56 protein-coding genes, 2 pseudogenes and 1 riboswitch (1 of these 59 running past the window's edge) are annotated in these 57,671 nt (G+C 36.0%); of the genes and pseudogenes, 25 read left to right on the top strand and 33 right to left on the bottom strand.

The window, feature by feature from the left end:
* The 16 genes and pseudogenes from citG to J3U66_RS05580 form a co-directional block, all read right to left on the bottom strand.
* Positions 1 to 41, bottom strand: the 5' portion of a protein-coding gene (gene citG, locus J3U66_RS05660) for a triphosphoribosyl-dephospho-CoA synthase CitG (protein WP_267348324.1). 847 nt of this gene lie to the left of the window's left edge; the window shows 41 of its 888 coding nt (coding positions 1-41); the start codon lies at positions 39 to 41; the stop codon falls past the left edge of the window.
* Positions 42 to 249: 208 nt separating this feature from the next.
* A pseudogene (locus J3U66_RS12895) lies at positions 250 to 3,189 on the bottom strand (DNA translocase FtsK 4TM domain-containing protein); the annotation flags it as partial.
* 136 nt (positions 3,190 to 3,325) lie between these two features.
* Positions 3,326 to 3,862 (bottom strand): gamma carbonic anhydrase family protein, encoded by a 537-nt coding sequence (locus tag J3U66_RS05645; RefSeq protein WP_267333701.1) that lies wholly within the window; start codon positions 3,860 to 3,862, stop codon positions 3,326 to 3,328.
* A 2-nt stretch (positions 3,863 to 3,864) separates the two neighbouring features.
* Positions 3,865 to 5,163, bottom strand: a complete 1,299-nt coding sequence (locus J3U66_RS05640) for a Bcr/CflA family multidrug efflux MFS transporter (RefSeq protein WP_416379725.1) — start codon at positions 5,161 to 5,163, stop codon at positions 3,865 to 3,867.
* Positions 5,164 to 5,256: 93 nt separating this feature from the next.
* Positions 5,257 to 5,946, bottom strand: a complete 690-nt coding sequence (rsuA, locus tag J3U66_RS05635) for a 16S rRNA pseudouridine(516) synthase RsuA (RefSeq protein WP_267333699.1) — start codon at positions 5,944 to 5,946, stop codon at positions 5,257 to 5,259.
* 23 nt (positions 5,947 to 5,969) lie between these two features.
* The gene (locus J3U66_RS05630) at positions 5,970 to 6,719 is read right to left on the bottom strand and encodes a class I SAM-dependent methyltransferase (RefSeq protein ID WP_416379586.1); all 750 of its coding nucleotides are present in this window, start codon (positions 6,717 to 6,719) and stop codon (positions 5,970 to 5,972) included.
* Positions 6,685 to 8,712: an oligopeptidase A gene (gene prlC, locus J3U66_RS05625; protein WP_267348320.1), complete on the bottom strand. Its 2,028-nt coding sequence runs from the start codon at positions 8,710 to 8,712 to the stop codon at positions 6,685 to 6,687. The genes J3U66_RS05630 and prlC overlap by 35 nt, the downstream gene beginning before the upstream one ends.
* Positions 8,713 to 8,806: 94 nt before the next feature.
* Positions 8,807 to 9,064, bottom strand: coding sequence for a BolA family protein (locus J3U66_RS05620; protein ID WP_267343616.1), 258 nt, complete (start codon positions 9,062 to 9,064; stop codon positions 8,807 to 8,809).
* Positions 9,065 to 9,149: 85 nt separating this feature from the next.
* Positions 9,150 to 9,425: an STAS domain-containing protein gene (locus J3U66_RS05615; protein ID WP_267343615.1), complete on the bottom strand. Its 276-nt coding sequence runs from the start codon at positions 9,423 to 9,425 to the stop codon at positions 9,150 to 9,152.
* A 3-nt stretch (positions 9,426 to 9,428) separates the two neighbouring features.
* Positions 9,429 to 10,073 (bottom strand): phospholipid-binding protein MlaC, encoded by a 645-nt coding sequence (mlaC, locus tag J3U66_RS05610; RefSeq protein ID WP_267343614.1) that lies wholly within the window; start codon positions 10,071 to 10,073, stop codon positions 9,429 to 9,431.
* Positions 10,074 to 10,075: 2 nt separating this feature from the next.
* On the bottom strand, positions 10,076 to 10,666 hold the full coding sequence (gene mlaD / locus J3U66_RS05605; RefSeq protein WP_267343613.1) for an outer membrane lipid asymmetry maintenance protein MlaD: 591 nt from the start codon (positions 10,664 to 10,666) through the stop codon (positions 10,076 to 10,078).
* Positions 10,667 to 10,677: 11 nt separating this feature from the next.
* Complete coding sequence (mlaE, locus tag J3U66_RS05600) at positions 10,678 to 11,457, bottom strand: lipid asymmetry maintenance ABC transporter permease subunit MlaE (RefSeq protein ID WP_267333693.1); 780 nt, start codon at positions 11,455 to 11,457, stop codon at positions 10,678 to 10,680.
* Positions 11,457 to 12,272 carry a phospholipid ABC transporter ATP-binding protein MlaF gene (mlaF, locus tag J3U66_RS05595; RefSeq protein WP_267333692.1) on the bottom strand — a complete coding sequence of 272 codons (816 nt, stop codon included), beginning with the start codon at positions 12,270 to 12,272 and terminating at the stop codon, positions 11,457 to 11,459. Before mlaF ends, mlaE begins: the two co-directional genes overlap by 1 nt.
* A 284-nt stretch (positions 12,273 to 12,556) precedes the next feature.
* Positions 12,557 to 13,255 carry a methionine ABC transporter permease gene (locus J3U66_RS05590; protein WP_267348319.1) on the bottom strand — a complete coding sequence of 233 codons (699 nt, stop codon included), beginning with the start codon at positions 13,253 to 13,255 and terminating at the stop codon, positions 12,557 to 12,559.
* Positions 13,256 to 14,299, bottom strand: coding sequence for a methionine ABC transporter ATP-binding protein (locus J3U66_RS05585; RefSeq protein ID WP_267333690.1), 1,044 nt, complete (start codon positions 14,297 to 14,299; stop codon positions 13,256 to 13,258).
* The gene (locus J3U66_RS05580) at positions 14,299 to 15,450 is read right to left on the bottom strand and encodes an amidohydrolase (RefSeq protein ID WP_267348318.1); all 1,152 of its coding nucleotides are present in this window, start codon (positions 15,448 to 15,450) and stop codon (positions 14,299 to 14,301) included. Before J3U66_RS05580 ends, J3U66_RS05585 begins: the two co-directional genes overlap by 1 nt.
* A gap of 180 nt (positions 15,451 to 15,630) precedes the next feature.
* Between J3U66_RS05580 and J3U66_RS05575 the strand changes: the two genes are divergently transcribed.
* Positions 15,631 to 16,473 (top strand): MetQ/NlpA family ABC transporter substrate-binding protein, encoded by an 843-nt coding sequence (locus tag J3U66_RS05575; protein WP_267348316.1) that lies wholly within the window; start codon positions 15,631 to 15,633, stop codon positions 16,471 to 16,473.
* 42 nt (positions 16,474 to 16,515) lie between these two features.
* Here the strand turns inward: J3U66_RS05575 and J3U66_RS05570 are convergent, their stop codons facing one another.
* Together J3U66_RS05570 and pepN are read right to left on the bottom strand one after the other, a co-directional pair.
* Entirely contained in the window at positions 16,516 to 16,848 is a 333-nt protein-coding gene (locus tag J3U66_RS05570; protein WP_267348314.1) for a rhodanese-like domain-containing protein, read from the bottom strand.
* A gap of 120 nt (positions 16,849 to 16,968) precedes the next feature.
* Positions 16,969 to 19,602 (bottom strand): aminopeptidase N, encoded by a 2,634-nt coding sequence (gene pepN, locus J3U66_RS05565; RefSeq protein WP_267348313.1) that lies wholly within the window; start codon positions 19,600 to 19,602, stop codon positions 16,969 to 16,971.
* Positions 19,603 to 19,760: 158 nt separating this feature from the next.
* On the opposite strand from pepN, the gene pncB reads away from it, so the two are divergent.
* From pncB to mdtH, 6 genes are all read left to right on the top strand, one after another.
* A complete protein-coding gene (pncB, locus tag J3U66_RS05560) occupies positions 19,761 to 20,954 on the top strand; it encodes a nicotinate phosphoribosyltransferase (RefSeq protein ID WP_267348311.1) in 1,194 nt (397 codons plus the stop codon).
* A gap of 170 nt (positions 20,955 to 21,124) precedes the next feature.
* A complete protein-coding gene (asnS, locus tag J3U66_RS05555; RefSeq protein WP_416379728.1) occupies positions 21,125 to 22,525 on the top strand; it encodes an asparagine--tRNA ligase in 1,401 nt (466 codons plus the stop codon).
* 292 nt (positions 22,526 to 22,817) lie between these two features.
* Positions 22,818 to 23,981 carry a porin gene (locus tag J3U66_RS05550; RefSeq protein WP_267333683.1) on the top strand — a complete coding sequence of 388 codons (1,164 nt, stop codon included), beginning with the start codon at positions 22,818 to 22,820 and terminating at the stop codon, positions 23,979 to 23,981.
* Between the two features lie 309 nt (positions 23,982 to 24,290).
* Complete coding sequence (locus tag J3U66_RS05545; RefSeq protein WP_267343609.1) at positions 24,291 to 25,436, top strand: porin; 1,146 nt, start codon at positions 24,291 to 24,293, stop codon at positions 25,434 to 25,436.
* Between the two features lie 133 nt (positions 25,437 to 25,569).
* Entirely contained in the window at positions 25,570 to 26,028 is a 459-nt protein-coding gene (locus tag J3U66_RS05540; RefSeq protein WP_416379727.1) for a methylglyoxal synthase, read from the top strand.
* Positions 26,029 to 27,240 (top strand): multidrug efflux MFS transporter MdtH, encoded by a 1,212-nt coding sequence (mdtH, locus tag J3U66_RS05535; RefSeq protein ID WP_416379724.1) that lies wholly within the window; start codon positions 26,029 to 26,031, stop codon positions 27,238 to 27,240.
* Here mdtH and J3U66_RS05530 read toward each other — a convergent pair.
* Together J3U66_RS05530 and lpcA are read right to left on the bottom strand one after the other, a co-directional pair.
* Positions 27,218 to 27,997, bottom strand: coding sequence for a class II glutamine amidotransferase (locus tag J3U66_RS05530; RefSeq protein WP_267348303.1), 780 nt, complete (start codon positions 27,995 to 27,997; stop codon positions 27,218 to 27,220). The two genes, mdtH and J3U66_RS05530, sit on opposite strands and share 23 nt — an antisense overlap.
* A gap of 1 nt (position 27,998) precedes the next feature.
* Positions 27,999 to 28,574: a D-sedoheptulose 7-phosphate isomerase gene (lpcA, locus tag J3U66_RS05525; RefSeq protein WP_267333680.1), complete on the bottom strand. Its 576-nt coding sequence runs from the start codon at positions 28,572 to 28,574 to the stop codon at positions 27,999 to 28,001.
* A gap of 368 nt (positions 28,575 to 28,942) precedes the next feature.
* Here lpcA and ribE point away from each other — a divergent pair, with 368 nt between their 5' ends.
* The 11 genes and pseudogenes from ribE to gorA all read left to right on the top strand — a co-directional run bounded on the left by ribE (position 28,943) and on the right by gorA (position 39,206).
* On the top strand, positions 28,943 to 29,413 hold the full coding sequence (gene ribE, locus J3U66_RS05520; RefSeq protein WP_065634775.1) for a 6,7-dimethyl-8-ribityllumazine synthase: 471 nt from the start codon (positions 28,943 to 28,945) through the stop codon (positions 29,411 to 29,413).
* Positions 29,414 to 29,417: 4 nt separating this feature from the next.
* Entirely contained in the window at positions 29,418 to 29,837 is a 420-nt protein-coding gene (gene nusB, locus J3U66_RS05515; protein ID WP_267333679.1) for a transcription antitermination factor NusB, read from the top strand.
* Between the two features lie 20 nt (positions 29,838 to 29,857).
* Positions 29,858 to 30,928 (top strand): TrmH family RNA methyltransferase, encoded by a 1,071-nt coding sequence (locus J3U66_RS05510; protein WP_267348301.1) that lies wholly within the window; start codon positions 29,858 to 29,860, stop codon positions 30,926 to 30,928.
* A 148-nt stretch (positions 30,929 to 31,076) separates the two neighbouring features.
* The gene (gene nadR, locus J3U66_RS05505; RefSeq protein ID WP_267343607.1) at positions 31,077 to 32,012 is read left to right on the top strand and encodes a multifunctional transcriptional regulator/nicotinamide-nucleotide adenylyltransferase/ribosylnicotinamide kinase NadR; all 936 of its coding nucleotides are present in this window, start codon (positions 31,077 to 31,079) and stop codon (positions 32,010 to 32,012) included.
* Positions 32,013 to 32,074: 62 nt separating this feature from the next.
* Positions 32,075 to 32,851, top strand: a complete 777-nt coding sequence (ubiE, locus tag J3U66_RS05500; RefSeq protein WP_065634779.1) for a bifunctional demethylmenaquinone methyltransferase/2-methoxy-6-polyprenyl-1,4-benzoquinol methylase UbiE — start codon at positions 32,075 to 32,077, stop codon at positions 32,849 to 32,851.
* A gap of 20 nt (positions 32,852 to 32,871) precedes the next feature.
* The gene (gene ubiB / locus J3U66_RS05495) at positions 32,872 to 34,413 is read left to right on the top strand and encodes a ubiquinone biosynthesis regulatory protein kinase UbiB (RefSeq protein ID WP_267348299.1); all 1,542 of its coding nucleotides are present in this window, start codon (positions 32,872 to 32,874) and stop codon (positions 34,411 to 34,413) included.
* Positions 34,414 to 34,482: 69 nt separating this feature from the next.
* On the top strand, positions 34,483 to 34,698 hold the full coding sequence (tatA, locus tag J3U66_RS05490; protein ID WP_416379585.1) for a twin-arginine translocase TatA/TatE family subunit: 216 nt from the start codon (positions 34,483 to 34,485) through the stop codon (positions 34,696 to 34,698).
* A 3-nt stretch (positions 34,699 to 34,701) separates the two neighbouring features.
* Positions 34,702 to 34,995: pseudogene (tatB, locus tag J3U66_RS05485) on the top strand (Sec-independent protein translocase protein TatB); the annotation flags it as partial.
* A gap of 44 nt (positions 34,996 to 35,039) precedes the next feature.
* Complete coding sequence (gene tatC / locus J3U66_RS05480; protein ID WP_267333674.1) at positions 35,040 to 35,810, top strand: twin-arginine translocase subunit TatC; 771 nt, start codon at positions 35,040 to 35,042, stop codon at positions 35,808 to 35,810.
* Between the two features lie 45 nt (positions 35,811 to 35,855).
* Complete coding sequence (hldE, locus tag J3U66_RS05475) at positions 35,856 to 37,280, top strand: bifunctional D-glycero-beta-D-manno-heptose-7-phosphate kinase/D-glycero-beta-D-manno-heptose 1-phosphate adenylyltransferase HldE (protein ID WP_267343605.1); 1,425 nt, start codon at positions 35,856 to 35,858, stop codon at positions 37,278 to 37,280.
* A gap of 573 nt (positions 37,281 to 37,853) precedes the next feature.
* Positions 37,854 to 39,206 carry a glutathione-disulfide reductase gene (gene gorA / locus J3U66_RS05470; RefSeq protein ID WP_267348297.1) on the top strand — a complete coding sequence of 451 codons (1,353 nt, stop codon included), beginning with the start codon at positions 37,854 to 37,856 and terminating at the stop codon, positions 39,204 to 39,206.
* A gap of 73 nt (positions 39,207 to 39,279) precedes the next feature.
* Here gorA and J3U66_RS05465 read toward each other — a convergent pair whose 3' ends face one another.
* Positions 39,280 to 40,629: an MFS transporter gene (locus J3U66_RS05465; protein ID WP_267348295.1), complete on the bottom strand. Its 1,350-nt coding sequence runs from the start codon at positions 40,627 to 40,629 to the stop codon at positions 39,280 to 39,282.
* A 239-nt stretch (positions 40,630 to 40,868) separates the two neighbouring features.
* Here J3U66_RS05465 and J3U66_RS05460 point away from each other — a divergent pair, with 239 nt between their 5' ends.
* The 7 genes from J3U66_RS05460 to J3U66_RS05430 all read left to right on the top strand — a co-directional run bounded on the left by J3U66_RS05460 (position 40,869) and on the right by J3U66_RS05430 (position 46,119).
* Positions 40,869 to 41,450, top strand: coding sequence for a DNA-3-methyladenine glycosylase I (locus tag J3U66_RS05460; protein ID WP_267333668.1), 582 nt, complete (start codon positions 40,869 to 40,871; stop codon positions 41,448 to 41,450).
* The gene (locus tag J3U66_RS05455; RefSeq protein WP_267343604.1) at positions 41,444 to 42,040 is read left to right on the top strand and encodes a YdcF family protein; all 597 of its coding nucleotides are present in this window, start codon (positions 41,444 to 41,446) and stop codon (positions 42,038 to 42,040) included. Before J3U66_RS05460 ends, J3U66_RS05455 begins: the two co-directional genes overlap by 7 nt.
* A gap of 173 nt (positions 42,041 to 42,213) precedes the next feature.
* Positions 42,214 to 43,575: a tRNA uridine-5-carboxymethylaminomethyl(34) synthesis GTPase MnmE gene (mnmE, locus tag J3U66_RS05450; RefSeq protein WP_267343603.1), complete on the top strand. Its 1,362-nt coding sequence runs from the start codon at positions 42,214 to 42,216 to the stop codon at positions 43,573 to 43,575.
* 303 nt (positions 43,576 to 43,878) lie between these two features.
* The gene (locus J3U66_RS05445; RefSeq protein WP_267348292.1) at positions 43,879 to 44,205 is read left to right on the top strand and encodes a hypothetical protein; all 327 of its coding nucleotides are present in this window, start codon (positions 43,879 to 43,881) and stop codon (positions 44,203 to 44,205) included.
* Positions 44,206 to 44,463: 258 nt separating this feature from the next.
* Positions 44,464 to 44,667, top strand: a complete 204-nt coding sequence (locus tag J3U66_RS05440) for a heavy-metal-associated domain-containing protein (protein WP_267343599.1) — start codon at positions 44,464 to 44,466, stop codon at positions 44,665 to 44,667.
* A gap of 318 nt (positions 44,668 to 44,985) precedes the next feature.
* Complete coding sequence (locus tag J3U66_RS05435; protein WP_267333663.1) at positions 44,986 to 45,489, top strand: STY0301 family protein; 504 nt, start codon at positions 44,986 to 44,988, stop codon at positions 45,487 to 45,489.
* A gap of 123 nt (positions 45,490 to 45,612) precedes the next feature.
* Complete coding sequence (locus tag J3U66_RS05430) at positions 45,613 to 46,119, top strand: STY0301 family protein (protein ID WP_267348290.1); 507 nt, start codon at positions 45,613 to 45,615, stop codon at positions 46,117 to 46,119.
* A gap of 119 nt (positions 46,120 to 46,238) precedes the next feature.
* Here J3U66_RS05430 and thiD read toward each other — a convergent pair whose 3' ends face one another.
* From thiD to J3U66_RS05370, 12 genes are all read right to left on the bottom strand, one after another.
* On the bottom strand, positions 46,239 to 47,033 hold the full coding sequence (gene thiD, locus J3U66_RS05425) for a bifunctional hydroxymethylpyrimidine kinase/phosphomethylpyrimidine kinase (RefSeq protein WP_267348289.1): 795 nt from the start codon (positions 47,031 to 47,033) through the stop codon (positions 46,239 to 46,241).
* An 11-nt stretch (positions 47,034 to 47,044) separates the two neighbouring features.
* Positions 47,045 to 47,686 carry a thiamine phosphate synthase gene (gene thiE, locus J3U66_RS05420; protein ID WP_267333660.1) on the bottom strand — a complete coding sequence of 214 codons (642 nt, stop codon included), beginning with the start codon at positions 47,684 to 47,686 and terminating at the stop codon, positions 47,045 to 47,047.
* Positions 47,687 to 47,695: 9 nt separating this feature from the next.
* Positions 47,696 to 48,484, bottom strand: a complete 789-nt coding sequence (gene thiM / locus J3U66_RS05415; RefSeq protein WP_267333659.1) for a hydroxyethylthiazole kinase — start codon at positions 48,482 to 48,484, stop codon at positions 47,696 to 47,698.
* A 60-nt stretch (positions 48,485 to 48,544) separates the two neighbouring features.
* Positions 48,545 to 48,647, bottom strand: a riboswitch (TPP riboswitch).
* A 39-nt stretch (positions 48,648 to 48,686) separates the two neighbouring features.
* Positions 48,687 to 50,090, bottom strand: coding sequence for a Trk system potassium transporter TrkA (gene trkA / locus J3U66_RS05410; protein WP_255307739.1), 1,404 nt, complete (start codon positions 50,088 to 50,090; stop codon positions 48,687 to 48,689).
* Positions 50,091 to 50,166: 76 nt separating this feature from the next.
* Complete coding sequence (trpS, locus tag J3U66_RS05405; protein ID WP_267348288.1) at positions 50,167 to 51,162, bottom strand: tryptophan--tRNA ligase; 996 nt, start codon at positions 51,160 to 51,162, stop codon at positions 50,167 to 50,169.
* Positions 51,163 to 51,201: 39 nt separating this feature from the next.
* Positions 51,202 to 51,897: a phosphoglycolate phosphatase gene (locus J3U66_RS05400; protein ID WP_267343596.1), complete on the bottom strand. Its 696-nt coding sequence runs from the start codon at positions 51,895 to 51,897 to the stop codon at positions 51,202 to 51,204.
* Complete coding sequence (rpe, locus tag J3U66_RS05395) at positions 51,890 to 52,567, bottom strand: ribulose-phosphate 3-epimerase (protein ID WP_267343595.1); 678 nt, start codon at positions 52,565 to 52,567, stop codon at positions 51,890 to 51,892. The genes J3U66_RS05400 and rpe overlap by 8 nt, the downstream gene beginning before the upstream one ends.
* Before the next feature lie 37 nt (positions 52,568 to 52,604).
* Positions 52,605 to 53,426, bottom strand: coding sequence for a Dam family site-specific DNA-(adenine-N6)-methyltransferase (locus J3U66_RS05390; RefSeq protein WP_267333655.1), 822 nt, complete (start codon positions 53,424 to 53,426; stop codon positions 52,605 to 52,607).
* Positions 53,427 to 53,474: 48 nt separating this feature from the next.
* On the bottom strand, positions 53,475 to 54,323 hold the full coding sequence (locus J3U66_RS05385; protein WP_267343594.1) for an SPOR domain-containing protein: 849 nt from the start codon (positions 54,321 to 54,323) through the stop codon (positions 53,475 to 53,477).
* 68 nt (positions 54,324 to 54,391) lie between these two features.
* On the bottom strand, positions 54,392 to 54,913 hold the full coding sequence (gene aroK, locus J3U66_RS05380; RefSeq protein WP_065634798.1) for a shikimate kinase AroK: 522 nt from the start codon (positions 54,911 to 54,913) through the stop codon (positions 54,392 to 54,394).
* A gap of 186 nt (positions 54,914 to 55,099) precedes the next feature.
* Positions 55,100 to 56,062, bottom strand: a complete 963-nt coding sequence (gene gutQ / locus J3U66_RS05375; protein WP_267333653.1) for an arabinose-5-phosphate isomerase GutQ — start codon at positions 56,060 to 56,062, stop codon at positions 55,100 to 55,102.
* A 187-nt stretch (positions 56,063 to 56,249) separates the two neighbouring features.
* Positions 56,250 to 56,873, bottom strand: a complete 624-nt coding sequence (locus J3U66_RS05370; protein WP_267348286.1) for a LysE family transporter — start codon at positions 56,871 to 56,873, stop codon at positions 56,250 to 56,252.
* Between the last annotated feature and the right edge of the window lie 798 nt (positions 56,874 to 57,671).

Below are 57,671 nucleotides of genomic sequence, written 5' to 3'. Positions count from 1 at the left end.
TGCGATTCTAATAATGTCACTTGCTGTGAATATTTACTCATTATTGTCTAATACCTATCATACGGTTACTGTATTTTGGTTGTATTAACGAGATGCTTAGGGTGTGCTAAGTTGATCTCGTTTAATGTATTTTAAGTCTATTATCTAAAGCTCTGTAATAGGTGTTAACCATTTATACTCAAATCGGCGGATTGCACTCCTATTTCATCCACCTAATGATTTAGCAACTAGATGGATTTATTATCACGACTAAAAATCACCATGTGAATGTGGCACAATCACTTCTCGAGTACCATTATGACTTGGTGCGCTAATAATACCTTCAATCTCCATTTGTTCAACTATCCGCGCTGCTCGGTTATAACCAATTCTAAATTTTCGTTGTACACTAGAGATAGAAGCCCTACGCGTTTCAACCACAAACTCTACAACTTGATCAAATAGCGGATCGAGATCTTCATCAATGTTATCAGCATGACAGCTATCATTATCATCGGTTGATACCGTCACATTTTCAATATATTTTGGTTTGCCGCGAGCTTTCCAGTCTTGCACAACTGCATGAACTTCTTCATCACGTACAAAAGCGCCATGTACACGAATAGGAATCGAACTATTCGGCGCTAAATACAGCATGTCCCCCATGCCAAGTAGTGATTCGGCGCCCATTTGATCTAAAATAGTACGTGAATCAATTTTACTTGATACAGTAAAAGCAATACGGGTTGGAATATTGGCTTTAATCAATCCTGTGATAACATCAACCGATGGGCGCTGGGTGGCTAACACAAGGTGAATGCCCGCAGCTCTCGCTTTTTGAGCTAGGCGCGCAATTAATTCTTCCACTTTTTTACCAACAGCCATAATTAAATCGGCAAATTCATCGACCATAACCACAATGTAAGGCAATTTTTCCAATGTTGGCATGTTAAGATCCATGCTATCGGTAGGTTTCCACAGTGGATCAGGAATAGGTCTACCCATCTCTTGTGCTTGTTTTATTTTTTCATTATAGCCGGCAATGTTGCGGACACCTAAAGCTGACATTAATCGGTAACGTCTTTCCATTTCGTTTACACACCAATTAAGTGCGTTCGCCGCATCTTTCATGTCGGTAACCACTTGCGTTAATAAGTGCGGTATACCTTCATAGATAGAGAGTTCAAGCATTTTAGGGTCGATCATAATAAACCTGACATCTTCAGGTTGTGATTTGTATAAGATGCTTAAAATCATCGCATTAACCCCCACAGATTTACCAGAACCTGTGGTGCCTGCGACTAATAAATGGGGCATTTTAGCTAAATCTGCAACAACCGATTGCCCTGAAATATCTTTTCCTAATACGATAGTCAATGGTGATTGTGCATTGCGAAATTGTGGGCTGTCTAATACTTCTCTAAAATAGACGGTCTGCCGGTTTTTATTAGGTAACTCGATACCGACATAAGGTTTACCCGGAATAACTTCAACAACTCGCACTGAAGGCATTGATAGTGAACGAGCAAGATCGCGATCGAGTGTTGAAATTCGCGCAGCTTTAATACCGGGAGCTAGTTCAATTTCAAAGCGGGTGATCACAGGTCCTGGCATATAATCAACAACTTTGGCTTTAACACGATAGTCGGCTAAACTTTTTTCAATCAGTTCAGACATTGCATTTAATGCAGCATGATCGACTTCAATTCGCGTTGTCGGCGGTGCAGTTAATAAATCCAATGACGGTAGTGGCGTTGTTGGTTTTGGTAGTGGTTTATCATCACGTCTTAATAATGGGTGAATTAAGCTATCGTTTTCATCATCAATGGTAATTGGGGTATTGTGACTTTGTTCAACCTCTGTATCGTCTAGATAGATGTCATCTATGACAGGATTTTCATTTTTTAACGATTCAAGATCGACATCTTCGGGGATGTGCCTTTCAATCTCGGGTGTAGGATGTTCAATCAGAGTTTCGGGTTCTTGATGTGTTACTTGCTCAACGTCTTGAGTCGATGATTCTGGCTCGTTCGATATAAATTGGTTTGAATCGATTGTATTGTTCGCTAAGGTAGATTCGTTATTATTTAACGTAAATAACGGTTTGCTAGGCGCATCTGAAATGGTGTATTTATTTTCATCAAAAGGCTGCACTTTTTCTGAGTCTGTTGTTGTTTGATTTGCTGTTGCTTGTGGATCATTGGCTAAATTTGATTGTGGCAACGTAGCATTAGTTTGATCTTGTGAGAGCGCTAACTTTCGTTCATTCATATTTTTTATAATCACTTCCATACGCGCTAAAATATCGTTTGGATCCAGATCTTTTTTAGGCTCATCATTAACTGGTGTGCTAGATAAATCAGGTTGATTGTTAGTCGTTTGCTCAAGCGACTGTAACAATTGCTCTGCTGTTTGGATTAATGCTTCATCATCCTTATTGAGTGTTATAGGATTGTTTTGTTCAAGCTGATTAGTGGCATCTACATGATTAATCACTTTTTCTTCATTGGCTGTTATAGATAAAGGTTGCTCTGTATCTAAATTGACTTTATTGCTCTCTAATGGAATAACAACAGGCTGCTCTTTTGTTTGCGTTGTTAGTGCAATGTCTTTATCCCGCTGTTTGGTAACAGTGTGAGTGCTTGCACTGGTTTTATGTGATGAAAATAACCAGGTAATCGGCGTTAAAAGCAGCATGACTAACGCCCCAAGTTTTTCCATCAGTAGTAACCATGATAATCCCGTTAATAGGGTTATACAGGCAAGGCTAACAATGAGTAATATAATCGATGCGGTAAAGCCATTCATTATAGGTAATAGGCTTTCGATAACAATTGAACCTAGGTATCCCCCAGCTTGAAATTGTTCTGCATCACGAATATTTAAGGTAAAAAAACCAGTACTGCTAAAGATAAACGCTAAAATACCAATGATTCTGAATGATATACTAAAATAGTTAATAGGCGCATTAGCATGACGATAAAAATAGCTCACTAATTGCAAACTAAAAAATAGCGCAAAAAAAGGAACACTGTAAGCAATAAAGCCTAAAAATTGGAATAGTATATCCGATGCATATGCACCAATATAGCCGCAATAATTGCTGATAGGGGTATGCCAAGCAGTACGTGACCAGCCGGGATCTGATGCATTGTAAGAAAATAGTGATAAAAATAAGCAGGCAGATAACGCTATTATTATTAATAAAATGAATTGGCTAAATATCTGTCTTCTGGTTGTTTTTGGCTTTTTCAAGTACGTACCTAAAAACGATTGCAATTAAAATTGGTGGCATTTTATCATAAATTACTTTTGCTCACAGAGTGAATAAAATATAAAACGTAATTTATTGTGACTGTGAGCGATTAATTGCCATTAGATTTTTATTAAACCTTTGTCCATTTTTGACATAATTTTGGGCATTTTTAATATTTGCTGCAATTTCGGCTTCGGTAAGTTGCCGAATTATTTTCGCTGGTGATCCCATAATTAAGCAGCCTTCTTGATAAGGTAAACTATGAGTAACTAAAGAATTAGCACCAACCAGACAGTTTTTAGCAATTTTGGCATGATTTAAAATCGTACTTCCCATTCCGATTAAGACATTATCTTCAATTGTGCAGCTATGAAGAATCACATTATGGCCAATTGTAACATTTTCACCAACAATACACGGTATGTTAGTCTCGATATGCACAGTACAATTATCTTGAATGTTGCTGTTTTTGCCAATATGAATACTTGCAATATCACCTCGTAATACCGCGTTAAACCAGATGGATACCCCTTGCTCAAGCGTCACATTACCAATAATATCAGCCGATTTGGCAATAAAACAATCTGGGTGAATTTGTGGGCATAAATCATCTAATTGATAAATCATGGTTATTTCCTTTTAATATTTTTGACACTCAAAAATAAGCCAACCGCAAGAAAATTGCACAACACCATAGAACCAACCATTAACCACTCTGTGGTATTATCATTAATTGGTGTTACCGTTTTATGAATCGAGACTAGCATTGATAATGATATACCAATTGCTCCTGCTATGGCGAATCGAATGGTACCAGCAAGTGACGATGCTGTACCGGCAATATGCGGATAGAAGTCTAATACCACAGCCATACTATTACCACCAACTGTTGACATGCATCCAATGTAACCTGCAATACACACGACCAAATAGATAAATCCAAAATTAAATAATGTTCCAATCAAAAGTCCTATCGCCATGATAAATTGGATTAACAGCCCTAATTGCATCATTTTGATAGAACCAACAAGTTTAACAAAGCGGCTATTTAAGGTATTCATCATTACCATTACCACAATATTAAGTGCAAAATAGTAACCAAAATTGGTGGATGCAACGCCATGTAAGTTCATGTAAACAAAAGGCCCTAAACTTAAAAATGAAAATAATCCAGCACCAGCAAAAGCGCCTATTAGCATATAAGTTAAGGCTTGGCGATGTCGAAATAGTGTAATGAAATTACTTAATATTCGAATGATACTAAATTTATCACGTTTAGCTTTGGCAAGTGTTTCTGGAATATAACTTACCACCAAACCAAAGCAAATGATTGCCATTAGGCAAATGGTATAAAAGTTTGCTTGCCAATTAAACCAATACAAAATAAAACCACCAATGATTGGCGCTAATAATGGTGCTACGTTAGAGATTAACATCACAAAGGACATCATTTTTGAAAACTCATCACGGTCACGATAAATATCTTTCATTAAAGCATTAATCACTATTGTGGTTGCAGCAGCTGCAATCCCATGGAAAAAACGTGCAGTTATCAATTGATTAATATTGCCAGCAATAGCACAACCAAAGGCGGCAAAAACAAAAATAATCAGACCAATAATAAGAATATTTCGCCGGCCATAACTGTCTGTAAGTGGTCCAAATAAGAGTTGGCCAAAGGAAAACCCTAATAAATAACAGCTAATTGTAAGTTGAACGGTTGCATCAGCTACATTAAAGTCGTGAGCAATTGTTGGCATACTCGGTAAATACATATCAATGGATAAAGGCATTAACATAGATAGCAATCCAAGGATAAAGATCAGTGCTTTTTTAGAAATTTTAAATTCTACTTGAGTATTTGAGTTTTGCACGTTTGGGTTCCTATAAAGTTCTTCAACTAAAAGTGCATGATGATGTGGCAACATAATCGATAATACCGTTAATTATGACTTAACGGTATTTATTGACTTTAAGAGGCAATCATTTATTCACTTTTATTGTTACGATAAAATTTGAAGCTAACTAAAAGAGTTGATTTCTTCTTCAGTAAGTGGACGGTATTCGCCCTCAGGAATATCTAGCATAATGGTGCCAATTTGTTTTCGATGTAACTGAACAACATGATTATTAACTGCGGCAAACATACGTTTAACTTGATGATATCGACCTTCACTTATGGTTAGCTCTGCGTGATATGGGTCAATAATATTTAGTTTAGCCGGCTTTGTGAGTGACTTCTCACTTTTTAGTTGAATGCCTTTGGCAAATATCTCGATGAGTTCGATGCTTAGGGGATGTTCAACTGTGACTTGATAGACTTTTTCACAATGATGTTTAGGTGAAGTAATACGATGTGACCACTTACCATCGTCTGTTAATAGTACTAAACCTGTTGTATCAAGATCTAATCTGCCGGCTGCGTGCAACTTTTCAGCCATTGGTTCGTCGATAAAATATAGAATAGTTGGATGATCGGGATCATCGGTTGAGCAAACATAACCTTGTGGTTTATTAAGCATAAAATAACGATGTTCGGTGACTGGCACAATTTCGACGCCATCGTACTCAACAACTTGTGCAGGTGATATTTGGTGGGCGCCTGATTTTATTATTTCGCCATCAACAGTCACTTTTTGTGCTCTAAGTTCTTTATTCACGATTGTTCTGCTTATACCTAAGTGATGAGCTAGAAATTTATCTAATCGCATAATCTGAGTAATCTTCCTCTGTTTTAAAAAGGTGTATAAATATCAAAACGGTGATTTTTAGTTTTAATTTCGGCTGTTGGTTTTTGCTCGGCTAAAAATGGCGCATAATCAGGTCGTTTAACGACTACGCGTTTTTTAGCTAATTGTCGTGCCGGTTCAAGCAAGTTATCTGAATCTAAGTCACTACCCACTAACTGTTGAAAAATGCGCATCTCTTTTTTGACTAGTGCACTTTTTTGTCGATGTGGAAACATTGGATCGAGATACACCACATCGGGTTTTTCGTGCAATGACAATAGACCTGTTTGGCTTGAATTATAAAACATGTTTAACCGTTGCGGTAACCAATTGCCTATTATTGGATCTTGGTAACCTCGCTGTAAACCATCAGCTAATAATGCAGCCACAACGGGATGCCTTTCAAACATTGTGACATGACAACCGATTGCTGCTAATACGAATGCATCACGACCGAGTCCAGCTGTTGCGTCCACAACTGTTGGTAAATACTCACCTTTTACACCTACTGCTTTGGCAATGGCTTCACCACGCCCACCGCCAAATTGGCGGCGATGCGCCATTGCCCCTGATACAAAATCGACTTTTATCGCACCAAGTTTTGGCTCATCAGTTTTTTGTAATACGAGTTGATGGTTATCTGTTACTAATGCAAAGGGAATAGTTGGGTTTAAGGTTAACCACTGCTCAGCTAATAATTTTAGCTGAGCTAGGTTGGCGTTAGTGGATACCATAGTGACGAAGCAGAGCCTCAAGTTGGGGTTCACGTCCACGGAAATTTTTAAATAATGTCATGGGTTCATCACTGCCACCTTGCGACAAAATATTATCCAAAAAGGCATTACCCGTTTTAGCATTGAAAATGCCTTCTTCTTCGAAGCGTGAAAAGGCATCGGCTGATAACACTTCGGCCCATAAATAACTGTAATAACCAGCGGCATATCCGCCTGCAAAAATATGACTAAAAGCGTGAGGGAATCGTCCCCATTCAACTGTTGGTACGACAGCAACTTGTTTTCTAACCTCTGCCAGAGTGGTTAAGATATCAGGGTTTTTCTGGCTATGAAGTTTAAAATCAAATAAGCCAAACTCTAATTGACGTAAAATAAATAGAGCGGCTTGATAGTTTTTCGCATCGAGCATTTTTTCTAGCATTTCTGGTGGTAAAGGCTCACCGGTTTGATAGTGTCCTGAAATGAAGGCTAATGCTTCAGGTTGCCAGCACCAGTTTTCTAAAAATTGACTTGGTAATTCAACCGCATCCCAAGCTACGCCATTAATACCTGCAACTGATGATACATCAATTTCGGTTAACATATGATGCAAGCCATGACCAAACTCATGGAATAGGGTGGTTACTTCGTCATGCGTAAATAACGCGGGTTTATCACCAATTGGTCGATTAAAGTTACAAGTTAAATAAGCAACGGGTTTTTGTATGTGACCATCGGCAAAACGCATGCGGCCGATACAATCATCCATCCATGCACCACCACGTTTATGTTCACGAGCATACAAATCAAGATAAAAACTGCCTTTTAGCTCGCCACTAGTATTATATAAATCATAAAATTTGACATCAGGGTGCCACACTTCAACACCTTGTCGTTCTTTAGCGGTAATACCAAAAATACGATGGACAACTTCAAATAAGCCATTTATCACTCGTTGTTCAGGAAAATAAGGTCGGAGTTCTTCGTTATTAATGGTATAAAGGTATTGTTTTTGTTTTTCACTGTAATAGGCAATATCCCACGGTTTGATATCGCTGGCACCAAAAAATTCATAGGCATAGCGTTTCAACTCCGCTAATTCTTTTTCACCTTGTGGTTTGGCTTTATTAGCTAAATCAGTCAAGAACTCAGTAACTTGATGGACTGATTGCGCCATTTTAGTGGCTAAAGATTTGTCAGCATAAGTATCAAAGCCAAGTAATTTAGCGAGTTCATCTCTTAACGTTAAAATTTGCTCGATGATTTGTGTATTATCCCATTTACCCGCGTTCGGACCTTGATCTGAAGCCCGGGTATTATAAGCTTGATAGAGCTCAAAACGTAACTCACGGTTATCACAATAAGTCATAACAGGTTGGTAACTTGGAATATCTAAAGTAATTAGCCAGCCTTCTTGTCCTTTTGATTTGGCTTGTTCTTTTGCTGCAGCAAGCGCACTTTCAGGCATACCAGACAACTGTTTTTCATCTGTTATCAGTTTTGTCCAGCCCATCGTTGCATCCAATACATTGTTGCTATATTGTGATGATAATTCTGATAATTTGGCAACAATTTCACCATAACGTTTTTGTTTATCATCAGGCAAGCCTATTCCTGACAATTCAAAATCACGTAGCGCGTTATCAATTACTTTTTTTTGTGCTTTGCAAAGCTTATTGTAATTGTCGCTTTGTTTAAGTTGTTTGTAAGCTTGATAGAGAGGCTTATGTTGTCCAACCCATGTGCTGTATTCTGATAATAATGGTAAACATGCTTCATAAGCTTTACGTAATTCAGGGCTATTTTTTACAGAATTAAGGTGGCTGACCGGTGACCAAACTCGCCCAAATTTTTCATCCATTTCATCAATAGGTTGAATTAAGTTGTCCCAAGTATATTCACTATTTTGTTTTAGCACTGTTTCAATTGTGTTGCGACAATTGTTTAAAGCTTGCTTTACAGCAGGTAGAACGTGCTCAGGCTTGATTTGAGAAAATAGCGGTAATGGAGCATTGGTTAATAATGGGTTGGTCATGTTTCGATACCTTTCTACAAAGATTTTATCTAATGAGTGAACATTATGTGCGGGTAAAAAAACGCAAGTCAAGTATTTTGTGTTAAGGAATAGTTTATAATCCCATTAATTTGCGTTCACGCTGCCATTCAGTTGGTGTATAGGTTTTGATAGATAATGCGTGGATACGATTGTCATTAATGAATTCGGCTAAAGGTGCATAAATCAATTGCTGTTTTTTGACTCGGCTCAAATCTGCAAATAGTTCACTGACTGCAATAACCTGAAAATGACTACCATCTTCAGTCATAACATATACATTGTCAAGGTTAAGGGAACTATTTAATTTGTCTATAATTTGTTGTTTGTCCATGATTGTAACTCAGTATGAATATTCTAACTTTATATTAAGTTGTTTAAGCTAATATTTATGTTTGGTAATAACACAACAATATGAATTAAGCCATAATAACTGGCTGTAAGTCATACAGTGCAATTAGAGTTTGTAATTGCGGATTAATGCCCATTAATTTGGTTTGATATTTAGTACAAAAATAAACTAATGTTGCTAGTCCAGAAGAGTCAACTCGAGTTAACTGAGCAACATCAATCGTTGTAACGCCATTTAAAATACTATGCTGAGTTGACCATATTTCATTAAGGGAGTGAGCATCTAGCTCACCCTTTAAATATAAGACATTGTGTTGTTTGTCTGCTTTAATTCGCGACATCATAGGCTAGCCTTTTGGTTTAGCGTTAGGATCAATATTACGATTTGAAAGATCAGTTAATTGTTTGGTTAATGCATCAATACCATCTTGACGTAATATAGTCGACCACTCATTTTGTTTAGTGGTAATCATACTTACACCTTCAGCAATTAAGTCGTATGCCTTCCATTCCCCTGTGACAGTGTTTTTACGCCATTGAAAATCAATACGTAATGGTTGCTGGCTTTTATCGGGTTGGATTAATAATACGCGAATTGAAACTAAGCTTTTACCTGTTAGGTCTTTTGCAGCTTCAACTTGATAAGTTTGACCGTTATACATCGATAGTGCTTGGGCAAAAGCTTGAACTAAATAGTTTTCAAATGCATTGAAATAAGCGGTACGTTGCGCCTCAGAAGCACTCTTGTAGTAATTACCTAAAATTAATGCACCAGCATATTTAACTTGCACATAAGGTAATAAATCAGTTCTAACTATTTCCTTCAATTTATTAGGATTGGTCTTGATTGTAGCTGATTGAGATTTAATGGTATTAAAAATCTTATCGGCTGCAACTTGCATATCTTTGTATGGATCGTTATCAGCAAGTGCAAACGTGCTGAATGCTAAAGCGAATACGAAAAAAATTGCTTGTTTAAATCTGATTAACATAATTACTCCTTACTTTCATTGGTATCTGGTGTAGTTTGTTTTTTATTTTTATCTGATGAACCGCCAATACTATAAAGGAATTTACCGATTAAATCCTCTAAAACCAGTGCTGGTTGGGTATTATTAATGACAAATCCTTCTTGGAAAAATGGTGGTGTTTTGTCTTGTTCTGTAGTTGTGTTGCTTTTGCCGACAGCTTCCGATGCATCTAGATCATGTTCAAGGTTTTGGTCCAGTCCAAAATTGATATCAATAAACTGTTCGCCTAATAAACCAGAGGTTTTAATCGATAATGCGCTTGAGCTAGGAATTTTATCATATTGTGCATCAATATCTATTGCGACATAAGGTTTATACACATCAATTTCAGATGATTGTAATGTGATGTTATTGACCCGACCAATCACAACTCCACCTATTTTGATTGGTGAACGTGCTTTTAATCCACCAATATTTTCAAATACAGCATAAACACGATAAGTATTATGACTGCTAAATGATGTGGGGTCAGTCACTCTAAAGCATAAAAATAGTACTGAAAGAATAACCAGCACCATAAATAATCCAACGGTAATTTCGACTTTACGACTCATGTTTAATGACCTCAATGACTAAACATTAATGCGGTTAGGATAAAATCTAACCCCAAAATAACTAATGATGAATAGACAACGGTGTTTGTTGTTGCCCGACTAATTCCTTCAGATGTTGGTACACAATCGTAACCATTAAATAGTGCAATCCAAGTACTGGCGATTGCAAAGGCGAAGCTTTTAATAAAACAATTGCCTAAATCATGCCACCAATCAACATTACTTTGAATGGAGGACCAAAAAAAGCCAGCGTCAATTCCTTTCCAGTCTACGCCAACTAAAACACCACCCAAAATGCCAACAGTGACAAAAATAGCCGTTAAAAAAGGCATACTAAAAAAACCCGCCCAAAAGCGTGGTGCAATGATTCGTCGTAGCGGGTCGATTGCCATCATTTCCATGCTTGATAACTGTTCTGTTGCTTTCATAAGACCTATTTCTGCTGTTAAGGCAGAACCCGCACGTCCAGCAAATAATAAGCCTGCAACGACTGGACCTAATTCTCTGAGTAGAGCAAGCGCAACCATCATTCCTAAACTTGCTTCAGCACCAAAGGTGGTTAAAATAAAGTAGCCTTGAAGAGCAAGTACCATACCAATAAACAGACCTGATACGATAATAATAGTCAGTGATTGTACACCGACAAAATAAAATTGTTTGATAAGTAAGGGGAATTGTTTACCAAATTGCGGTTGGCCAATCAGTGCGCCAAATAGCATCATTCCCGAACGCCCAACCATTGCAATGGTATTAATGGTTGCTTGTCCCAGTTTTGCCAGTAAATTCAACATTATTTTATACCTCTGCTTAGGTCTAATTTGTAATCATCAGCAGGATAATGAAATGGAACCGGACCATCAGCCAGTCCTTCCAGAAATTGTTTTACACGCAAATCATCATTGTCACGTAACTGCTGAGCAGTGCCACCTGCAATAATGTGTTGTTCTGCAACGATATAAGCATAATCAGCAATACTTAATACTTCATTCACATCGTGACTAACAACAATACAGGTTAATCCCAGTGATTGATTAATCTCAGCAATAAGTTTAACTATAACGCCCATAGATATGGGGTCTTGCCCTGCAAATGGCTCGTCAAACATAATAAGATCTGGATCAAGTGCTATCGCTCTGGCTAAAGCTGCTCGCCGTGCCATACCGCCAGATAATTCTGAAGGCATCATCTGCGCTGCACCGCGTAAACCAACGGACTGTAATTTCATTAACACTAAATTGTGCAATATGGGCTCTGGTAGATTAAGGTGCTCACGAAGAGGATAAGCCACATTATCAAAGACTGATAAATCAGTAAATAGTGCACCAGATTGGAATAACATACTCATGCGTTTACGGACTTCATATAGTCTTGAACGGGACATGCTGGGTATGTCTTCACCATCAAATAAAATTTTTCCCGCTTGAGGTTTGAGTTGACCACCAATTAGGCGAAGCAGTGTTGTTTTACCTATTCCAGACGGCCCCATAATGGCAGTTACTTTGCCTTTAGGCACATTTAAATTCATATTTTTGTAAATCGGCCGGCTACCTCGATAGAAAGACATATCGTGTATTTCGACCAAATTTTGTTGTAATGTGTTCGTCACATTGATTTCCTACACTACCATAATGAAAGTTGAGCTTATTTTACTTGATATTTGCGAATAATGAAATCTATTAAATAGATTAACCAATTATTGACGAATTTTAGTAGATAAGAATAACTAATTAAATTTTAATAGAAAAGTTTACACTAATTTAGTGGTTTATTGACAGGTAATCATTAAAATTCAATAGAGTAAACATTTTGTCAATAATTATAAATGAGGGCCGTAACCCTCATCTTTTTTTTGATTCTAAAGTCATTACTTGTGATGATTGGTTACGTTAGTTATTCATGCCTTGCTTTTCGTGCTAAATAATTACCAAGACTTTGTACGAGTTGCACAGTGATAATTAATATCACAACTGTAATAATGACAACGGTTGTATCAAAACGTTGATAACCATAGGATATGGCTAAATCTCCAATCCCGCCAGCCCCAACTGCACCAGCCATAGCCGTTGCGCTAATTAAGCCTATTGTTGCTGTCGTCAGGGTTAAAATTAAAGAGCTAAAAGCTTCGGGCAACATAAAGTGCCAAATAATTTGTAATGGTGTTGCTCCCATAGACTCAGCGGCTTCTATAATGCCACTATTGACTTCTAGCAGTGAGTTTTCGACTAATCGCGCAATATAAGGCGCGACGTATACTGTTAGGGGGACAATTGCTGCTGCTGTACCGATCGAACTGCCTACAATGAGTTTAGTGAAAGGTAAGATCGCTACTAATAAAATAATAAACGGTAAAGAGCGTAGCAGATTAATTATTGGGTTGATGATTCGATATATTTTACGACTTTCTAATAATCCTGATGGTCGTGTGGTGACTAAACAGATACCTAGAGGAATCCCCAGTAACGAACCTAGTACCAAAGCAAAAAACACCATTATTAAGGTTTCGTACGACGCTTGAATAAATTGTTCAGCGGTTAGTGTAGTGGCAAAACAAGAACTTAAGTAATTGATAATATTATTTAAGGTTTCCATTTAATTCCTCTCCCATTGTTTAATCTCGGTGACTTGTACACCACACTGACGTAGATATAGTACTGATTCTTCAATATCATTGTTGTTGCCTTTTAATTGAACAAACATACTGCCAAGTACTGTTTTTTCAATTTCTGACATATGGGCAAACAAGATGTTGACGACTACTTTTTGTTTTAATATCAGCGAATTGATGACAGGCTCTGAGGCTGATCTTCCTAAAAATTCGAGTTTGAATAATTGGATATTATCTTTATCACCTTCTATTTCAATTAAGTTTTCAACAACACCAGTTGGGATCTGGTCATTAATCACAGAACTGACAAAGTTTTGAGTAGTATGATGCTTTGGATGACCAAATACGTCCAGTACATTACCATGCTCAATAATTTGACCTTTTTCCATTACCGCGACTTTATGACAAATTTGCTCAATCACATGCATTTCATGAGTAATAAGTACTACAGTGATCTTATATTTTTCATTGATTTTTTTGATTAAATCTAAAATTGATTGTGTTGTTTGTGGATCAAGCGCTGAAGTCGCTTCATCACAAAGTAAAATATCAGGGTCATTCGCCAATGCACGGGCAATACCAATGCGCTGTTTTTGTCCACCAGAAAGTTCCTTAGGGTAGCTATTGGCTTTATCACTTAATCCCACAAACTCTAATAGCTCATAAACTTTTTGTTTTATTGTTTGCTTATCTTTTTTGATTAAAATTAATGGAATAGCGATATTTTCAAATACAGTTTTAGATTCCAGTAAATTAAAATGCTGAAAAATCATGCCAATTTTTTGTCTTACATGACGTAAGTCAGCATTTGATAATTGATTTAGTTGTTGATCTTGGACAATAACATTTCCTGTTGTGGGTTTTTCAAGAAAGTTAATTAAGCGAACTAAGGTACTTTTTCCTGCTCCACTATAGCCAATAATGCCATAGATATCACCTTTATCAATGGTTAAATTAATATTGTGCAGCGCCTGAGTGGTGATGCCGTTTCGCTCATATTGCTTAGAGACATTTTCAAATTTAATCATTATTTAATACCTGTTAATTGGTGTTCTAATTCAATTAATGCTTGCTTAGCAAGTATATATAAATAATTTACAGCTGGCATTATCATGTCTATGTTGATTTCAAATTTTGGATGATGAAGCGCATAAGGGCTTTGTGAACCGAGATTAATAAAAGCCCCCGGTACTTGATGTAGATAGTGGGCAAAATCTTCACCACCTAGTTGCGGTTTAAAATCGATTACTTCATAACCCATTTGCTTAGCGATTGACTGGGCAAATGCAACCCATTTGCCATCGTTAATGACAGAAGGTGGACCATCAAACCATCTTAATTCGGCTTTTGCGCCCATGGCAATCGCGATGTTTTCAATAATACTTTGTAGTTGTTGTTTTACTTTTGCCCTCACTTGTGGCGTTAAAGTTCGCACAGTGCCTTCCATTTCTACTGTTTCGGGGATGACATTCCAAGTGTTACCACCTTGAAATTTTGTGATGCTAACAATAACTGCATCAAGTCCACTTATTGTTCGGCTAGAGATTGTTTGGATGGCACTAACAATTTGAGCCCCTATCACAATGGGATCGATTCCCGATTCTGGTCTTGCTGCATGGGCCCCGACCCCTTTTATTGTGATTTCAATGCGATCAACATTGGCCGAAAAAGGGCCAGCACGTGATGCCATCTGATTGATGGCTAAATTGGGATTATTATGGAGCCCCAATATTGCATCAACCCCTTTCAACGCACCAATATCTATAAATTGTAATGCGCCGCTAAAGTTTTCTTCTGCGGGTTGAAATAATAAGCGAATCGTACCTTTTAAGTCTTGCTCGTGTTGTTTAAGTAAGTAAGCTGCGCCCATTAGAATTGACGTATGTACATCGTGCCCACAAGCATGCATGACATCGGGCGTTTGAGATTTATAATTGCAGGCTGTTTGTTCATTAATCGGTAATGCATCAATATCTGCACGTAATGCAAGCACTGGTGAACCAGAGCCTATTTCAGCTATGACGCCTGTTTTTGCTCCAAGTTCTAAAATTCGAATATGCGCTTTTTGTAAATAAGATCTAATTGTTTTAGTTGTTTCATATTCTTGATTAGAAAGCTCGGGATGTTGATGTAATTTTCTAAAAAGCTGATGAATACTGTCTGCAATTGATTCACTCATGGTATATCCAACAAATAATTATAGATAGTATTAACGTAGCATAGCTTGATTTAGCCACCTAATAATCGTTTTTTATATCTTATTCCAAAAAGTTATAAGATAGAATAACTTGGAATAAATGAACTATTTTTTCTATGCTAGAGTATGGTTAAGTTACATAGCTTATTGGGGATAGTTAATATGAAGCATCGTTTTACAAAATTGCATAAAAATATTTTGGTTTTATCGATATTAAGTTTTCTGTTTTTACTAACAGCTTGTGATAATTCTTCAAAGCAAGCCAATAATCAAACTAAAAAAGAGATTAGTATGGGGGTATCACCCGGGCCTTATAACGAATTATTTAAAGACGCGGTAAAACCCATACTTGAGTCTGAAGGTTATAAGGTGAAATTGGTTAGCTTTCCACATTTACTTGAGTCAGATGTCGCTTTAAGTGAGGGCAGTATTGATTTGACCGTGGCACAGCACACCGCTTATATGAATGTGTTTAATGCCCAACGTAAGGCTAACTTGAAACCCGTTGTACATGTACCATCTGTACCCGCTGCGATATTTTCAAATAAATATAATTCGTTACAGCAAGTGTTTAAAGGCGCGAAAGTTGCTATTCCACAAGATGCATCTAATGCTGCTCGTTCGTATAATTTGCTTGAAAAAGCTGGTTGGATAAAGTTAAAACCGAATACCAATCCTATTATTGTAAGTAAAAATGATATCGAGCAAAATATTGCCGGCATCAATATTATCGAGATGGATTCGGCTAATATTCCTCGCGTGATGAATGATTTAGATTTTGCCGTTATTCCTGGAAGCATTGTTTACTCAGCGAATATTGATCCGAATAAAGCATTACTGTTAGAAACGATAATTCCAGATCTAGAAATTATGGTGGTCGTTAATGCGGGCAATGAAAATAGTCAATGGGCCCAAGATGTGAAACGTATTTATCAATCTCAACAGTTTAAAGATTATATGCAAGCGCACAACCAAAACGGTTATTGGGTGATGCCACAAGAGTAGTTTAATCGCTTATTTTAACAAGTTCAGTTTGTTACGAGCTTGTTAATATCTCGGCATGTTTTTGTTAACCATTAATGCCCAAGCATCTATACCTCCAGTCAAATTATAGAGATAATCAGTATCAAAGCCATTTTCAGCCAAATAATTTGCGACATTTAAACTTCTTACGCCATGATGACAATAAATCACAATATCTATTTCATCGGGGATTTTATCTAAATGAAGCGGGATCAGATTCATTGGAATGTGCATTGCTCCCTCAATTTTGCAGAAATTGACTTCGCTAGGTTCGCGCACGTCAAGTAAAACCAGTTTGTGTTGTTGTTTTAGTTTTTGATCAAGCTCAATAGCGGTGATGGACTTAATGGGTATCATATTAAAAACTCTAAAAAATGTTGTTAACAAGTTTAAGCTAAATACTTTTTTTGAAAAAAAACAGCACTATTTATTACAAGTTATCATCCTATTAATGATTAATAGGATGATAATAATCATTTAAGCGGCTAATGCTTTACTGATTTTTTCATAGAGATCTTTAGATAAATGTTCTATTTTTAGTAACGCATTGAGCGATTGTCGCATTTGCTCTTGTCGTTTTTCATCATAACGTTTTAAACGAATAAGTGGATCGATTAAACGTGCTGCAACTTGCGGATTTTTCTGATTTAATTCTGTCAAAATTTCAACCAAAAATTGATAACCACTGCCATCTTGTGCATGGAAGGCGACAGGATTGTTATTGACAAATGCACCGATTAAAGAGCGAATGCGATTTGGGTTAGTTAGCGAAAATGAACGGTGATTTAATAGTTTTTTCACCGTCGCTAGTACTTGCTTATCAGGGCTTGTAGCATTTAAAGCTAACCACTTATCCATTACGAGTCCATCTTGATGCCATTTATTATCAAAATCGATTAGTAGATCTTTTTGGCAATTAAGTTGAGCTTTAACAGCCGTTGTTAATGCAGCAAATGCATCTGTCATGTTATCTGCATGATAATATTGCTCGCTAACTAGATGTGTTACTTGTGACTTATCATCAGCGTAAGCTAGTAGTATTAAACACGCATTTTTTAATGAGCGTTTTGCAATATCAGCATGAATAATTTGATATTGTGTTGTTTTATTATGTTGATAAACCGCCTGTAATTCATCATAAAGTTCATTTGCAAAACAGGTTAATAGAAAGTGGCGCACTTCATAAATAGCCATTGGATCAACAACAGCAAAAAGATTAGCTATTTCATTTTCTGAAGGTAAAGTTAATATTTGGGCGATAAGAGCAGGATCGGTTGATTCTGATAATAACACTGCTTTAAAGGCATCTAATACTGTTTGCGGTAAGGTTAGATCCTTTTTATGTTGGTAATTATCAACATTACTACGTATATATTTTGCTAAAAGCATCTGTGCGGCATCGTAGCGACTAAATGCATTGGTTGCATGTTGCATTAAGAAAATGAGTTCATCATCTTGATAATGATATGTTAATTTAACCGGTGCTGAAAAATCACGCAACAATGAAATAATCGGTTTTTCATCTATATGATCAAAAACAAATTGCTGTTTAGTCTGGGTAAGATTTAATACATGGTTAATCGATTTACCTTGTGATTGCAACGCAATGACATCACCATTGCGTCGATACAGTTCAATATCAACTGGGATATGTAACGCTTGTTTTTGCTGTTGATCTTGGGTTGCAGGTGTATGTTGCTCAATCGTTAAAGTATAGCGTTGACTTGTTTTATCATAACTATCAGTAACGATGAGCTCAGGGGTACCTGATTGACTATACCATAATTTAAATTGGGTTAAATCAATGCCTGAGGCATCTTGCATTGCTGCAACAAAATCATCGCAGGTAGCCGCACTGCCATCGTGACGTTTGAAATAAAGCTTCATGCCAGCTTGGAATTTTTCTTCACCTAATAGTGTATGCATCATACGAATAACTTCTGCCCCTTTTTCATAAACGGTAACAGTATAGAAATTATTCATTTCAATAACTTGTTCAGGACGAATAGGGTGAGACATAGGGCTTGCATCTTCAGCAAATTGTACTGTGCGCATAATTTTAACATCATTGATTCGCTTAACCGCTCTTGATCCCATATCAGAACTAAATTCTTGATCACGAAAAACTGTTAAACCTTCTTTCAAACTGAGTTGAAACCAATCCCGACAGGTAACACGGTTGCCTGTCCAGTTATGAAAATATTCGTGACCAATAACGCCTTCAATTCCTAAGTAATCATCATCAGTGGCTGTTTCGGGTTTAGCTAGTACATATTTTGAATTGAAAATATTAAGCCCTTTGTTTTCCATTGCGCCCATGTTGAAAAAATCGACGGCAACAATCATAAAAATATCTAAGTCATATTCTAAGCCAAAACGGGTTTCGTCCCAGTGCATCGCATTTTTTAAGCTGGTCATGGCCCATTTTGCACGATCTAAATTACCTTTATCGACATAAATTTCTAGTTCAACGTTACGTTTTGATTGGGTGATAAAATGATCTTTTAAAATATCAAAATCACCTGCAACTAAGGCAAATAGATAAGCCGGTTTTGGAAACGGGTCTTGCCACTGTACCCAATGACGATCGTTGCCAAGTTCACCTTGAGCAATGCGATTACCATTAGAAAGTAAATAAGGATATTGTTTTTTATTGGCCGTAATTCGAGTTGAAAATCTGGCTAACACATCGGGTCTATCTAAATAGTAAGTAATGTGGCGAAATCCTTCAGCTTCACATTGTGTACAAAGTGCATCCCCTGAAACATATAGTCCTTCAAGCGCGGTATTATCAATTGGTCTGATTTCGTTAACAATGGTTAAAGTAAATTCAGATGGAACATTTTTAATGATTAATCCTGTTGTTGTGATTTGATAATCAGTCCAAGGTTGTTCATCAATATTTACTGAAACCAATTTAAGTTCTTCACCGTCTAAAATTAAATTGTCAGCGTGAAGATTTTTTTTGATAACATGACTACGGGCGATAACTGTTGTTATTTCTGCCGCTAAATCAAAATCGAGGTCGATGTCAGTAATTGTAAAGTCGGGTGTTTTATAATCTAAGCGATGTTTAGCTGTAGGTTGTAATTCAAGTGTTTGGCTATTCATTGTTATTAAGACCTTTTCGTATTTGCTTAATTTGTTAGCTGTATTGTTTTTATTATAGCTGATTAAAAATAATCTGACTTAGATAATTAAGCTATATCTTCATTATTATTCTGCTATAATCTTGAGAATTTCATTTAGAGTATTAACAATAAGTTCACATGTTACCAGCTATAATTACATCAATTTTAGATACTGATGCTTATAAGTTGCATATGCAGCAAGCCGTTTTTCATCGTTACCCTGATGTTACTGTTGTTGCCGAGTTCCGTTGTCGAAGTGATGATTTATTAGGAAAATATGCTGATGAAATTAGGCATCAAGTTAAATTAATGGAATCGCTAGCACTTTCTTATGATGAGTTTACTTATTTGTCGGGCATCTCTTTTTTTAAAACTGATTATTTAAATTGGCTTAAAAATTGGCGCTTTGATAGCCATTTATTGACGATAAGTAATGAAGATGGGGTGTTAGTCATTCGCATTGAAGGAAAATGGTTAGATGTTATTTTATGGGAAGTGCCGTTATTAGCTGTAATTAGTGAAATAGTACATAAAGATCGCTCACCAAATATTGGAGTACCGGAAGCATTAAACCGACTCAAGCAAAAATTGGCAAAGTTTGCAGATCAAACAGCCAATATTGATATGTCCGGTTTTAATTTAATGGATTTTGGTACCCGTCGGCGTTATTCCTTTGCTGTACAAGAAGCTGTTGTGAGTTATCTAAAATCACACTTTGATAACTTTCATAGTACTAGTAATTATTTATTGGCTTATCGTTTAGGATTAACACCGGTTGGTACTCAGGCTCATGAATGGTTTCAAGCACATCAACGCTTAAGTTCAAACTTACAAGATTGCCAAAAAACGGCTTTGCAAGTGTGGTTAGACGAATACCCACAAGATTTAGGTGTTGCGTTAACTGATTGTATTACGATGGATGCCTTTTTACGGGATTTTGATTATTATTTTGCCTCTCATTATCAAGGGCTTCGTCATGATTCGGGTGATCCCATCGAATGGGGCGAAAAAGCGATCAGCCATTATCAAGCATTAGGCATTGATCCTAAAACGAAACTATTAGTCTTTTCTGATAGTTTAAATTTTGATAAAGCGCTCAATATTTATAAACACTTTAATCATCGAGTACAACTATCGTTTGGTGTAGGTGGTTTTTTAGCGTGTGATATTCCATCAAACGATGTAAATACTAAAGCGTTAAATATTGTCTTAAAATTAACCGAATGTAATAACCAATCGGTTGCTAAGTTATCTGATAGTCCAGGTAAAACGATATCGCAAGATTTAGCTTTTATCGATGAGTTAAAGCGTACATTTAGTGTCAAACATTAATAGTAATTAATGCGTTAAATGTTATTAATATGACAAAATCAACATGAGTATTAAGGATGATATTTGCTTAATATTGCTTGATTACACGATGGCTGTAATTTCAAGGTAAATCATCCTGAGATACTTAAATATTATTTGATAAACTACTATAGAGATGGATAATTAAAATGATTTCAGTTGCACCTATTGTTGATGTGTTACAAGGCAAGATAGCTGTTGGAAGCACTATTTCAGTTCAAGGTTGGGTTAGGACCCGACGTGATTCAAAAGCTGGTATTTCGTTCCTAGCTGTATATGATGGTTCATGTTTTGACCCAATCCAAGCGGTAATTGAAAAAGATCTACCGAATTATGAACAAGATATTTTACGTTTAACTGCGGGCTGCTCAGTCAAAGTCACAGGTACTGTTGTTGAATCTCCAGGACAAGGTCAGCAATATGAATTGCAAGCAACACAAGTTGAAATTTATGGCTTTGTTGATGATCCAGAAACTTATCCTATGGCGGCTAAACGTCACTCAATTGAGTATTTACGTGAAGTTGCTCACTTAAGAGCTAGAACCAATATTGTTGGAGCGATTACACGCGTTCGTCATACACTTGCTCAAGCAATCCATCAGTTTTTTGATGAGCGAGGCTTTTTTTGGCTTTCTACACCAATCATTACCGCATCAGATACTGAAGGTGCGGGCGAAATGTTTCGAGTTTCGACACTGGATCTGTTAAATCTACCAAAAACTGACAAAGGTAACATTGATTTTGATAAAGATTTTTTTGGTAAAGAGGCTTTCTTAACGGTTTCAGGGCAGCTCAATGCTGAAACTTATGCTTGTGCCTTGTCTAAAGTTTACACTTTTGGTCCTACTTTTAGAGCAGAAAATTCAAATACAACCCGTCATTTAGCTGAGTTTTGGATGATGGAGCCAGAAGTTGCTTTTGCAGATCTTGATGATAACGCCAAACTTGCCGAAGATATGTTGAAGTATGTTTTCAAAACCGTACTTGAAAAACGTGCCGATGATATGCAATTTTTTGCCCAGCATATCGATAAAGATGCGATTAATCGTTTAGAAAGCTTTATCAGCGCAGATTTTGCACAAGTTGACTATACTGATGCCATTACTATTTTACAAAATTGTGATGCTAAATTCGAAAATCCAGTAAGCTGGGGAATTGATTTAGCTTCTGAGCATGAACGCTATTTAGCTGAACAACACTTCAAAGCACCTGTGGTAGTTAAAAATTATCCAAAAGATATTAAAGCGTTTTATATGCGTATGAATGATGATGGTAAGACTGTTGCTGCTATGGACGTATTAGCACCGGGTATTGGTGAAATTATTGGTGGCTCACAACGTGAAGAACGCTTAGATATGTTAGATAAACGTATGGATGAAATGGGACTTAAAAAAGAAGATTATTGGTGGTATCGTGATTTGCGCCGCTATGGTACTGTGCCTCACTCAGGATTCGGTCTCGGTTTTGAGCGCTTAATTGTATATGTTACTGGTGTACAAAATGTGCGTGATGTTATTCCTTTTCCAAGAACACCACGCAATGCAAATTTTTAATATGATTAAATTGTAAACCATTCGCTTACTAGGTTTATTATAAAAACGATTTGTATAGATTTTATTGAAATAATGATTAAAAAATAATCAAACAGGTGTAATTTTAAGGTTAGACATCTTATTTACTAAAAAGTTCTCTTGATTTTAAAAAAAATTTATACATAATTTACGGTACTGTAAAAAGTAGATAAAAATAATAGAAGTACTATTGTTTTTGGATGAATGATTTTTGTACAAATGACACATGACTTAATGGATAGTGTCAATATTAAAATAACCGTGAGGGTAAAAAATGAAACGTAATCTATTAGCAATCGCTATTCCTGCACTTTTAGTTGCAGCTGGCGCAAATGCATCTATCGAAGTATGGAATAAAGATGGTAATAAAGTTGACTTTTATGGTCGTGTAAAAGCAGCTAACAACATCACTGATCGTAATCAAGTAAAAGAAGGTGATGATACTTCTGCTCGTTTAGGTATGTCAGGTCAAACTCAAATTACTGATAGCGTAACAGGTTATGGTCGTTGGGAATATGAAGCGAAAGCCGGTAAAGATTCTCATAACGAAGTGCGTTATGCATTTGCTGGTTTAAACTTTGGTGACTTTGGCTCATTTGATTATGGTCGTAATGACGGTGTGTTAAAAGCAATCACTGCTTATACTGACGTATTACCGCAATTTGGTGGCGATGCTGCAAATAATAATTGGAATGTGCTTTCAGCTAGAACAAAAGCGGTTGCAACCTACCGTAACAATAATTTCTTCGGTTTGACTGATGATGTAAGTTTTGCATTACAATATGCTGATAACGGTGATAATTCTAATACATATGATCGTTTTAAAAGTGATGCAGATAACAAAGTATCAAGAGAAGCTTATGGTGCAAATGCTCAATGGCGTATTTTTGATACTGGTTTAACTGCTGGTGCCGGTTATGCGCAATCTACTTCAAGTGATCATCGTCATAATACTTGGACTGCTGGTCTAAAATATGATAACTACAATTTATATTTAGCTGCTAACTATTTCCAAAGCAAAATTAAGAAAAGCAGAACAGTTGTATGGGATAATGGTGTAACTAAAGATTATGATAACAAGGTTAAAGGTATCGAATTAGTTGCTCAATATGGTATTGACTTAGAAATTGGTCGTTTAACTCCATCATTAGCTTATGTTCAACATAAAGTTAAGAGCCCTTCAGACCGTTTTTCGGATGCTGAATATATTTACACTGCAGATGGTTACAATTCACCTCTAGCTAAATATGTTTCTGTAGGTGCAACTTATGATTTAAACAAAAACTTTAGTGCTATCGTAGAGTATAAATTTAACTTACTTGATAGAGATGATGTTGGTGCTTATCAAAATACAAAAGACGTAGATTTGAGTAAGCGTCATCCGAGCAAACCAGGTACTAAAGATGTGTTAGGTGTTGGTTTAATTTACCAATTCTAATTTCTATTCTTAATATCTTATAAAAAGGCACTTAGGTGCCTTTTTTTATCATTATTGAAATTTATTTCATATCAAAACACATTTTATGCTTAAAAAATTTTATAGTAAGTATTAAAATTATCGTAAATTTTTAGAATTTATTAAATAAACATTGTTAAATATACTACGTGCATTATTTATTGGTCATTGTTGGTTAATATTAATATTGCATAAAACGTATAATTACTCTGGATTAGTAGTAATTTATGGGTCAAAAGCAAAGTATTTTGCCTTATTTAGTAATATAAAAATACCTACGAGGGTAAAAAAATGAAACGTAATCTATTAGCTATTGCTATTCCTGCATTATTAGTTGCAGGTACTGCAAGCGCTTCTATCGAAGTATGGAATAAAGACGGTAATAAAGTTGATTTTTATGGACGTGTTTATGCACTAAATTATATCACCGATCGTGATAATCAAACCGGTGAAGGTGATAAAACCACTGCACGTTTAGGTATGTCAGGTCAAACTCAAGTTACAGAGAACATTACCGGTTATGGTCGCTGGGAGTACGAGGCAAAAACTGGTTCAGATGCTGAAAACGAAACACGTTATGCTTATGCAGGTATGAACTTTGGTGATCTAGGTTCATTTGACTATGGTCGTAATGATGGTGTGTTAAAAACGTTAACTTCTTATACTGACGTATTACCTGAGTTTGGTGGTGATGCATCGGACAATGATCTCTATGCATTAAGTGCTCGTACTAAAGCGGTTGCAACTTATCGTAATAGTGATTTCTTTGGTTTAGTAAACGGTTTACGTTTTGCTGTTCAATATGCCGATAATGGTGATAACAGCTCAACAAGCTATTTTAATAAACATGATCGTGATGGTCACGACAGTGCTGAAGCTTGGGGTTCAGTAGTTGATTGGGATGTATTAGATACAGGTTTATCTATTGGTGCTGGTTATGCGCAAACTGGTGGTCATAAAGATGCAAAAGCTTGGTCAGCTGGTGTGAAATATGATAATAACAACCTTTATTTGGCCGCATTATATATTCAAGGCAAACAAAAATATGGTTGGGAGAATACTTTAACTACTCATAGTACTGATGATTTAAAAACTAAAGGTTATGAAGTTGTCGCACAATATGGTATCGACTTTGATATTGGTCGCTTAACCCCATCTGTTGCTTACATTCAACATCGTGTACAAGATGCTTCAAGCTATTCAAGAAGTGGCGATGCAGGACTTAAAGGTAATGATTTAATTAAGTATGTTGATGTTGGTTTGACTTATGACTTCAACAAAAATCTACAAGCTATCCTTGATTATAAAATCAACTTGTTAGATAAAGACGATATTGGTGCTCGCCGTGCTTTATATGGTGATAGCAAATTTGGTGGATCACAAATTAAAGCAACGACTAAAGATACTGTAGCATTAGGTTTAATTTACCAATTCTAATTACCCGTAAATTAGGTTTTTAAAAGGCACTTAGGTGCCTTTTTTATTGTCTTAAATCTAAGCAAATAACGCTTGCACTTTAATACATACTCTGTTAAAAACTATCGAATAATCATCGATAGGGATAATAATGATGCTTTACACAACGCGTAAATTGGCTGCCAAAAAAAATATTGCTTTAGTTGCTCATGATCACTTAAAAAGTACTTTATTAAATTGGTGTAGAAAAAACCGAGCAGAACTTGCACATCATAATTTATGTGGTACCGGCACGACAGGGAATTTAATTAAAAAAGAGATAGGGTTAAATATTACCCCAATGTTAAGTGGTCCAATGGGTGGTGATCAACAAATTGGTGCATTAATTGCTGAAGGTAAAATTGATATACTCATCTTTTTTTGGGATCCACTTAATGCAGTACCGCATGACCCAGATGTTAAAGCATTATTGCGTTTATCAACGGTTTGGAATATACCCGTTGCGACGAATGAAGCAACAGCCAATGCACTGGTTCAATCAGCTATTTTTACCCAAGAGGTTGAAATTGAAATTCCTGATTACCAAAGATATTTAGCTGAAAGAGTAAAATAAGTGCCGGTGCCGTCGCAAATTCGTAAAACCGGTAAACAAATATTACTACTAGATAATTTATTTATTGTTCTAGGATTTTATGTTGTTTTTCCATTGGTTTCGACACACTTTGTTAGTCAAGTTGGTTGGAGTGCTTTGTTTGTCGGTTTTGCTTTAGGATTCAGACAATTTGTTCAACAAGGATTTGGTATTATTGGTGGTGCTATTGCTGATCGCTTTGGTGCTAAACCGATGATTGTTTGTGGAATGTTTTTACGTTGTGTCGGGTTTATATCAATGGCTATTGCTAGTCAACCTTGGCTTTTATTACTATCTTGCTTACTTTCTGCTTTAGGTGGATTACTGTTTGATCCACCTCGCATGGGGCTGACCATCAAGTTTACCCGTCCACATGAGCGCGGTAAATTTATTTCGCTGTTAATGATACAAGATAATGCCGGTGCAGTGATTGGTGCACTTATTGGTGGTATTTTGATTGATTATGATTTTCATTTAGTTTGTTGGTGCGGCGCATTTATCTTTTTCTTATGTGGTCTTTTTAACCTCTTCTTTTTGCCTGCTTATCATATTGCTATTGGTAAAGCACCCATTGTCAATGGTATGAAAATGGTGCTTAAAGATAAAAAATTTACACGTTATGTCTTAACACTAACGGGTTATTATGTGCTTGGAGTACAAGTCATGTTGATGCTACCGCTAACTATTACCAATATTTCAGGAAGTTCAAGTTATGTGAAATGGATGTACGTGATTGAAGCAACTATCTCATTAATTTTGCTTTATCCTCTTGCTCGGTTTAGTGAAAAACATTTTAGATTAGATCAACGCCTTAAATTTGGATTACTTTTGATGTCGTTTGCCTTTATAATAATAGGATTTACATCCCAATTATCTATTTTGCTATCTCTTATAGCGCTTTTTTACCTTGGTGCAATTATTGCAGAGCCGGCTAGAGAAACTTTAGCAACCGTGTTAACTAATCCAAAAGCCAAAGGTAGTTACATGGGATTTAGCCGATTAGGGCTTGCTTTAGGCGGATTTATTGGTTATACCGGAGCAGGATGGCTTTATGAAATTGCAATCAAGATGGGTTTTCCGCATTTGCCGTGGATTATTTTAACGTTAATTGGATTATTAACGTTAGGTTATTTACAATATCTATTTAAAGATGAACCACCTTTCAATTTAGTCAAGATGAAAAAAATTGATTAATTTCACCATATTTAAATAGAATTGCTTCACCAGTGTTTAATTTATGCCAAGTTTCATTTGAAGTTAACGGCATAGTTGAAATAATAGTAACAATATCATTTGGTGTAGTATGCTTTTGAAAATCGATTTCAACATCTTCATCAATTAACTTTGCTCTGCCAAAAGGTGCTTTGCGCGTAATCCAATGTAAATTAGTTGAACAATAAGCAAAGACATATTGCCCATTAGAAAGCAGCATATTAAATATGCCAAGTTGATTCAGTTCAAGTGCACATTGTTGGATATAAGTAAAAAGCTCAATATCATCAGTCGGTTGTTTTGGATATTTTTTATGTAACTGATTAATTAAGTAACAAAAAGCATACTCACTGTCGGTTAATCCAACTGGTTGAAAAATTCCCATATCCAGCTTTTCGTAATCAGTTAATTGCCCATTGTGGGCAAAAGTCCAATTTTTACCCCACAATTCTCGGGTAAAGGGGTGTGTGTTTTCAAGCGCTACCCCTCCACGATTTGCTTGACGAATATGCGCGATAACAGCCTTGGATTTAATTGGGTATTGTTGTACCATCTTAGCAATAGGTGAATAGCTACAAGGCTCAGGATCCTTAAACGTTCGACAGCCTTTACCTTCATAAAAGGTAATACCCCAACCGTCTTTATGTGGTCCTTTATCTCCGCCACGTTTAATTAAACTCGTGAAGCTAAAACAAATATCAGTTGGCACGTTAGCGCTCATACCCAATAATTCACACATTTTAAGCCATCTCTTTTTCAATTAGCATAATTAAAATATGAATAACTTTGATATGGATTTCTTGTACACGATCAGCATAACCAAAATGTGGTACACGAATATCGACATCAGCCAGTCCGTTCATTTTACCGCCATCTTTACCGGTTAAGGTAATAATTTTCATCCCTTTTTGTTTAGCTACGTCTATTGCTTTTAATACATTAGCTGAATTACCTGACGTTGAAATACCTAATAATACATCGCCTTTTTGTCCAACACCTTCAACATAACGTGAAAATATAGAATCAAATCCGAAATCATTGCCTACACAAGATATATGACTAACATCTGATATAGCTATTGCAGGATAAGCTGGACGATTATCACGGTAACGACCGGTTAACTCTTCAGCAAAATGCATAGCATCACAATGGGAACCACCATTGCCACATGATAAAACTTTACCACCTTGTTTAAATGCGTTAGCTATAAGCACAGCTGCTTGTTGGATTTTGTGAAGATTGCCATCATCCGAAACAAAATTTACCAATACATTTAGTGCTTGGTTGAGTTCATCACGAATAGCATCAATATACATCTAAATTACCTCATAAAAGAAAAATCTTACTACCATTGTAGTGCGTTCAAAACTGCTTGCAAGGGATAATAAAAATAAAATGATAGATAGTGAAAAAAGTTGAAGTAAATTTAATTTATTAGCATAAAAATCAATCATAAAAAATTAACAAAATTGTTTAATTAAAATTTTTCATATTACTCAAACTATTTAAGTTCTCATAAATAAAATCTTTGTATTTATTTTCCAATAAATTGTTAATCAAAACGAGGTTGTAGCGTTATTTGCTGATAGGATAAGCCTTCAAATCATGATATAATCAGCAAATATTTTCACCTACAATTAATCAAAGTAAAATTGCATTTATAATCGAACGATAAGGAATCACTATGCAAACAGTTAAAGGTAAAGTTGCTGCACCAAAAGCGAAAGTCGCTATAATTGTGGCACGTTTTAATCATTTTATTAATGAAAGTTTAGTAAACGGTGCTGTTGACGCGTTAACGCGTATTGGTCAAGTTGATGAAAAAAATATTACGGTTATTTGGGTACCGGGCGCCTATGAAATTCCGCTTACTGCAAAAGTTGCTGCACAATCTAAAAAATATGATGCTATTGTGGCTTTGGGGACTGTAATTAGAGGAAGCACTGCACATTTTGATTTTGTTGCAGGCGAATCAAGCTCTGGCCTATTAAGTGCTAGTTTAGAATTTTCAATTCCAGTCGGTTTTGGCATTTTAACGACTGAAAGCATAGAACAAGCCGTTGAACGTGCTGGCACTAAAGCAGGTAATAAAGGTGCTGAAGCTGCATTAACTGCACTGGAAATGCTTAACGTTATCAAAACAATTAAGGAGTAATTTAGTGGCATTAGTTAATCCTCGTCGTCGAGCAAGAGAATGCGCCGTTCAAGCAATTTACTCTTGGCAAATATCTAGAAATGATCTTGCTGATGTTGAGACAAGTTTTATGACTGAACAAGATATGAAAGGTGTTGATACGAAATATTTTCGAGAGTTACTTCATGGTGTTGCTAAAAACACTACAGAGTTAGATGAAAAAATGGCACCTTATCTTACTGAGCGAACAGTAGATGAGCTTGGTCAAGTTGAGTTAGCCGTATTAAGAATTGCGCTTTATGAATTAACCAAACGTCACGATGTACCTTATAAGGTTGTTATTAATGAAGCTATCGATTTAACTAAAACTTTCGGAGCAGAAGATAGCCATAAATTTGTCAATGGTGTTTTAGATAAAATTGCGCCAACCATTCGTACACGATAACCAATTATTTTGAGATAAATATGAACGATAATACTGAAAAAAATAAACCAGCTATTTTTTACGCTACAACTAATGACCCTAAAAAGCATTCTCGAACTAATAAAGAAAAAATTAGTGGGCATAAAGATAATCGCAAAGATAATTCTTTTCAGTTTAACGCTAAAAGAAGAGATAAGCGTAATAATGATCGAATTGAAACGTTCAAACCTAAAGCGGCTAAAACAGGTTTTGTCAAACAAAGTATTATTGTTGAAGTAAATAAATCTACGTATGATTTACAAGATGAAAACGAATCCCCTTGGCGCAAAAAAGTACGGGATAATGATCAAAGCCCTACATTTGGTTATGATGGCTACCGCCAACGTAAAGAAGAAACTTTAGTTTATAGTGAAAACAGTTGTAAATCGGTTTTTAAGCACCGCCGCGCGGCAATTGTAAAATTGTTCATTACGCAAGAAATGACTTATCAATTTAGGGATTTAATTAATTGGTTAGTTAAACAACGTTTAGGCTACAATATTGTTTCAAATGAGCAAATTGCCAAAATAACTCAAACTTCGCATCATGGTGGCGTTTGTTTGATCGTTAAAAAACGCGTTGCTATCACTATGTTTGACTATTTAGACAAATATCATGATAAACAGCAAGATTGTATTTTAGCGATTGATGATGTAAATAATCCCCATAATTTGGGTGGATTAATTCGTAGCGCTGCATTTTATAAAGTAAATGCTGTAATGCTACGACAAACTAATTTACTCGATAGTGGCGCAGCTATGCGGGTGGCAGAAGGTGGAATTGAAGCAGTTGAATCAATAAAAAGTGATGATTTTATTGTTTCACTTGATCAATTCAAACAGCATGGTTATCAAATTATTGTCTTATTACCTTGTCAGGTAAAATCAATTGCCTCAACAGAATTAGCAAAAGTTGAGTTTCATAAAAAAACGGTATTAGTCATATTCCAACAAATTAATATAAAATTAGTACAATGTGCTGATGTTGTGGTTCATTTGAAGGGGAATGATAACATGCCTTCACTTAATATCTCTGTTGCAACAGGTATTACTTTATCCTCAATGCAATATTAAAATATTTGATGTTATTGTTGACTATTTACTATGTTGAATAGTCAAAGTAAAAAAATGCTACAAAAACATTAAAATAGCATCAATTCATTAGACAATGTTAATATTTTCTGTACATTGTTAGCAGGATTTCAATGCGTTGGTAATAGTCATGGTATCTAAACATAAAGTTGGTTTGATTTTCGGTAAATTTTATCCTTTACATTGTGGTCATATCTATCTAATTGAAAAAGCGATGACACAAGTTGATGAACTCCATATCATGTTAGGCTGTGAGGCAAATCGTGATAAACAACTTTTTGCAAGCAGTCGCCTACCTAAACAACCACAAGTGTGTGATCGTTTTTCATGGTTACAAGAAACGTTTAAAGATCGCCATAATATTCATGTCCATATTTTAGACGAATCTAACATTGAATATTATCCAAATGGTTGGCAAGATTGGAGTGATCGGGTAAAACAGATTTTAACTGATCATAAAATAGAACCTACAGTGGTTTTTACCAGTGAACCACAAGATATTAAAAATCATGAATTATATTTTCATTGTCCAGCCGTGTTAGTCGATGCTAATCGCGATTTTATTAACATTAGTGCGACTCAAATTCGTGAAAATCCATATCAAAATTGGTCTTTTATTGCCAAAGCTGCAAAACCTTTTTTTGTCAAAAAAATAGCAATTATCGGACAGGGAAAATTCAATGAGCTCCCTTTACAATTAGCTAATATCTATAACACACAATATGTATCAAATGGGTATATTAATTACATTGAACGTGAAATATCAACCCCTTATAATCAGCGTTATTTGAGTGAAACTGATTATATCCGTATTGCAATGTTACATGTGGAGCGGTTATCAAAAGCGATCGAAACAAGTAATAAGGTGCTTTTTACTTCAATCGATTTCGAAACACTGTCCCAATACTATACGCAAATCTTTCAAAAAGAACATGAGGTTTTAAAAGGTTTGAAAGAAAGCTATCATTTTGATTTAGTTATTCATCAACAAGATCTTGATTCGTCCAACACGATGTTACAAAATTTTGAAGCTATTTCTAAAATGGTTGAGTCATTGTTGATTTAGTTCATCACATTTACAGTGGCTTATGCTAAAATAAGTCAACTCGATGTGATAGGTAAATTTTTATGTCTCAATCCCCTGATAAACAAGATAATAAAGAACAAGAAAAAATTGATTTTGGTTATACACAAGTTTTAAAGCAAGAAAAAGTCAAACGAGTTGCAGAAGTATTTCATTCCGTTGCTGATAAATACGATGTAATGAATGATCTTATGTCATTTGGTATTCATCGTATCTGGAAGAAGGTTACCATTGAATATAGTAGCGTACGTAAGGGCCAAAAAGTATTGGATTTAGCGGGTGGGACAGGTGATCTAACAGCCAAATTTTCTCAACTCGTGGGGGATGATGGGCTAGTTGTGTTGGCTGATATTAATGAATCCATGCTGAAAGTTGGTCGAGACAAGTTACGCGACAAAGGTTTATTCAAAAATATAGAATATGTACAAGCGAATGCAGAAGAACTGCCTTTTGCTGATAACTATTTTGATTGTATTACCATATCGTTTGGACTGCGTAATGTGACTGATAAACAAAAAGCATTGTGTTCGATGTGGCGGGTATTAAAACCAGGCGGTCGTTTACTTATTCTTGAGTTTTCTAAACCTCAATACAAAATTCTAAATAAAGCTTACGATTTGTATTCTTTCACGATGCTACCATTAATGGGTAAAGTTGTGGCAAACGATGCCGATAGTTATCGTTATCTAGCTGAATCTATTCGTATGCATCCTGACCAAAAAACATTAAAGAAAATGATGGAAGATGCCGGTTTTGTAGACGTTAAATATCACAATATGACAGGCGGCATTGTGGCTTTGCATACTGGTTTTAAATTTTAAGGCGACATGCGACAACGATTATGACATTTTTTCGACTTTATAAAATATTGGCAGTATTTCGTGCATATCGATTAGATGAATTATTGCCAAAACACCATTCAGTAAGATGGCCTAAATTTTTGTCAAAGTGTTTATTTTGGATCCGCCCCAAAGCAAAACACCAAGAAATAGGGGAAAGGCTACGTCAAGCTTTGCAAGAGCTAGGTCCAGTTTGGATTAAATTTGGACAGATGATTTCAACTAGGCGTGATGTATTACCTATACATATTGCAGATGCGCTGGCTAAATTACAAGATCAAGTCGACCCTTTTGATGGGAAAATTGCTAAACAAGTAATTGAAAGCGCATTAGAACAACCTCTAGATTACTATTTTTCTAATTTTGATGAAAAACCGCTAGCATCCGCATCTATTGCTCAAGTGCATACAGCGATATTAAAGCGCAGCCAAGCTGAGATAATAATAAAAGTATTACGTCCAAATATTCTACCGGTAATTCGCTCCGATATTGACCTAATGTATTGGGCCGCTAATCAGTTGACTAAACGCGTTAAATCGGGTGAAAAATTACGCGCTTTAGAGATTGTACGCGATTACGAAAGTACCTTATTAAAAGAGTTAGATTTACAGCAAGAAGCTTATAATACAGCTAGATTACGTGATAATTTCATCAATAGTGATATTTTGTATATACCGTATGTCTACCAAGATCTATGTCGAAAAAACATATTGGTTGAAGAGCGAATTAGAGGTGTTCCAATAGCCGATATTGAACAACTCAAGCATAAAAAAGTTAATATGAAATTACTGGCTGAACGAGGTGTTCAAGCATTTTTTACCCAAGTGTTTCGTGATAATTTTTTTCATGCAGATATGCATCCCGGTAATATCTTTGTGGATATTACTGATGTACAAAATCCAAGATACATCGGCATTGATTGTGCTATTGTCGGCGTACTAAGTGAAGATGATCAACGTTATCTTGCTGAAAATTTTCTTGCTTTTTTTAATCGGGATTATCGAAAAATTGCTGAAACTTATATTGCTTCGGGTTGGGTGCCTGAAACAACTGACGCAACTGCTCTTGAAATGGCAATGCGTAATGTTTGCGAGCCTGCTTTTGCTAAACCATTGTCAGCGATCTCTTTTTCACAAATTTTACTACAATTATTTCAAGTAGCCCGTCAATTTAATATGGATATTCAACCTCAATTAACTCTACTTGAAAAAACGTTATTTTACATAGAAGGATTAGGACGTCAGCTCTACCCCGAGCTTGATTTATGGCAAACCGCTAAACCTTTTTTAGAAAAATGGTATGAAGATAAGTATAGTGCTAAAAAAATATTACAACAATTTTGGACAGCATTACCGCAATGGCGCTCAATTTTGCCTGACTTACCTGTAAAATTAAATGATAATGCGCGCATGACAAAGCAGTTGAACCAACAATTAATGCAAATCCAGCAAGAGATAAAACAGAGTAAAAAGCGCGAATCTTATCTTTTGGGGTTCACGGTTGTTATCAGCCTATTATGTATAATGGCGCTGATCATTCATTAGCATGTTATTTTAAAATCGTATAAATTAAGTGTATAATTTGTTTACCTAAGCTTGTTGGAGAAAGTTATCATGATGCCAAGTTTACCCCAACTATTAATATTGATTGCTGTTGTTGTATTATTATTTGGAACTAAAAAATTACGTTCATTAGGATCGGATCTTGGTGCGTCTATCAAAGGCTTTAAAAAAGCGATGAATGACGATGATGACAAAAAAGATCGTAATGATTCACAACAAGTTGAAAATCTTGATTCTTCCGATAATAATACTAACAAAAAAGAGTAGCCTGTGTTTGATATTAGCTTTGGGCAATTACTATTAGTAATGATTCTTGGGCTGGTTGTATTAGGTCCCGAGCGCTTGCCTGTGGCAATTAAAACCGTTGCTAGCTGGATCAAAGTACTTCGTCGCATGTCAGCGACTGTACAATTAGAGTTAAATAAAGAACTTAAATTACAAGAGTTACAAGACAGTTTAAAAAAAGCTGAACAAAGTGGCTTAAAAACGCTCACTCCCGAGATTCAAGCTTCAATTGACGATTTAAAACGCGTTACCGAATCATTACAAAAAGAAATTGATTCAGCCGCTCACATTGATACTCAAACTCATTCTGATAAAGATAAATCATGACAGAAGACGCTACACAACCGTTAATTGGACATCTAATCGAGCTTCGGACTCGACTTTTACGCTGTATTATCTGTATTTTACTGGTATTAATTTGTTTACTCTATTTCTCAAATGATATCTATCATATTGTAGCTAATCCTTTAATTAGCCAATTACCGCAAGGCAGCAGTATGATTGCGACCGATATCGCAGCTCCTTTTTTTACCCCAATTAAACTCACCGCTATAGTCGCTATTTTTATTTCGATTCCCTATGTACTTTACCAAGTTTGGGGATTTATTGCTCCAGCCCTCTATCAGCATGAAAAACGTTTGGTTATGCCACTGATCGTATCAAGTACTGTACTTTTTTATATGGGGATTGCTTTTGCTTATTTTGTGGTGTTTCCATTAGCATTTTACTTTTTTATTCACACTGCACCAGTTGATGTTGCGATTAATACCGATATTACGAAGTATCTTGATTTTGTCATGACACTTTTTATCGTATTTGGTTTTGCATTTGAAGTGCCTGTGGCTATTATATTGCTCTGTTGGACAGGTGTTACCACTCCAAAAAATTTAAGAAAAAAACGCCCATATATTATTGTTGGTGTATTTGCTGTCGCTATGTTTGTGACCCCACCTGATGTATTTTCACAAATTCTTTTAGCGATTCCTATCTGTTTATTGTTTGAAATTGGTACTTTTTTTGCGAGGTTTTATCGCCCAAGAACCGCAGATATTAAAGACAATGAAGATGATAGCGAATCAAATAAAACTGAATAAGTCGTTATATAAATATAAATGATAAGTAAAGGATAATTATTGATAATGAAAACTTCATTACCTGATTTTAGTCAAGCCAATGTATTAGTTGTTGGTGATATCATGTTAGATCGCTATTGGTATGGTGGAACCAATCGTATATCGCCTGAAGCGCCTGTACCTGTGGTTAAAATTGATGCATTAGAAGAGCGGCCAGGTGGCGCTGCCAATGTAGCAATGAATATCACTTCATTAAGTGGCAATGTTCGTTTAATTGGCTTAACAGGAATTGATGAAGCTGCTAAAATTCTCGATGAAGAATTAAGCAAACATCATGTTCATTGTGATTTTGTTGCTGTTTCTACTCATCCAACCATAACTAAATTAAGAGTACTTTCGCGTAATCAACAATTAATTCGAATCGATTTTGAAGAAGGATTTGATAAAGTTGATGCTAGCCCAATTTTAGAGCGTATACAAACTGCATTAACTACACATAAAGTATTAGTTTTATCTGATTATGCAAAAGGCGCGTTATCGTCCGTACAAAAGATGATTGATCTTGCTAATCAAGCTAATGTTCCTATTTTGGTTGATCCTAAAGGAACTGACTTTGAGCGTTACCGCGGCGCAACGTTACTGACACCAAATATGTCAGAATTTGAAGCAGTGGTAGGGCAGTGTGATAGTGAGCAAGAAATTGTCGAAAAAGGGCTTGCACTTATCAAAAAATATCAACTTAAAGCATTACTTGTTACGCGTAGTGAAAAAGGCATGACACTATTACAGTTAGATAAACCAACTTATCATTTACCGACACAAGCTAAAGAAGTCTTTGACGTTACTGGCGCGGGTGATACTGTGATAGCCACATTAGCCGCGGCTTTAGCATCAGGTCAATCACTCGAAGATAGCTGTTATTTAGCCAATGCAGCAGCGGGTGTGGTTGTAGGCAAATTAGGTACTTCTACAGTATCACAAGTTGAGCTTGAAAATGCCATTCGAGCTCGAAAAGATAATGGTTTTGGTGTCATGACGGAAGATGAGCTAAAAGAAGAAGTTAAAAAAGCGAGACAACGCGGTGAAAAAATTGTCATGACCAATGGTTGCTTTGATATTTTGCATGCTGGTCATGTTTCTTATCTAGCCAATGCTCGAAAATTGGGAGATCGATTAATTGTCGCTGTAAATAGCGATGCATCGGTAAAACAATTGAAAGGTGAATCAAGACCGATTAACCCACTTATGCAACGTATGATTGTTTTAGGTGCGCTTGATTCAGTTGATTGGGTGGTACCATTTGAAGAACAAACACCACAACGACTGATCGCTAATATATTACCTGATGTATTAGTTAAAGGTGGTGATTATAAACCGGAAGACATCGCCGGTGGCAAAGAGGTGATTGATGCTGGCGGCATTGTCAAAGTACTTAATTTTGAAGATGGTTGTTCAACGACAAATATTATTAACACGATTAAAAGTCGTTAAATATCATTTTATTAATAAGACTACTTGAGTTAAGCAGGTAGTCTTATTAGCTGTAGAAATCTATCTTTCTGTTTTTAATTAAATAACACCAGTGTTAATCGTTTCAACTGCTACTAATAAGTTTGTTGCTAACTAGAATCATTATATGATGTGTAATAATGTATATTGTTGGTACGACAACTAAATATTTTATGGATAACAAGTAAAATTATCATTGTTAGGATAAAGTTTAGCGATTACCAGTGAGTGGTAGCTTAAGTACCTAATATCACAGCAGTTAATATCAATAATCAGTAAAATAGTTTTTTGGGGTTAATACCTCTGTAATCCTATATAATTTTTTATTCAAAATTAAATCAAACCAAATCAATAGACATTATAATTACATACTATTATTAATTTAATTATTTAAATTATCCTTTTATTACTTTTGAATTTATTCGGAAATGCAAATCTTGGTCGCATAATCAATCGTTAATAACTATCATTAAATTTTAAATTTAATACTTTTTTTATTATCTCGTTTGTGCAAAGCTATAGCTAAATGAAGACAACGAGTATTAAGGATATTGAATGACGAAACATTATGATTATATTGCCATCGGTGGTGGTAGTGGCGGTATTGCGTCAGTTAACAGAGCGGCGTCATACGGAAAAAAATGCGCAATTATTGAAGCAAAATTATTAGGTGGTACTTGCGTTAATGTTGGTTGTGTACCTAAAAAGGTGATGTGGTATGGTGCGCAAATTGCCGAAGCAATAAAACATTATGGTCCAGATTATGGATTTGATACAACGATAAATCAATTTAATTGGGACAAATTAATCTCAAGTCGAAGCGCTTATATTGATCGTATTCATCAATCTTATGATAACGTGCTACGTAAAAATAAGGTGGATGTGATTCAAGGATATGCTAAATTTATTGATTCACATACAGTTGAAGTAAATGGTGAATGTTATAGCGCGGATCATATTTTAATTGCAGTTGGTGGTAAACCAACTATACCTAACATTCCTGGTGCGCAGTATGGTATTACTTCTGATGGCTTTTTTGCATTGAAAGCATTACCAAAGCGTGTTGCAGTTGTGGGTGCGGGTTATATAGCTTGTGAAATTGCCAGTGTATTACATTCATTAGGCTCACAAACTCATCAATTTATTCGTAAAGCGACACCATTACGTTCTTTTGATCCACTTATTGTTGAGACATTAATGGAGGTTATTAAGACAGAAGGCCAAACTTTGCATACTTTTGCTATTCCTCAGTCTGTTACTAAAAATAGTGATAATTCATTAACATTAACGTTAGAAAATGGCGAAAGTTATACTGTTGATTGTGTGATTTGGGCAATTGGTCGAGAACCAGCAACCAACGATCTAAACTTATCCGCAGCAGGGGTAAAAACTAATGATAATGGCTTTGTTATGGTCGACAAATATCAAAATACTAATGTTCCAGGTATTTATTCTGTTGGCGATGATACAGGTGCTATCGCTCTAACACCTGTTGCCGTTGCAGCTGGACGCCGCTTATCTGAACGATTATTTAATAATAAAGTGGATGAACATTTAGACTATACTAATATTCCAACAGTTGTATTTACTCATCCAGCAATAGGTACGGTTGGTTTAACTGAACCTGAAGCCATTGCGCAATTTGGTGAGCAAAATGTAAAAGTATATACCTCAACTTTTACTGCAATGTATACTGCGGTCACAACGCATCGCCAACCATGCCGAATGAAGTTAGTGTGTGTTGGTAAAGACGAAAAAATTGTCGGAATTCATGGTATGGGTTATGGTATGGACGAAATGCTGCAAGGTTTTGCTGTGGCGCTTAAAATGGGTGCAACCAAAAAAGATTTTGATAATACTGTTGCTATTCATCCAACTGCGGCAGAAGAGTTTGTAACAATGCGATAATACTATTCAAATTTTAAAGTGACAACTTAAAGAAAAAGCAGATCTATTTGATCTGCTTTTTTTACTAAAATGATTAATGATCCGCTTCGTTTTGCCAGCCATTTTTAGCTAGAGGATAAAAACCAACAGCTACTGCAATTAGCGCAACAAATGAGATGTAAATTCCCGCACCTAAATAGCTATATTTACCTAATAAATGGTCAGGACTCAATAAATAAATGGTTGATGTAGGTGTAATGGCACTAAATAGTGCATATGCTGAATTATAAGAAAATGATAAGCCTGAATAGCGAATAGTTGGTGGAAATGTTCTGGTACCAATAATTGGTGTCATGGCAATAGAACCAATAAATAGTCCAAATATCGCCCAAAGGCAGTACAGTTTTGCTAACGACATATCAGCAGTCAGTGAACTATAGAAAATGATACTGGCAATTGCAAGTCCGCCCCAGGTTATTACGACTGTTTTACTTGTTCCTAATTTATCATCAAGCCAACCAGAAATAACACAGCCTATTGTTAGTGTCAAAGCCGCAATGCAACCACCGATACGCCAATCAAGATTGGAAAAGTGATACATTTCTCCAACAATATGGCCAGGAGTAATTAAAATACCGACCATGATTGCAGTGGATAATGACCAAGTTAATAAAGCTACGATAATACATGCAGTTTTATGTTTTTGTAGTACCGTAACCACAGGAATATTTTTTTCGATAGCCTTACGGGCAGCTAATTCTTTAAAAATTGGTGTTTCTGATAGGAATCGACGTAAATAAACTGAAATCACACCAAAAATACCACCAATAATGAATGGAATACGCCAAGCATAATCTAAAATATTTTCTTTGGTAAAATAAAGATCAATAATAATTGTTACAATAAAGCCGAGCATAATTCCACCCGTAATGCCTGATGTTAATGTGCCGACACCTAAACCATAGCGCTGTTTTGGCACATGTTCGGCAATAAACACCCATGCACCTGGCATTTCACCACCAATAGCTGCGCCTTGCAGCATACGCATCACTAATAGCAATAATGGTGCAAAAATACCTATCATTTCATAAGTAGGTAAAACACCAATGATAAATGTCGGTAACGCCATCATTGCTACACTTAAAGTGAACATTTTTTTACGTCCTACTTTATCGCCAAAATGAGCCATGATAATGCCACCAACAGGCCTTACCAAATAACCAACAGCGAAGATACCCCACGCAAAAAGATTTAAAGTCAATGGCGATAAAGTGTGGGGTAAAAAGAGTGGTTTGACAATGGTATCAATATATAGCGCATAGATAACAAAGTCATAAAATTCTAACGTTCCCCCTAAAGAGGATAAAACTAATGTTTTTAAATCCTTACTGTTTAATGGCCGGGCATTGGGTTGCCACTGCGCATTGATTTCAGATTGACTCATGAAAAGACCTTATAATTATTGTTAAATTAAGATAGATAATAAAAAAATATACTTTTTTTGATTAAAACTAAATATAAAGCGCTCATTTTGCCACAAAAAAATGTGTTTTTTTTTATCATAAAAAAATTTAATGGATGTTATAAAACCGACTATTTGATTTATAATTTACTATAGCTAAATTATGTATAATGTTTTTTCAAATGAATATTAAAAAAATTCATTTATTAGGTAATAACTTGATGAAAAATAATGAAATAACACGTTGTAGTTGGGTTTCAAATGATTCGTTGTATATTGACTATCATGATAATGAGTGGGGTATTGCACAATACGATAGTCTTAAATTATTTGAAAAAATTTGTTTGGAAGGTCAGCAAGCAGGCTTATCTTGGATTACCGTACTAAAAAAACGTGATGAATATCGTCGCTGTTTTTTTAATTTTGATCCTAAAAAGATTATTCAATTAACAGCGCAAGATATCGATAAATTACTTACAAATAAGGGATTAATTCGAAATAAATTAAAACTTAATAGTATTATAAAAAATGCTAAAGCTTATCTTGCAATGCAAAATAATGGTGAAGATTTTTCACAATTTATTTGGTCATTTGTGGGTGGCAAACCAATCATTAATCATTTCAACGATATAAGCGAAGTTCCTATTACTACTGATATATCAGATAAAATGTCTAAAGCGTTAAAAAAAAGAGGCTTTAGTTTTGTTGGTTCGACGATCTGTTACGCTTTTATGCAATCGATGGGATTGGTTAATGACCATTTTCAATACTGTTATAAAAAAGGGTGTGAATCTAAATGCTAAAATTTATTAAATATGGTGTATTGGTTGTTTTAACATATTTCATTATTTGTAATATTGTTATTTATCTTTATGCACTTAAAAAACCTGAGAGTCACGCTGATGTGTTGATTGTCTTAGGCGCTCAAGTAGTTGGTAACCCAGCAGAAGCATCACCCAGTTTACAAGTTCGCTTAGATTCGGCAGTAAATTATTTAAACGATAATACCGAAACTAAAGTCATCGTTTGTGGTGGTAAAGGTCAAGATGAGTCAGCTACAGAAGCCAGTGTGATGGCTCGTTATTTGCTCAATAAAGGCATTGATTTATCGAGAATCTATATTGAAGATAAATCACTACGTACTGTGGAACAAATACATAATGTACTTAATATTTTACCACCAAGTAAAACCGTAATTGCGACTAACGATTTTCATCTATTACGCTCTATAATGTTAGCTAAACGATTTGGTATCGAAGATGTATCTGGTTTATCAAGTCATTTAAGTTATGACAACGTTGATAGATATTTAGCATTGATCCGAGAACCACTGGCATTACTTAATTCATGGCTCTTCGATCATCCCAACGATTCAAGACAGTCACAACCATAAAAAATGGTCATGCTGCATACTCCCAAACTAATTAATTTATCAATAATTTGTTGATGACCGAACAATGATTTTGCTAGTTTGCTAACGGTAAACACTCGACAAATACTGTATTTGCAATGTGTACATGGTATGATGAACACATTGCTTTTTAATTTTTTAGAAAAAAGAAAAATATGAAATCAGATACAATTGTTGCACAAGCAACACCGCCTGGTCGTGGTGGGGTTGGTATATTGCGTATCTCTGGCCCTAAAGCTCAAGAGGTTGCTAAAGCAGTTTTAGGCATTTTACCTAAGCCACGATATGCGCATTATTTACCTTTTTTAGCTTCTGACGGGACAACGTTAGATGAAGGCATTGCTTTATTCTTCCCCAATCCACATTCATTTACTGGTGAAGATGTACTTGAACTTCAAGGCCACGGTGGACCCGTTATTTTAGATCTACTGTTGAAACGTATTTTAGAAATTGCTGATGTGCGTATAGCAAGACCAGGGGAATTTTCCGAACGTGCTTTTATGAATGATAAATTGGATCTGGCACAAGCGGAAGCGATAGCCGATTTGATTGATGCCAGTTCTGAGCAAGCTGCAAAATCGGCAATTTCATCATTACAAGGGGTATTTTCACAAAAAGTTAATGCATTGGTTGAATCGTTAATTCATTTAAGGATTTTTACTGAAGCTGCCATCGATTTTCCCGAAGAAGAAATAGACTTTTTATCTGATGGCAAAATTGAAGCTCAGCTTGATGAAGTGATTATTCGCTTAAATGAAGTCAGACAAGAGGCGAAGCAAGGTTCGTTATTACGTGATGGTATGAAAGTTGTCATAGCAGGGCGCCCCAATGCTGGTAAATCGAGCTTACTTAATGCATTAGCAGGGCGCGATGCGGCTATTGTTACTGATATCGCCGGCACTACCCGTGATGTGTTACGTGAACATATTCATATTGATGGCATGCCATTGCATATTATTGACACAGCAGGGCTACGTGAGGCCAGTGACGAAGTCGAACGTATTGGTATTGAACGGGCTTGGCAAGAAATAAACCAAGCTGATCGCGTACTATTTATGGTTGATAGTACTACAACAACCGAAACCAACCCAGAAAAATTATGGCCTGAGTTTATTGAACGTTTACCTAAAAATATACCGATGACAGTTATTCGTAATAAAGCTGATCTAACAGGTGAACAACTTGGTCTTAGTGAAGTAAATGGCTACTCACTGATTCAACTTTCTGCACGGACAGGCGAAGGCATTGAGCTATTACGTGAACATCTTAAACAAGCCATGGGCTATACCAGTAGCACAGAAAGTGGATTTTTAGCCCGTCGTCGCCATTTACAGGCACTAGAAAAAGCCGCTGAACATTTAAATAACGGTAAGTACCAACTCACGACATTTCATGCAGGTGAACTATTAGCTGAAGAATTAAGGTTAGCACAAGAAGCTTTAAGTGAAATAACGGGTCAATTTACTTCGGATGATTTACTTGGACGGATATTTAGTTCGTTTTGTATTGGAAAATAACATAAATCGATAATTATTCTAATTATTGCCATAATTTTCACTGTATAAACTCAACTGGGCTGTATTTGAAATATAAGATTTAATGCTCAAAAGAGGTGAATATTATCAATATAACAAGGATAGTTTGTTGTATTAACATTAGATTCTAACTAGAAGAAACGTAATTATAATAACTTTGTATAGAATAGAAATAATCTAGTATGCGTGTAATGCGATTACTGTATAAGTTGGATGATTTATGAAAAACTATTTAGTCAAATTTTTCTTTTAATTATACTAATTTAATTAACTGGTTGTAGCCTTATGGACTATAAAAAAGTTATCCAATATGTAGAGCCAAGTGCTAATGAACCAAGGGCAAGGGTTATGCTTGTAGGGGATTATGATAGTTGGTATCATTTTAGTATTATCAATTTTGATGTAATAAAACCTAATTTTGGTTATCTATATACTGAAGGTAAAACAACAAATAGACCAAAAGTAAAAAATTTGGGAATGAACATAAAGGTGAAAGGCAAAAATAAAGCTAATCAAGTTTACTTACCTGCTGGTCAAATAATAAAAATTGGCGTTTATGGTCAACCGTCTGGTATGAACGTTACTCTTTTTGTATTCGTGGTAAAACTATGACTCTAGAGCAAAATATTGATTATGTTCTTTCCTTTGATAAAGTTACATTAAATAATAAAAAATATTGCCTTCTTTAGCTATACAAAGTTATTAATAAAACTCAGCTTGAACTTATTAAAAATTAGTTATATATAATGCTATATAGGTACAACCGAAAACAATTATTTAAAAGAATGGTTCTTTGTGTAACGTTTAAATGATGTTAAATGAATTTTTATTTAATAGTAGATTTTATCAGATTGATTAGAGAGGTCTATCATGAAATTAATAGTCGATAATATGACTTGTCAGCATTGTGTTAAAGCAATTACTAAGGCGATTAATGATATCGATCCCAAAGCTAAGGTGACGGTTGATTTAGCCAAACATGAAGTTGATATTGAGGGTGGTAGCATTTCGCAAGAAGCAGCAATTGCAGCAGTCAATGAAGCCGGTTATGAGTTTGTGGGTATTTCATATTAATTTTAATCAGTTTAATGGTAGATAACTATCCGGTGATTTTACTGTGTAGCATGTGGCAAAATATTAAGTCAAATTAAAAGGGGATTTTCGCTAAAATCCCTTTTTTGTTTTCTGCTATATTTTTGTTGACTATTCATGGTTGCAATGTATTTCACTTAAAGCAATCTCAATAAAACCCCACTCAAAATCATGATAATGATAGATGCAATTATCAATGATTAAATCTACTTGACTAAGTCGATATTTTCGCCATAATTGCCGTAAATATTCAATATTTCAAAATGTTATTTACCTGCAATGCTTAAAAGGATAATCAATATGCAAGGAAAAACGTTAAATGCGATCGTTACAATCATTGTTGGGTTTGCAATGGTTTTTACCGTCAATGCTTACCAAATTGATTGTCCAAAATCGATTGATGTTAAAGAAAAAGTTGAAAACATGTCAGACGGATGGGGGGCAGCTGATAGGGAAGAATTTTGGAATAGTGGTTTTGTGAAAAACATTTCACATAAATCTACCGGTGTAGGTGTTTTTTTGGGAGAGCCTTTAGTGGTACAAAAATCTGAGGATTATGTGCTGAATAACAAGAAAGGTTTTAAGAAATATCGCAATGAATGGGACGTAAGTTTACGACCTGAAGATACTGATCGTTATTATGCTTCATGTTTCTATTATAACAGTGAGGTTGTATTAGTAAAAAAAATTGATACATCGATGAAAAGCTGCTGGACTGACGTCTCTTTAGATGAGCTTGGTAATGAGATAAATAGTGAACACACACTTTATTGCAGTACCAATAAAAGGGGTGATAATCATTAATGTTATGTGGGATCGCTAGTCATTGCAATCCCCCTAGTTTAACACTCTATTTCATCATGATTTTCACTCAATTAGGCTAAAATAATTGATTATGTGCCTAAAAATTTTAAAAGGATGAACAATATGCAAGGAAAAACGTTAAATGCGATCGTTACAATCATTGTCGGGTTTGCAATGGTTTTTACCGTCAATGCTTACCAAATTGATTGCCCAAAATCGATCGATGTTCGAGAAAAAATGGTAAACATGCCAGAAGGTTGGGACCTGATTGGTAAGAGCAAATATGCTGATGCTTCTGATATCGATAAGACTATCCTTTCACAGGACTTTTGGGGTATTAATGTTTATCTAGACGATCCGGCGGTGATACAAAGACCCCATCAACGTTTGCTAAGTAAAAAGAATGGCGTTAAAAAATATCAGTTTATCTGGGAGGTTGAACAATTTAAACCTAATGAGAACTTTTATGTTCGTTGTGACTACTCTGGAAGTAGGGTTAAATTGGTGCAAAAAATTGACTCATCGATGAAAAGCTGTTGGATTTTTTATTCTCAGGATAAATACGGCAATAACGTATCTCATGAAAATACACTTTATTGCAGTACAAATAAAGCCGAAGATGTTAAATAATCCTATGTGGGATTGCAAAGCTTGGCAATCCCACACCCGTTCAACTCTCAAACTGTCATGATTTTCCCTAATAACGGGTAATCAAGCATCAAGTAATCCATTATTTTGCTCGCTAGCTTTTACCACCATTGATAAAAATGGTGGGTTGGACCAATTCCTTTGCCAATCGATAAATCATCGGCATGACTAATTGCACCTTGTAAGTAGTTCTTTGCTTGTTGAATGGCATCTGGCAAGCTGTGTTGCGGTAATAATGCGGTAATTGCAGCTGATAAAGTGCATCCTGTACCATGCGTATTTTTAGTTTGGATACGAGGCGATACCATTCTAATTGTTTGGTTTGGAGTAATTAAATAATCTGGGCTTTCTTGACTAAGTAAATGCCCACCTTTGATTAATACCGCTTTACAACCTAATTTTAGCAAGGCATGTCCTTGTGCCTGCATTTCGTCCTCATTTTGGGCTTCTTGACAATCGAGCAGGGCAGCCGCTTCTGGTAGATTCGGGGTGATAACGGTGGCTAATGGTAAGAGTAATTCACGGATTGCATTCACCGCATCAGATTTCAGTAGTGGATGACCGCCTTTAGCCACCATGACAGTATCAAGTACGATGTTGGCAATCGGATTTTTTTTTAAGAGATGATGAACCACTGTCACAATCTCTTTATTCATTAACATGCCCATTTTTACACTATCAATATTGATATCCTGATATAGAGTATTAAATTGGGCTTCTACAAATTCAGGCGAGACAGGTAAAACAGCATCGACGCCTTGCGTGCTTTGTGCGGTTAATGCGGTGATCACTGACATGCCATAAGCACCTAACGCCGAAAAGGTTTTCAAATCTGCTTGTATACCAGCGCCACCGCTAGGATCGGAGCCGGCAATGGTTAATGCAACTGTTGTCATTCTTTGATTTCCTATCTTGCTTGTTGAATTTTGGTCAGTAGCGATTGACTGGCATTAGCAATATCTGCTTGACCACAAATAGCGGATACTACTGCGACACCTTCAATACCAGTTTTTATGACCTCAGTGACATTGGATAAACCAATTCCGCCAATGGCAACCGCAGGACACTGTTTGAGTTTCACAAGTTCAGCTAATTGTGCAGTACCTATGGCGGAGGCCGCATCTTTTTTGGTTGAAGTTGGGAAGATTGGCCCAATACCCAAATAATCAACCAATTGCCATTCAACGGCATCAAGTTGTTGTTGATTACTAACAGAAAAGCCGAGCCATTTATTTGCACCGATTAATTGACGAGTAACGGCAACAGGTAGATCACGCTGTCCAATATGTACGCCGTCAGCGTCTATCGCTAATGCGATATCGACATGATCATTAATAAGTAGCGGTACTGGTGTGTCTTTTAAAAGGTGTTTGAGCTGCATAGCTGCATGATACCAATCTTTACCTGATAGTTCTTGTTCTGATCTTAATTGTACGGTAGTTACACCATTTTCGATGGCAATTTTGGTGGTATTAAGCATACCTTGAATACCGCCACACAATTGCGGATCGAGCACTAAATAGAGGGTTAAATCGAGTTGTTTTTTCATCTGCTTGCCCTATTTTGAACCATCAACAAAAAGTGAAAGCTGATCGATAAGCGACACAGCAAAACTGCCTAGTCCTTGCTGTTTATTGGCTCGCTCACCAGCTTTTTTCATCATATAACAAGCACTGGCTGTGGCAGCTAAACTATCAGCACCACAAGCAATAAACGCAGCAACCATCGCGGATAATGAACAACCTGTACCGGTAACAGACGTTAATGCAATATCTCCACCCGCAATGCGATAGGTGTTCTCGCCGTCAGTGATATAGTCAATATCGCCTGTCATGGCGACAATGGTTTGATAACGACGAGCCAATTGTTGAGCTGCCGTTAATGCAACCGTTGTCGAATCTTGGCTATCGGTACCTTTAGAAGAAGAATGTTCGCCATTTAGCGCTAAAATTTCAGAGGCATTACCCCGAATCGCTGTCGGTTGGTATTTTAATAATTGTTGAGCGATATCAGTGCGGTAAGCTAAGGCAGGTCCAACGGCAACCGGATCAAGCACCCAGCGTGTTCGGCTTTGTTGGGCTTGTTCGGCAGCTAACAGCATACTTTCAGCAATATTGCTATGCAGTGTTCCAATATTAATTAATAAGCTATTGGCAATATCGACAAATGATTTCACTTCTTGTTTGGCAATAATCATCGCTGGCGATGCACCAATTGCCAGTAAGATATTGGCGGTAAAATTTTGCACGACCTCATTGGTGATGCAATGCACTAATGGGCGTTGCTGCTTAACAAGGTGAATAAATGGTGTGGCGTGCTCAGCCTGAAAGGTTTTTATCTCTGACATATTCTTTCCTTAACGATTAATACAACTTATAACAGGTTAGGAAGAATCTGCCAATCAGAAGGTTAACGGCTTAGACTTCCCTACGCTGGTATAATCCAGATCAGGTTCAACGGGTAAAATCTCAGTTTTTTGTATCAAACAAAAAACACCCCGAGTCAAAACAATTTGTGTATTATGAACTGAGTATCAGTTTTAAACAAGATTATTGTAATAATCTTTCAATATCGGTTATGGCTTTTCTATCAGGTAAAAAGATGATTAAGTGGTCATTATCTTCAATAGTTAAATCAGTATTAACAATAATCACATCTTCACCTCGTACTACTGCACCAATTGTTGCAGCTGAAGGTAATTTTAATCCATTGATATTTTTACCAACAAGTTTTGATGTATCACTATTGCCTTTCGCCACAACTTCAATAATTTCGGATTCCCCTTGTCTGAGTGAAACGACTTTGACGATACCCGTTTGTCTTACATGGCTTAAAAGCTCAGAGATTGTGGCATGCTGTGGTGAAATAGCAATATCAATCACACTATCATTGATCAATTCTAGGTAAGCTTGCCGTTGAATCAAAACAATCACTTTTTTAGCGCCCATTCGTTTAGCCAGCATTGATGACATAATGTTAGATTCATCATCACTGGTGACAGCGATAAAGAGATCGGTTAATTCTACCTGTTCTTGTGAGAGGAGTTCTTGGTCTGAAGATTCGCCATGTAATACGGTTGTATTGACCAACTGTTCAGCAATAAACTCAGCTCGTTGAGCATTACGTTCAATTAACTTTACTTGATAATCGTTTTCTAAGCGTTTGGCTAGAGCGACAGCAACACCGCCTCCACCACTAATAATGATACGTTTATAGGGCTTTTCTAAGCGTTGTAATTCACTTGTTACGGCTTTTATGTTCACCGGAGGGGTAATAAAATAGACCATATCACCCGCTTCAATTAAGGTTGAACCGATTGGGCGAATAAAACGATTTTTTCGATATATCGCAACCACTCGAGCTTCTACATGCGGTAAATGCTCTTTTAGTTCAGATAATTCACTGCCCACTAATGCACCGCCATAATAAGCAGTGACTGCAACCAGACAGACACGATTATCATAAAAAGAGGCAAATTGTAAAGCGCCTGGATATTGTACTAACCGGCTGACATGATTAGTGATTAAATTTTCGGGTGCGATGATGTGGTCAATATTAATACAATCTTTGTTAAAGAAGGGATATTTTTCGTCGTTATATTCAGGTGCTCGAATACGGGCAACTTTTTGCGGTATTTTAAACATGACATGACCAATTTGACAGGCCATCATGTTAACTTCATCAGAATTGGTTACAGCAACAAGCATATCAGCGGATTCGGCACCGGCGCTTTCTAATACCTGAGGGTATGAAGATTTTCCTAAAATAACTTGTAAATCAAAGCGTTCTTGTAGTGATTGCAGTTTGTCATGATCTTCATCAACGACAGTAACATCGTTTTGTTTTTCGGTAACCAGATACTCAGCTAATGCACTGCCGGTTTGTCCTGCACCTAGAATAATAATCTTCATAACAGACCTATCATCGTTAAATGACTTTACTACGCTTGCCATCTTATGACAAGCGTACTTATGTCAATTAATATTGTTTAAGTTTACCCTTAATTCGTGCTATTTATTCGACTCGCTATTAAACAAAACCGATTACATCGTATACTTTTTTCAAGGTCGGCTCGGCTTTAGCGCGCGCTTTTTCAGCGCCTTCACGCATAATAGAAAATAGATAATTTTCATCGTTGCGATACTCATGATAACGGGCTTGTAATGTTGTTAACATATCGATCACTTGCGTTGCTACTTCCGTTTTCAAATGACCATACATCTTTCCTTCAAACTCTTTTTCAAGCTCTGCTACCGGTTTACCTGTAACGCCAGTTAAAATATCTAATAAATTAGAAACGCCGACTTTATTTTTTAAGTCATAGCGAACTACTGGTGGCTCGTCAGAATCGGTCATCGCACGTTTGATCTTTTTCTCCACATCTTTTGGATTTTCAAGTAGGCCGATCACGTTATTGCGGTTTTCATCAGATTTAGACATTTTTTTGGTTGGTTCTTGTAATGACATCACTCTTGCACCAACTTTAGCAATAAATGGCTCTGGTACAGTAAAAACATCACCATAAAGTGCATTAAATCGCATAGCAATATCACGTGTTAGCTCAAGGTGTTGTTTCTGATCATCGCCAACCGGTACTAAATTGGCTTGATATAGCAAAATATCAGCAGCCATAAGCACAGGATAATCAAATAGACCAGCATTAATGTTTTCTGAATGACGTGATGATTTATCCTTAAATTGCGTCATGCGGCTAAGTTCACCAAAATAGGTATAGCAGTTGAACGCCCAGCCTAATTCTGCATGGGCAGGAACATGAGATTGTACAAATATAGTGCTCTTTTGTGGATCGATTCCGCATGCCAAATATAATGCCATTGTATCTAGCGTTGCTTTGCGTAATTTTTGTGGATCTTGTCTTACGGTTATCGCATGTTGATTGACAATACAGTAAATGCAGTCATATTCGTTTTGTAGCGCAACCCAATTTTTTAAAGCACCTAAATAGTTGCCAAGTGTTAGTTCTCCTGAAGGTTGTGCACCACTAAATACAATCGGTTTACTCATAATTTATTCCTAATTTATTTATGCTCTGTTTTTTGCTAATTATTTTTTTGCATCAGCTTTGGGATGAGGTAATAACGTTAATATATCTTTAAAATCATCAAATAAGAAATCGGGATCACTTGTTGCAATCGATATTCCATAATTATAACCATAGCTTAATGCTACAGTAGGGCAATGTGCATTTTTAGCTGCCATAATGTCATTTTGAGAATCACCCACAAATAATAATTGATCACTAAATAGACCAAAGGTCGCCATCACTTGATAAAGTCCAGCTGGATGAGGTTTTAATTTGATCACATCACCACCCCCTAAGACTAACGAAAAGTATTCTTTTATTCCTAAAGAAGTCAGTAAATCAGGCAAAAATTGTGCAGGTTTATTGGTGACTAAAGCAAGTGGATAGTGGTTGTCATGTAATGCTTTTAAGGTTTGTTTGACGTGTGGAAATAACTTAGTTTCTACATCCATAACCTTATCATAATGTCGATTAAAGAGTGCCTTGGCTTGTGAAAACATTTCATTGGAAGGTTGGACATTGATAGCTTTAAATATGCGTTCTAACATCACATCAATGCCATTACCTACAAAGTTTTTAACCTGTTCATTGGTTATCGTATTTAATTTTAAATCGGCAAGCATATGCTTGGCTGCAAGCGCAAGTCCAGGAACACTATCCACTAGTGTTCCATCCAGATCAAAGGCGATGGCTTGAATATCGTCGAGTTTAGGCATGATTCACTCCTGATAGCGCTTTACGCATTGCATCAATCACTGTTTTATAATCTGGTTGACTAAATATTGCTGAACCTGCAACAAACATATCTGCACCAGCTTTAGCAATTTCGGCAATGTTATCAACTTTTACACCACCATCAATTTCTAAACGAATATTTTGTTTAGATTGATTAATACGCTCTCTTACTTGTTGTAGTTTTTTCAATGTTGATGGAATAAATGATTGCCCACCAAAACCAGGATTTACGCCCATTACTAAAATAATATCGACTTTATCCATCACATAATCTAAGTAGTTTAAAGGTGTAGCAGGATTAAGCACAATACCCGCTGTGCAGCCATGATCTTTGATTAATTGTAAAGAACGATCTAAGTGGATAGTCGCTTCTGGATGAATAGAAATATTCGTTGCACCTGCTTTGGCAAATGAAATAATCAGCTCCTCAACAGGGGTAACCATTAAATGGACATCTATCGGTGCTGTTATACCAAAATCGCGCAGAGCCTTACAAAACATACTGCCCATGGTAAGATTGGGAACAAAGTGATTGTCCATTACATCAAAATGAACAACATCTGCTCCTGCATCAAGTACTTTTTGAGTATCCTCACCAAGCCGAGCAAAGTCAGCAGATAATATTGATGGGGCTATAATAAATTCTTTCATGATAAAACCTCTTGTGCTAAAAGCTCATCCCTGTCGTTTAAGATTTTTGATATAGTGCTAAAATCTCGTCAATTTTTTTTCGCCCTTCACCAGCACAGCTAATCGAACGACGCATTTCGGCCCGATAAAGATGACGTGCTTTTTTATATAAGCTTCTTGTATAAGAAGTATCATGATTAGATACAAGAACCGGAATATCATTTTGATAGGCGATATTTTCAGCAAGTTGCGATAACTTTTTATGTTCTTCAAAGCCAAAATTATTCGAATAATAGGCTGTAAAACCCGCCGAATCACCCGCTGAAAGGTAAGGAGGGTCACAATAAATTACGGAATTTTGTTTAGCTTTTTTCATTACTTCATAATAAGGAGCACAAATAAATTGGGCATTTTGAGCTTTTTTAGCAAAAAAATAGAGTTCTCTTTCTGGAAAATAGATAGTTTTGTAACGACCAAATGGTACATTAAAAAAACCACTATTATTATAACGGCATAAGCCGTTATAACCATGTCGATTTAAATAAACAAATAATAGTGAACGTATATATTGATCTTTACTATGATTAAATACATCACGCAGTTGATAAAAGGCATCAGACTGGTTGTTCTGATGAGTAAATAATAATTTAAGATCATTAATAAATTGATCTGGGCTGGATTTTAACAAGTTAAATAATGCAATCAGATCATGATTGATGTCAGCTAAAATATAGCTTTTATAATGTGTATTTAAAAATACTGATCCAGCACCAACAAAAGGTTCAATTAATTGATCGCCTTCAGGGAGATATCGCCTAATTGTGTCCACAAGCTCATATTTTCCTCCTGCCCATTTTAAAAAGGCTCGTTGCTTTTTCAACGGTTACTCCTAGTTTTTCTTTGTAGTCGGATAAATGAACGATATCCTTTAGTTGTTTGCAATTTTTTCTTTGTTAATAGCGGCTCCAGATTTAACCCATGGTTTATCTTTTTGGAGTGCTGCTGGTAAAGATTTCATCGCTTTATGAGCTTCATCTCTTGATGAATAATTGCCTTTGATTAAAATGAACCACGTACCATTTTTATGTTTAGTTTCATAAATATGATAATCAGTAATATTATTTTGTTTTACAAGTTTTCTTAGACCTTCAGCCGATTTAGAAGCACTAAGCTGAATTGTATAACGATCGTTTCCTATCTTGGCATTTTTAGCGGTATTGGTTTTTTCGTCTTTTCTATTAGTTGATTTTCGATTATGACTATCTGTTTGGTGTGAAACATGGGTTCTACCGTTAATGTCATTAATTGTTGTCGTTCTATTTGTTGACGTTGTTATATCACGATTAACTGAAGGAGCAGTTGGCGTATATGTGTTCGCTAAGTCGCTACCTGTATCGCTAGGAATATCCAGTTGTTGTTGCGTATTTGTTTGATTTAACGCATTTTCAGTTGGTGTCTGGGTTGCAATACCAGCACTTTCTGTTGGCATTGCATTTGTCGCTGGACTGTTTAGTCCGTCAGTGACAGGCGTAGTATTGGCATCAGCTGAACTTACACTATTCACTTCAGGAGGCGTTACAAGCGTCGGCTCATTTTTACGTGAAGAAGATCGAAAGATAATTAAACTAAGTAATAACAGAATAATAACGATTGCCAAACCAAGAATAATTAATTTTTTTCTTGGAAAATCTTGTAAAAAACTTGGCAATGTCAACGAGGGCTTAGCGTCCTTACTAGGTTGTTCTGTTATATAACGGTCATCTCTATCTACACGCATACTTGCTCCTTAACCTATCCAAAAGGTTTAATGCTTTATGACTAACCATTATTATTTAAATAAATGGCTTAAATTTGCTCTATTTTTTCAATGATATAACCCGCAACACCTTTGGCACTTTGTTCATCTGTTTTAATAGTAATATCCGCAATTTCTTCATAAAGAGGTTCACGTTCACCTGCTAATTCTTCATAAAGTTCTCTTGGAGTATTACCACCTTGTAATAATGGACGACGTTTGTCTTTTTGCGTCCTTGCCATTTGTTTTTCAATAGTTGTTTCTAAATAAACAACAATGCCACGTGCTGATAATCGATTACGGGTCTCTTTTGATAATACTGAACCACCGCCGGTAGCTAATACTACACCTTGTTTTTCAGTTAATTCATTAATAACTTTTTCTTCTCTGGCTCTGAATCCGTCTTCACCCTCTAAATCAAAAATCCATGCAATATCAGCACCAGTACGTTTTTCAATCTCTTGATCTGAGTCGAAAAATTCCATGCCCAACTGTTGTGCAATTTGTCGGCCTATAGTGCTTTTTCCAGCCCCCATTGGGCCAATTAGAAAGATATTTCGCTTTTCTGCCATTGTAGTTTCATCATCTATTAATTTTGGTTAAAATATACAACACAATGTTAATGTTCATGACTGATTGAATCATTTACTTCATTAACTGTGTAACTTTTCTTGGATCTCCGTCTAACGACAAAAATTTAGGTCGGTAATTATCTCAATAGATAGTACCTTTTTGCAATAAGTATTTGTAATAGTTTTCTAGCTTATTCCTGCTTGGTGTAAATCATGAATATTTAACGCACCGACTAATTCACCTTCGGTATTTACAACGGGTGCAGCTGTAATATTGTGGTCATTAAATGATTTTAAAGCCTCTACTGCTTTCCAATTTTCGGGGATTTGATATCCTGGGCTGGTCATCACGTCTGTAATGCTGTCTTGCAATGTTCCATTTTTGAGTAATAAACGGCGTAAATCCCCATCAGTAAATACGCCAACAATTTTATTATTATTTTTGCAGATTGCAACTAAACCCACGCCAGTTCGGCTTAATTCTAACATAGCATCCAATACGGTTGCCGTTTGTGGTACTTTTGGAATTGAATCGCCCTGTCGCATAACATCTTTAACATGATTAAGTAATTTAGCGCCTAAACTCCCCGCAGGATGAGAGCGTGCAAAATCTTCTTCTTTAAAACCTCGAGCACGCATAACCGCTATAGCAAGCGCATCGCCCATTAATAAGGTATTGGTCGAACTCGAAGTCGGTGCAAGTCCCATAGGGCAGGCCTCTTTTTCAATTGAAATATCAAGCACAGCCTGAGCAGATTTAGCTAATGGTGAATCTAACCCACCTGTAATTGCAATAATAGGCACATTCATTGCTGTAAGGATAGGGATAATAAAATTAAATTCTTTTGCCCGACCAGAATAAGAAATTAAGATAACAACATCATTTTCGGTCACCATACCTAGATCACCATGTAGTGCTTCGGAAGGATGCATGAAAAAAGCTGGGCTACCAGTGCTGGCAAGTGAAGCCGCAATTTTTTTACCAATATGCCCAGATTTCCCAATACCTGACACAACAACTTTGCCTTTTGTTGTTAAAATCAGCTGACAAGCTTTAATAAAATCTTGTCCGAGTCGGTTCGGTAGTTTTTGAGCTTCGTAAAGTTCTAATTCAAGTAGCTCACGACCATATTGTAATAATTTGTCCATTTTCAACAAGCCTAACGCATTTAATATGAATAAAATGAAGTTATAATCGGTAATAACAACGTAAGATGATTATAAAAAGTCAGATTACTGATATTTTATCAATTAACGATTGAATATTCAAAAAAGAAAGGTATGACATTAAAGCATTTGTGGTATTTCAAGCCTTTAAACATCAATACATAATAATTTATAACCCAAAAGCTACTTTTATGCCCAATGTGATTAAAATTACCCCCAATAATTTATCGATAATTAATTGCATTTTAAAATAGTGTCGTTGAACTGCTTGTGTTTGAAAGATGAAAACCACAAAAGGCCACCATAATACGGCTTCTATCCAAATGATAAATGCAACTAGCAATTTGTCGGTGGTTGACGAGTTAGCATTTAATACTTGGGTAAAAATAGCTAGAAAAAATAACGTTGCTTTAGGATTAAGCAAGTTACACAACAACCCTTGCATAAACGCGGATTTAGCGGACATTTGTTTGTCAATTAATTGTTGACTGACATAAGTAGTATTGGTCTGTTTAGCAAGTAATGCTTTAATGCCAAGCCATAATAAGTAAGCGGCGCCCGCATAGCGTAATACATTATACAATAATGGCGTAGCAGCAATCAGTACTGCCACACCGGCTACACAATAACTCATATGGATTAATATTGCAGTGATGACTCCCAAACACGTCAACAGTGCTATTTTTCGGCTATAAGTTAAGCTGTTTTTCAAAATCAAAAAAAAGTCAGGACCAGGCGAAATCATGCCAAGACAACTGATGGTTGACACTAAAAGTACGGTATCAAGAGTCATAATTATGCCTAATTCAACAGTTGAGCAGCTTGATTTAAACTAGCAATGCCGGAATTTTGCTTAAATAATGAAGCGAAAATAAAGTTAAGTCGCAGAAGAGGTAAAATAACAAAGGTAGATAAAGGCATAAAAACGCGTTACTTGGCAATCAATATTTCCATAGTATATATGTATTCTTGAAAAAATAAAAAAGTTACCCCAACAAGTTTATCATTTTCTTTACATAATAATCAAAATAGAGTTTATTGAGGTAGTTACTACAAGTGAAGTATCCGCTCGAAAATGCTTAACAGATAACGTCGATAGTCATTTAGTTGCGCAACGTGAAATTAATTATATCGATGACGGTAATTAATTTTCTTAATAGATTGGATTTATGTGAAACGATTTCATTCTTATGATCTCACACAATTAATTGGGGTGATAAATGGTTTAGAGCTTTATCATTTAATTTAAATAATAAGCTTGATAAGTATACAGTATGTATCGACCTTTTTGAGTTCAAACAACAAACCTACAAATTACTATCAGCCATCATTAAAGTAGACTTTACAATTATTAACTATTTTATCATTGATGAGTTTGATTGTTTTTTTTATACTCCATAAGTCAATATTATGACTGGCATACAGTATTTGTTCAAAATTTAGTATAAAAAAACAATGGATTATTTAAAAAGGATTAAAAATATGTTAAAATACAGTTGTTTACGGAGCCAGCCAGCCAGCCAGCCAGCCAGCCAGCCAGCCAGCCAGCCAGCCAGCCAGCCAGCCAGCCAGCCAGCCAGCCAGCCAGCCA

Origin of the sequence: Gilliamella sp. B2969 (assembly GCF_026536195.1) — a bacterium.
Taxonomy (GTDB): Bacteria; Pseudomonadota; Gammaproteobacteria; order Enterobacterales; family Orbaceae; genus Gilliamella.
Note: the sequence above shows the minus strand (reverse complement) of the source record. Positions and strands in the feature narration are given on the sequence as shown.

Bases quoted from the DNA above. Each gene is read 5' to 3' on its own strand.
- J3U66_RS05370 (WP_267348286.1), bottom strand. From the start codon at position 56,873: ATGACTCTTGATACCGTACTTTTAGTGTCAACCATCAGTTGTCTTGGC.
- thiE (WP_267333660.1), bottom strand. From the start codon at position 47,686: ATGAAAAAACAACTCGATTTAACCCTCTATTTAGTGCTCGATCCGCAA.
- J3U66_RS05575 (WP_267348316.1), top strand. From the start codon at position 15,631: ATGAAGCATCGTTTTACAAAATTGCATAAAAATATTTTGGTTTTATCG.
- J3U66_RS05580 (WP_267348318.1), bottom strand. From the start codon at position 15,450: ATGAGTGAATCAATTGCAGACAGTATTCATCAGCTTTTTAGAAAATTA.
- J3U66_RS05530 (WP_267348303.1), bottom strand. From the start codon at position 27,997: ATGTGTGAATTATTGGGTATGAGCGCTAACGTGCCAACTGATATTTGT.
- J3U66_RS05640 (WP_416379725.1), bottom strand. From the start codon at position 5,163: ATGTTGCCACATCATCATGCACTTTTAGTTGAAGAACTTTATAGGAAC.
- prlC (WP_267348320.1), bottom strand. From the start codon at position 8,712: ATGACCAACCCATTATTAACCAATGCTCCATTACCGCTATTTTCTCAA.
- J3U66_RS05385 (WP_267343594.1), bottom strand. From the start codon at position 54,323: ATGCGTGTAGATAGAGATGACCGTTATATAACAGAACAACCTAGTAAG.
- rpe (WP_267343595.1), bottom strand. From the start codon at position 52,567: ATGAAAGAATTTATTATAGCCCCATCAATATTATCTGCTGACTTTGCT.
- J3U66_RS05455 (WP_267343604.1), top strand. From the start codon at position 41,444: ATGCTAAAATTTATTAAATATGGTGTATTGGTTGTTTTAACATATTTC.
- J3U66_RS05440 (WP_267343599.1), top strand. From the start codon at position 44,464: ATGAAATTAATAGTCGATAATATGACTTGTCAGCATTGTGTTAAAGCA.
- J3U66_RS05645 (WP_267333701.1), bottom strand. From the start codon at position 3,862: ATGATTTATCAATTAGATGATTTATGCCCACAAATTCACCCAGATTGT.
- mlaD (WP_267343613.1), bottom strand. From the start codon at position 10,666: ATGAGTCGTAAAGTCGAAATTACCGTTGGATTATTTATGGTGCTGGTT.
- rsuA (WP_267333699.1), bottom strand. From the start codon at position 5,946: ATGCGATTAGATAAATTTCTAGCTCATCACTTAGGTATAAGCAGAACA.
- thiD (WP_267348289.1), bottom strand. From the start codon at position 47,033: ATGACAACAGTTGCATTAACCATTGCCGGCTCCGATCCTAGCGGTGGC.
- tatA (WP_416379585.1), top strand. From the start codon at position 34,483: ATGATGCCAAGTTTACCCCAACTATTAATATTGATTGCTGTTGTTGTA.
- gorA (WP_267348297.1), top strand. From the start codon at position 37,854: ATGACGAAACATTATGATTATATTGCCATCGGTGGTGGTAGTGGCGGT.
- J3U66_RS05510 (WP_267348301.1), top strand. From the start codon at position 29,858: ATGAACGATAATACTGAAAAAAATAAACCAGCTATTTTTTACGCTACA.
- J3U66_RS05435 (WP_267333663.1), top strand. From the start codon at position 44,986: ATGCAAGGAAAAACGTTAAATGCGATCGTTACAATCATTGTTGGGTTT.
- hldE (WP_267343605.1), top strand. From the start codon at position 35,856: ATGAAAACTTCATTACCTGATTTTAGTCAAGCCAATGTATTAGTTGTT.
- J3U66_RS05430 (WP_267348290.1), top strand. From the start codon at position 45,613: ATGCAAGGAAAAACGTTAAATGCGATCGTTACAATCATTGTCGGGTTT.
- J3U66_RS05620 (WP_267343616.1), bottom strand. From the start codon at position 9,064: ATGGACAAACAACAAATTATAGACAAATTAAATAGTTCCCTTAACCTT.
- trkA (WP_255307739.1), bottom strand. From the start codon at position 50,090: ATGGCAAGCGTAGTAAAGTCATTTAACGATGATAGGTCTGTTATGAAG.
- J3U66_RS05550 (WP_267333683.1), top strand. From the start codon at position 22,818: ATGAAACGTAATCTATTAGCAATCGCTATTCCTGCACTTTTAGTTGCA.
- mlaC (WP_267343614.1), bottom strand. From the start codon at position 10,073: ATGTTAATCAGATTTAAACAAGCAATTTTTTTCGTATTCGCTTTAGCA.
- J3U66_RS05460 (WP_267333668.1), top strand. From the start codon at position 40,869: ATGAAAAATAATGAAATAACACGTTGTAGTTGGGTTTCAAATGATTCG.
- J3U66_RS05400 (WP_267343596.1), bottom strand. From the start codon at position 51,897: ATGCCTAAACTCGACGATATTCAAGCCATCGCCTTTGATCTGGATGGA.
- J3U66_RS05540 (WP_416379727.1), top strand. From the start codon at position 25,570: ATGCTTTACACAACGCGTAAATTGGCTGCCAAAAAAAATATTGCTTTA.
- lpcA (WP_267333680.1), bottom strand. From the start codon at position 28,574: ATGTATATTGATGCTATTCGTGATGAACTCAACCAAGCACTAAATGTA.
- tatC (WP_267333674.1), top strand. From the start codon at position 35,040: ATGACAGAAGACGCTACACAACCGTTAATTGGACATCTAATCGAGCTT.
- J3U66_RS05585 (WP_267333690.1), bottom strand. From the start codon at position 14,299: ATGATTAAATTTGAAAATGTCTCTAAGCAATATGAGCGAAACGGCATC.
- J3U66_RS05545 (WP_267343609.1), top strand. From the start codon at position 24,291: ATGAAACGTAATCTATTAGCTATTGCTATTCCTGCATTATTAGTTGCA.
- ubiB (WP_267348299.1), top strand. From the start codon at position 32,872: ATGACATTTTTTCGACTTTATAAAATATTGGCAGTATTTCGTGCATAT.
- thiM (WP_267333659.1), bottom strand. From the start codon at position 48,484: ATGTCAGAGATAAAAACCTTTCAGGCTGAGCACGCCACACCATTTATT.
- pncB (WP_267348311.1), top strand. From the start codon at position 19,761: ATGTTACCAGCTATAATTACATCAATTTTAGATACTGATGCTTATAAG.
- mnmE (WP_267343603.1), top strand. From the start codon at position 42,214: ATGAAATCAGATACAATTGTTGCACAAGCAACACCGCCTGGTCGTGGT.
- aroK (WP_065634798.1), bottom strand. From the start codon at position 54,913: ATGGCAGAAAAGCGAAATATCTTTCTAATTGGCCCAATGGGGGCTGGA.
- mlaE (WP_267333693.1), bottom strand. From the start codon at position 11,457: ATGTTGAATTTACTGGCAAAACTGGGACAAGCAACCATTAATACCATT.
- trpS (WP_267348288.1), bottom strand. From the start codon at position 51,162: ATGAGTAAACCGATTGTATTTAGTGGTGCACAACCTTCAGGAGAACTA.
- J3U66_RS05465 (WP_267348295.1), bottom strand. From the start codon at position 40,629: ATGAGTCAATCTGAAATCAATGCGCAGTGGCAACCCAATGCCCGGCCA.
- J3U66_RS05570 (WP_267348314.1), bottom strand. From the start codon at position 16,848: ATGATACCCATTAAGTCCATCACCGCTATTGAGCTTGATCAAAAACTA.
- J3U66_RS05590 (WP_267348319.1), bottom strand. From the start codon at position 13,255: ATGGAAACCTTAAATAATATTATCAATTACTTAAGTTCTTGTTTTGCC.
- ribE (WP_065634775.1), top strand. From the start codon at position 28,943: ATGCAAACAGTTAAAGGTAAAGTTGCTGCACCAAAAGCGAAAGTCGCT.
- nadR (WP_267343607.1), top strand. From the start codon at position 31,077: ATGGTATCTAAACATAAAGTTGGTTTGATTTTCGGTAAATTTTATCCT.
- J3U66_RS05615 (WP_267343615.1), bottom strand. From the start codon at position 9,425: ATGATGTCGCGAATTAAAGCAGACAAACAACACAATGTCTTATATTTA.
- ubiE (WP_065634779.1), top strand. From the start codon at position 32,075: ATGTCTCAATCCCCTGATAAACAAGATAATAAAGAACAAGAAAAAATT.
- gutQ (WP_267333653.1), bottom strand. From the start codon at position 56,062: ATGGACAAATTATTACAATATGGTCGTGAGCTACTTGAATTAGAACTT.
- pepN (WP_267348313.1), bottom strand. From the start codon at position 19,602: ATGAATAGCCAAACACTTGAATTACAACCTACAGCTAAACATCGCTTA.
- J3U66_RS05445 (WP_267348292.1), top strand. From the start codon at position 43,879: ATGGACTATAAAAAAGTTATCCAATATGTAGAGCCAAGTGCTAATGAA.